Origin of the sequence: Tamlana sedimenti (assembly GCF_038148895.1) — a bacterium.
Lineage (GTDB): Bacteria > Bacteroidota > Bacteroidia > Flavobacteriales > Flavobacteriaceae > Tamlana.
In genome coordinates this window covers 1-57,671 of record NZ_JBBVGQ010000001.1, presented here as the reverse complement: position 1 = coordinate 57,671, position 57,671 = coordinate 1, and the positions used below count along the sequence as shown (strand labels likewise).

Here is a 57,671-nt window from a genome sequence, read left to right as displayed (position 1 = left end):
GCATTTTCATGATGCGTCCTTTATCGATAATGGAATAAACAGGTTGTGATTTTTCATCCTGAAATTGGTTCACCATCAACTGATTTTTTTTGGCCGTTGCTTTCCAGTTTATGGTGCGCAAATCATCACCCAAAACATACTCTTTTATTTGCTCAAATTCCATGGAATGCCCTAGCCTACGGACTTTCTTCAACCCATATTCCAGTGAATTTTGATTGATGTTCAAAAGTTCAAACTTTTTTAGCTGCTTAAAGCTTGGATAAGTTGGAACCATAGTGCCGTCTTCGAAAGTGAAGCGTTTTGCAACGAGGTTTAAAATGGATGAAGCATAAACATTCAAACTACCAAAATGATATTCACCACGTTCGGTTGGTTTTAATTGATAATTGATGGTTGTGCTTTTTCTTGGAGAAATGGTTTCTTTTATTTTGAAATCACGCACTTGAAATTGTTCAGGTATTTCGTCAATGATTTCTAACTGAATTAAAATAGGGTAGTTGTTGGCGATGTTAATTGAAATTTGGTTTTTATCGCCATTCGAGAATTTATCGGGTAAAATTCTTGAAGCTTCAATTTTGTTTTTTCCGATAAAGATGATGAGAAAATCCAATGCAAATAGCAAAGTTAAAACCAGAATAGAAAGCTGCGCAATATTGAATAAAAGCGGAATGAAATAGCTTAATGAAAACAGCACCACAATGCCAATGCCGGCATAAAAGAATCGTGGTTGTATGTAAAAGGGTTTAAGGAATTTCAATAGATTTGTTTAGATGTTTAGATGTTTAGATGTTGATTGCATACTGGTTACTGCCTATGTTGACCATTAACGAGGTATCTCAACCGTTTCAATAATCTGTTTTATGATTTGCTTGCTGGTAACTCCCTCCATTTCACGTTCAGGGGTAACGATAACTCTGTGATGTAACACTGGAATGGCTGCACGTTTGATGTCCTCTGGGGTTACAAAATCGCGTCCGCCCATAGCTGCAAATGCCTTACTGGCTTTTAAAATGGCGATGGACGCCCTTGGGGAAGCCCCTAAATACAAAAACGGATTGCTTCTGGTGGTTACAATTAATTGTGCGATGTAATTGAGCAAATGTTCCTCAACCAAAACCTGGGTTACCAAATGTTGGTATTTTGAAATTTGATTAGCTGTTAAAAACGAAGCTATTTCATCGGTTTTTAACTTGTCTTTTAGTTGATGCTCTCTGGAAAGAATTTCAATTTCATCTTCCAAATTAGGGTAATCAACATCTATTTTAAACAGAAATCGGTCCAATTGGGCTTCGGGCAATCGGTACGTGCCTTCCTGCTCAATTGGGTTTTGGGTGGCCAAAACCATAAACGGAGCATCCAGTAAATATTTATTCCCGTCAATGGTAATTTGTTGCTCTTCCATAACTTCAAATAATGCCGCTTGGGTTTTGGCGGGTGCTCGGTTTATTTCGTCAATTAAAATCATATTTGAGAAAATGGGGCCTTTTTTAAACTCGAATTCAGAGTCCTTTAAATTGAAAACCGATGTTCCTAAAATATCGCTGGGCATTAAATCGGGCGTAAATTGAATACGGCTAAACCCAACGCTCAGCGATTTTGCCAACAATTTTGCGGTAATAGTTTTAGCAACGCCAGGAACGCCTTCAATTAGTGAATGCCCTTTTGCCAAAAGCGAAGCGATAAGCATATCCACCATGTCTTTTTGACCAACAATGACTTTGCCGATTTCCTGTTTTATGGTGTTGACGCTTTGTTGCAATTCCGATAAATCCAATCGGTTTTTAAACTCCAACGTGTTGCCGTCTTGCAAAGCGCTATCATCAATTGAAGATATAATATCGTCTTCCTTTGGGGTTTGGTCTTTTGGGTCTTGAGGCTGTGTGTTTTCTTCCATAATTATTTGGTGTAAAATGCTTCAATATGTCTGTTGAGTTTTATGAGGTTGTCTTCAAAAAACTCATTTTTTGTTCTAAGCCAATTTATAAAATCGATTACTTTTTTTACGTCTTCTTTTTTCTTTCCTGTTTTTGAGGCCAGTTTTTTAATGAATTCTTCGTTTAAAACAGAAGTATCTATGTTGTAATCGGTTCTGATTTTTTCTAAAAAGTACGTGATTTTTTTGTGGACTAAATTTTTGTGGTCTTGGGTTTCAAAATACAAGTTCGAAACGGTTTTAACAAAACCAATCGTGGTGTTTTGTAATGGTTTAATGATTTTTATAATACGTTGTCTGCGTTTGGCATTAAAAATCATGAATAAAACAGTAAAAATAAGCGCCGTGTACCAGGCCCACCGAAACGACATTTGCTCCAAAAACCAACTGAGGTTAGATTCTTTTTCAACGTCGCCATCATAACCCGTTTGTATTTTTACATATGAATCAAAATACACATTATTTTCTGGTAAATATGATAAAATACCCTCGGCATATTTGTACCTATCTTCTTTTAAAAGGTTGTAATTGGTAAAGGCTTTTGGCTCTGTATGCAGAAAAATATTGCCTTCTCCGAAAGGAATTTGAAGAAAATTAACGTGTTTGTAATCTATTTTTGAATGCCCCAAAACGGTGTAGTTTATGGAGTCGAATTTTCCAAAGTAATTATCGCCTTCGTTTCTGTCTATGGCAATTTCGTCAATGTCGATATATTTTAAGGATTCATATGAAATGCTGTCTTTTTCGTTTAAAACATAATCGATATCAAGGCTTAAGGTATCGTGAAGCTTTTGTGGATAGTAGTAATCCGAAATGAAAAGCGTATTCCCGTCGTTGACGAATTTCAGCAATTCATCAACAGAATCATCGGTTAAATAATCGGAATTTCCAATAATGATATAACTGCCTTCAGCCACATGCTCGCCATAGCCGTCTTCAGAATTGGCACTCAAATAACTAGAAGGTTGATGGTAAACTGTCCTCACTTTATAATCTTCAAACATTTTTGGCAACTCTTTATACAGAATGCTAACGCCGTAAGGCCTGTTGCTTTTTTCATCAAAAGACTCTTCCCAATCCACAGTCTTAGTTCGTTTAATACCGATAACAATGGCCGCTGTTACAACTAGCGCAATTAAAACGAGGATAACAGGCAATACTTTTTTCATGTGTTGACCTGTTTTAAAAGGGTTGCGAAATTGGTTTTTGCGAGCTGGTACTTGTCGGCATTTAGCGGAAATTCGCCATACCAAATATAATTGTAGAGGTAGGAGGTGTATTCAAAATCTTTACTGAAAGGCTTATTGTAAATCTCATTGAGGTACTCGCTATTGGTTTTATCGTCCTCAAATTTAATATGATTTTTAAGACTTAAAGTTTTTAGAACCAAAAGGTAATAATACCGGATGGCAAGGCGATAATTTCCTTCTCTTTCGGCATTAAGAATAAAGGAATCAATGTCTGTTTGCTCGATGTTTTCGGCAGTTATTTCTTCATAAGAATTAATGGCTTTGTTTCTGTTGGCTGAGAACAAACCAGCTCCACCTTCGTTAAATAAAATATAAGCCAAGTAGATTACAGCCAAGGCAATAGCTAGATAAAATATCCATTCTATGGGGCCGAGGTTTAAAGAAAATGCATCCGAATTGTTTCGCTCTTTCCGTCGGTCTTTGGCGTTTTTATAATCTTCGTAATTTCCTGCGCCTGCAGGTGTTTGGGTAACAATGTCTTCACCTTCATAATTGTATTTGCTTCCCGAATAATGTTCTTTAAAATCGTCCTCAAAATGCCTGATTTTTCCAGGTTCTTGTACAGTATTCAACCCGAAAAATGGCTGAACATTGAAAACCATTAAAAACAGAAAAAAACAAATATGTAAGTTGAAAAGTTTCAAGAATGGTCAGTGACTAGGAATGGGGTTTTTGTGATTTGCCTTTGCATAACATATGGGTGAACCAAGTAATAATAACTGATGATGCCCAAAGTGATGAGGATGATGCCCACCGATAACCAATGCGGCATAACATTAGAATAGCGTGTAACAAAACCTTCTAAAAAGCCGGCTGCAAATGTAAAAGGGAAGGTGCTGATTAAAATTTTAATGCCCGTTTTGGCACCCATTTTAAAAGAGGTATATCTGGAGTGCGTTGCCGGAAACAAAATGCTTGCACCCAAAATCAAACCCGCCGAAGCTTCAATCACAATGGCAAAAATTTCCATGGAACCATGAATCCAAATGCCACGAACACTTTCCCAAAAAACACCTTTTTCGTAAAAGAAATACTGAAACGAGCCTAACATAATGCAATTATTAAACATAATATAAAGTGTGCCAATGCCCAGAAAAACACCAAGTACGAAGGCAATAATGCCCACCTTTAGATTATTTATGGTTATAGCTATAAAACCGCCCCAATTGCTTCCACTTTTGTACACGGCAACGGGGTCGCCTTTTTCAATATTTTCCAAAGACATGTTTACGTAATTATCGCCCAAAATGGAGCGCACAAATTCACCATCGTTGGCCGCTGAAATCACGCCAATAAAGGTAAACGCGAAAAAAATAATGAAGGCTACGTAAATAAATTTCCGGTATTGGTAGCAAATTAAAGGTACTTCGGTTTTCCAAAAACCAATTATTCTATTGGTGTCTTGGCGTTTGGTTTTATAAATTTTCTGGAACGCCTTGGCTGCCAGCTGGTTTAAATAGGTAATCACCTTACTTTTTGGGTAGTAGGTTTGAGCGTAGGCAAGGTCGTTTATCAAATGGATGTATTGCGAGGCCAATTCATCGGGGTCTTTGAAATCATTATTAAAGACTGCTCTTTCAAAACTTAACCATTTTTCCTTATTTTGCTTGATGAATGAAACTTCCCTCATATAGTTGTTAAATTAAGATATAAAATGTCAGAGTTACAAATTAACACAACACAAAATGTAAAAATTTCGTTCAACGCCGCAGGGGCGGGTGAGCGCTTGTTGGCATTCATTATAGATTGGGCCATAAAAATTGGTTATATGATGGTAATGAGCTGGACTTTTGGGGCTTACGATAACATGGACCAATGGTCGCAAATAGCTATAAATACGGTACTGAGTTTTCCGGTAATGTTCTATACTTTGGCTTTGGAATCGTTGTTGGAAGGACAAACAATTGGTAAGCGTATTATGAAGATTAGGGTGGTGAAAATTGATGGCTACCAGGCTTCTTTTTCAGATTATGTGGTGCGTTGGTTTTTTAGGATTGTAGATGTTTATATTTTCGGACTAGGGTTTTTCGTGATGATGTTCAACAAGAAAACCCAACGCATTGGTGATATGGCTGCCGGAACTGCGGTAATTGGTCTAAAGGACAGTGTAAATATTAGCCACACCATTCTTGAAAATTTGCGAGACGACTACAAACCAACTTACCCCAATGTCATTAAATTGTCTGATAACGACGCACGTATTATAAAGGATACGTTTAATTCAGCTAGGGCTTCGCGAGATTACCAAACCTTAATAAAATTGAGAAAAAAAATTATTGAAGTGGTTGGCATAAAAGACGTGAAGCAAAAGACCGATATGGAGTTTATTGATGTGATTTTAAAGGACTATAATTTTTATACCCAAGATATGTGAGTAGTGAGCCACTTTTTTTTTTTTTTTTTTGAAAAAGTGTGCGAATCACTCATTCCGAGCTCGTCTTGGAATCTTAAAAAAAATAAACAACCTTATGCTTTACACCATCGATATTTTAGGAACCATAGCCTTCGCCATCTCAGGGGTTTTAGTAGCCTTTGATAAAAAAATGGATTTGTTCGGTGTTTTAATCATAGCCTTTGTAACGGCTGTTGGTGGCGGTACATTACGCGATTTACTGATTGGAAATACACCGGTAAGTTGGATGCAAGACATGAACTATACATACGCTATACTTGGGTCTGCGATTTTTGCCATTGTTGTACGGAACAAAATAAATTACTTGAGAACATCGCTGTTTTTGTTCGACACCATTGGTATTGGACTTTATACTTTGGTGGGTATTGAAAAAGGATTGAGCGCCGATTTGCATCCTATAATTTGTATTGCGTTGGGCACAATTACAGCCAGTTTTGGTGGTGTGATACGTGATATTTTATGTAATGAAATACCCGTGATTTTTAGAAAGGAAATTTATGCCACCGCCTGTATTTTAGGAGGTGTTGTATATTTTGTTCTTCATGAATTTCCAATAAAAGACGACTTTGTGTTTATCATTGCTGGGCTTGTGGTAATCACCACCCGATTATTGGCCGTAAAATTTAAGATTGCTTTGCCCAATATTTACAGGAACGCTGATAAAAGTTGAAGCTTTTAATTATGTAACATGGGTTATTGTTGATTGATTTTTTTTTAGAATCTAAATATCAAAAAAATTAATATTGAATGTCAGGTTGAGCGTAGTCGAAACCTAATCCAAATTCTTCATTTTAAGACCTTTCGACTCCGCTCAAGGTGACAAATAGGTGAAATTTGAGTGATTATTTATTTGCTTGTAAAAGGTATATATGTAATTATTTATTGTTCACCTTAATAGTTTCAGGATCGAAGTCAAGATTTATTCCGGTAAGTCCTTTTTGACTGTAATCAATTTTGCTGAGTACGTATCTCATAGATTCTTTCCGCGCAAGGTCTTTATTGTTACCCTTAACAACAATCCATGGTGAATTTTCAGTGCCCGTTTTTTCAAACATAAGTTCCTTGTACTTCGTAAAATCATCCCATTTTTGTTGGGCCTGAGCATCAACGGTACTTAATTTCCAGCTTATTAGGGGGTTTACTTTTCGTTCTTCGAGTCGCTTTTCCTGTTCTTTTTTATCAATGGAAAACCACAATTTGACGAGGATTAGCCCGTCTTCAATAAGCATTTCTTCAAATTTAACCACTTGGTTAATAAACAAGTCGTACTGCTCTTGGGAGCAGAAGCCCATCACAGGTTCTACAACGGCCCGGTTGTACCAGCTTCTATCGAAAAAAACAATCTCACCCGGGCTTGGAAAGTGTTTAATATATCTTTGAAAATACCATTGTCCCTTTTCCTTTTCGGTAGGTTTGTTTAATGCCACAACCCTGTAGTGCCGTGGGTTAATGAATCTTATAAAGCGCATTATGGCACCACCTTTACCGGCACTGTCTCTTCCTTCGCAGATAATGATGAGTCTTTTGCCCGATTCAATCAACCAATTTTGCATACGAACCATTTCGGTTTGCAGCTGTATAAACTCGGGGTCGTTTTCTATGGAATGTAGTAACATGTCTTTTTAAGTTTTTGAATGATTTGTTGCACTGTGGTTTTTATTTTTCTGTTTTAAAAATCAGATTATCTAATTCCAAATATTTTTCTTTCATTAAACTCAAGGCGAATGCTGCAGCAGAAGCAGTAAAAACGGAAAAGTCTAACGGGCCTTTAATTCCAGTTGAAAAGGACATGGACAATGCGAATATTAAAAGCAGAACCCCACTGAATTTTGCAAACAGTTCTGTTTTAAATCCGATGATTAGGAAAATCGCAAAAACAACTTCTGCGGCAGTTACTAAAATTCCAATTGTCGGGATTAATGATTTTGGAAACCAAGGATTTATTATTTCGGTGTAGCTTAAAAAACTATCCCAATTACCCCATACAGAGACTTCATTGCTCCAAATACCAAATCGGTCTGCCGCCGCAGATAAAAATCCAATGGAAATTGCTAATCGTAAAAAGAGTTTTATTAGTTTTTTGTTCATGTCAATTCGGGTGGTTTTTAGAAGCAGACTAAGCTAGAACAGTCATTTACTTATCCATTTTGTATGCAGTTTCTATATTTCTTCAACCTCTCTAAATTCAAAGTCGGTAATTTCTATAAAATTCCCATCAATTTTGTTTGCCTCCAATTCAAAATCCGCATAGATTAAAGTATTAACTGAATACATTTTAGTTTCACTTATTCTTTCTTCTCCCCACCAAACTCCATCTTCTTTATCATAATAAGCCATTGATAAATCTGTATAATAAGCTTCAACAGAGAAAATAATGTTCATTTCAATTTCATAAGAAAAGGTTTCATCTTCGATTTCATTGATTACACCTATCTTTAATTCAAAATCATTGATTTCCAAAAAGTCTACTTCAACATCCTGATAATAAGCATCATTTTCCAATTCGGAATAAGCTAAACTTGACAAATCTTCAGATAGTTCTTTTTCAATTGAGACTTCAATTTCCCCAATCGATTTTTTGTAAATGGCAGTTATAAATTCATATTGAATATCACTGTTTTCTGTGAATAAGAATTCGAGTAAACCTGATAGATCGTGAGAACAATCAATAGATTCTTCAGCATATTCATCAAAGTCTTTGTCGTTTGATAAATGAATTGCTGTATTAGATGTTTTCCCACACCATTTTTTTATAGCGTTTATACTTAATGCGTCTGGGAATTCATTTTTCTTTAATCCATCTTTAAATGGCGGCTTTGTTTCAAAGTAGTCTTCAAGAACTTCCTTGATGTCAACAATGCTAGTATCAATAACTTCGACTCTGAACTCAGCGATAACTTGATGAAATTTTTCTTGAATTTCTCTTTTAGCTTTCTCTTTAAGCTCCTTAAAATCTACTCTTTCGAAATGCCCACTTAAAACATTTGTGTTTCGAAGAATTCTTGCTTCTCTCTCGAAATTAAGCTTATCTTTTTTGTAAATATTAACCGCTTTCACTGCGTGGTTTTCGATTCTATTAAGTATTTCTCGATAAACAATATCAGTCATTTTTAGATGTATCAATTCCTCTTTGGCTAGATTGAACAGGATATTGATATTTCTTCCCTCAAAATAGTTTTCAGATTCAAAAACACTTGTGTCTAAAAATACAATTTTGTCTTCGACGATCATTTTCTTAAATTACTTGCACTAATTAGGCTAAATGCAATAACGTTTATTTCTATTTTACAACCCACTCAAATATATACAAAAGTTACTTACAAATTTGAGCGTTTAGTAGGGGATTATTGTTCTATACCTTTATTTCTAGATCGAACAAAATATTTTATTTATAAACATTGCACTTCGTCCAGTTACAAAAAGAGATGTAAATTAATATACCAACAACGGAAAACACTAGTGCCCATATAATTTCTAACCCTAAAGAAACCATAAAAATAGGGATAGCTGCAACTAAAACACTGGTGAACAGGGCTAGCCAATTATATTTTGAATGGTCTATAAGTAAAATTCTCAAAATACTTGTTGTAATAAGGTAAATGCCAATACTCAAAGAAAGTGCTGTTATGGCAAATAGAGGTGTTACTGGGTGTTCTGTAACTTCGTTGGGATTAAAGTGTTGTTGTGTGGTGTCTGCAATCAATTCCAGACTGCTGCCAACAGCGGCTAAGGAAGCAAAAACCAAAAAATGGGAATAGCCAAAAAGAAAACCTACTTTCCGGTTTCTTTTTTCCTCTAAAACTCTTCCCCAGGGCAATTCAAAATACGTCCACCACAAAGCAAAGATTAGAGAAGCTGCCGCTAATCCCAAAGGGAAAGCTGCTGCCGACCAATGTGTTTCGTCTTTCAATAGGCCAGAAATAGTATTGGCGGTTCCAAGAAGCCCTTCGCCTAAAACAATAATGGTCAACAAACCATAGCGTTCAGCAATGTGATGGGGGTGCCAATTGGTTGCTAATTTTTTGCCCTCAGCATACAGCGGTACCGATAATTCAATGAGCATAAAAACCAAAAATGCCCATAGTGCCAAATCCTTTGGGATGAACAACCAAGCTACCCAGCATAGTTGGGCGAAAATAATACCAAGGGCGTAACGAAGGTTTGTTTTTTTGTTTTCAGGGTGTTCTTTAGCTGCCCTAAGCCAATGAATGGACATAGCAATACGCATGATAACAAATCCGAAAACAGGAACATAAGGTCGTGAATTTCCTAAACTAATATCATTCACACCCACGGCAAATATCAGCGCACCGAACATTAGCAAAAAAGTGGTTAGCCTAAAAGGGGTATCATCGGTATCGTAAGCCGAAGCAAACCACGTAAAATTCATCCATGCCCACCAAATGGAAAAAAAGGCCATAAAAAAGGCAATAATTCCATTTAGTGTATGATGTGCCGCCAATTCATGATGCAAGTTGCTCGCCGCAGAAGCAATGGCAATAACAAATATTAAATCAAAAAATAATTCTAATGGGGTGGCAGCGCGATGACCTTCGGTAAAACTGCGTCCAGTCATTTTTATTTTATTGATTCTCAATAGCATATTTTTTATGGTTTAATAATCTAAAAAATCTAGGAACTATTCTATAATTTCCACATTACGAATATAAATGTTTCGCAATGGCCAATCGGCTTCATCGGTTTCAACAGCAGCAATTTTGTCAATCACTTCCATACCTCGGGTTACATGACCAAAAATGGTGTAATCGCCATCCAAATAATGGGCGCCTCCATGCTGTTGCACAATAAAAAACTCAAAAGGCGAGGCCAATTTATGTGGATTTTCAATTTCGCTACTTGGCATGGAAATAACACCACGGTCATGCTTAAAACCGCGTTTGGTGTCTGGTGGTAACAGGTATTGGCCAATACTGTTCCGTTTTTCTATGGTTTTTTTATCGTCGCTGTGGCCGGCCTGAACCATAAAATTGTCAATAACGCGGTAAAATTGGGTGCCGTTAAAATATTTTAGCTTAGTCAAGAAAATAAAATTGGAGCGGTGGAATTTGGTTTCATCATACAGCAACACATCAAAAGAACCAAAATCTGTAGTAATGCGCACCTTATTTTCCTTATGTTTTTTATCGTATTGCAAGAAGAATTCCATAGCGTTTTTTGAATCCAGTAATGGGAACTCGCGCTTTGGTTCTTCGGTAAGTACCTCAGGGGCGTTTGTGGTGTCTTTTTGTTCAACTTCGGTTTTGGTTGCACTATTGTTCTTAGTTTTTTTATCTTCACAATTCAGAAAGATGAAAAAAACGCATAACATTAAAAAGAATCTCATTAATTAAAAATTTAAGTGCCTTTTTGGGCTTTTTCAGATGAATTTTGATGAATTTTTACAATCGCTACCAAAAATAAAAAATATACCGCTTCCAGCCGAAACATCCCATTTTAAAATGATGCCTCCTTTCCGTCAAGAACTCCTAAAAAAGCAGGAGGAGGCCATAAAAAGGGCGAAACATGCAGGTGTTTTGGCATTATTTTATCCTGATGAATTTGAACAAACGAAGTTGGTGTTCATTTTAAGGAAAACCTATAAAGGTGTGCATTCTGCCCAAGTTGGATTTCCTGGAGGGAAGCTTGAAAAATATGATAATTCATTAGAAGAAGCTGCTTTAAGGGAAACCAATGAAGAGATTGGTGTGGCCATCAATCAGATGGAAATTGTAAAGAAATTGACAAGGGTTTACATTCCGCCCAGCAACTTTTATGTACAACCCTTTGTTGGAATCACCAAAAACAAACCGCAATTTATCAAACAAGAAGATGAAGTAGAAGACATCATTGAAGTTAATTTAGACCATTTTTTGGATGACCAAGTTTTAATCACTAAAAGGTTGACCACTTCTTATAGTATTGAGGTTGAGGTACCTGCATTTATATTGAACGGGCATGTGGTTTGGGGTGCAACGGCCATGATGCTCAGCGAAATTAAAGATATACTGAAACAGCTTTGGTAATTTATTTTGTTTGTTACTTTTGTAGGCTCAATTTAAATGGGTTTTGCTGGAATTTGTTTAAATTGTAGGACTAACCAAATTTTGAACGTGCGATTTTATGGGATTGTTTAAAAGAAATCCATTCGGACACATATTGATCATAAAAAAGTGGCTCATTAGAGTTTTGGGAGCCATGACGCATAGGCGTTTTAGGGGGTTTAACGAGTTGCAGATAGATGGCTCTGAAATTATAAAAGACCTTCCGGATACCAACGTGCTATTCATTTCAAACCATCAAACCTATTTTGCGGATGTTGTGGCCATGTTCCATGTGTTTAATGCAAGCCTGAGTGGTCGTGTGGATTCCATAAAAAATGTGGGCTACCTCTGGAATCCCAAACTCAATATTTATTATGTGGCTGCCAAAGAAACCATGAGGGCGGGTTTGTTACCAAAAGTGCTGGCCTATGTCGGCTCTATTAGTATTGAGCGTACATGGCGTTCTGAAGGAAAGGATGTGAACAGACAGGTTAGAATGAGCGATATCTCCAATATTGGAAGGGCTTTGGAAGACGGTTGGGTCATCACTTTTCCGCAGGGTACAACCACGCCTTTCAAACCCATCAGGAAAGGAACGGCACACATCATTAAGCGTTATAAACCTATTGTAATTCCCATCGTTATTGATGGTTTTAGAAGATCTTTTGATAAAAAAGGATTGCGTGTTAAGAAGAAGAACATCTTACAATCTATGGAAATCAAAGCGCCATTGGAGATAGATTACGATAATGAAACCACCGATGAAATCGTAAAAAAGATTGAATATGCCATTGAGCAGCATCCTTCATTTTTAAAAGTGATTCCGCAAAAAGAATTGGAAGCCCAAGAGGAACTTAACAAACAAAGGGAATGGTAAGCCATTAATGGTATGGTTTTAGAGAACAAATTCAAACGTTTAATTTTTGAAATAAAATAAATGAAATCAATAAAGTATTTTTTCACTCTGGTTTTTTGTGTTGCTATTTACAATGTAACATTTTCCCAAGACATTAAGTTTGATAACCCTTTAGCTGAAGAACGAGCAGACCCTTTGGTACATAAATCGGATGACGGAACTTATTACTTGATTGCAACGGTTCCAGAATACGATAAAATTGTATTGAGAAAATCGGAAACCATCAACGGTCTAAAAGAAGCCGAAGAAAAGGTAATTTGGACAAAGCACGAAAAAGGTGTAATGGGGCACCATATTTGGGCGCCAGAACTTCATAATATTGATGGCACTTGGTATATTTATTTCGCTGCTGGAGAGGCAGAAAATATTTGGAACATTAGAATGTGGGTATTGTCCAATAGGTCTAAAGACCCAATGAAAGGCAAATGGAAAGAAGAAGGGCAGATTAAAACCAGCATTGAATCGTTTTCCTTAGACGCCACAACTTTTGAGCATAATGGTAAAAGATACCTCATTTGGGCCCAAAACGTAAGAGGAGGAGCCCATGGTACAGGTTTGGTTTTGTCCGAAATGGAATCACCAATAACACTAAAAGGCCCTGAGGTAATCATCACCGAACCAGAATTCAGTTGGGAGCGCATGAAATACAACGTTAATGAAGGCCCAGCGGTTATTAAACATGCTGGAAAGATTTTCGTTAGCTATTCGGCCAGTGCCACGAATCACAACTACTGCATAGGGTTGCTTTGGATTGATGAAAATGCCGATTTGTTGGATATCAATAATTGGCATAAATCGCCCGGACCTGTTTTTTACACCAACGAAGATTTAAAACGTTATGGCCCGGGGCATAATTCGTTTACTACTTCAGAAGACGGAAAAACGGATATTATGATTTACCACGCCCGCGATTATAAGGAAATTAAGGGGCATGAGCTTTCCGATCCCAATCGGGCTACGCGTGCAAGGGTTTTAAAATGGACCGAAAGTGGCTTTCCAGACTTTATGCCAAATGAAGGTGATTGAACACTCTTGCATTGGTTATTATATAAAGCACAAAAGTTTTAATCTCAAAAACAAAAAGTTTATTTGATATTTGTTGAAAATTAAATATGTTCATCCCAAATTAATCAATGTGAGAATTAATATTTCAATATTTTTATTTTTGATGATTTCTATGTTAGGGCATTCTCAGATGGGGATTGGAACCGTTATGCCTGATGAATCTGCACAATTAGATGTCGTTTCAGAAAATAAGGGTGTGCTTATTCCAAGAGTGCAACTTAGCAACTCCTTAGATACTTCTACTATTGATGCTAATCCATCAGATAATCCAAAAAGTTTACTGGTTTATAATATTTCTCCGTCTGGAGATTTAATCGAAGGGTTTCATTACTGGAACGGGCAAAAATGGCTAAGAATAATTAGTACTGGAGATTCAACAAATGAAGTTACTGTTTTGCAAAATAATGGAGACGGTACGTTCACGTATACATCCGAAGACGGCACTAAAACAACCTTTGACACTAATAATGAAATTTTAGATAACAATAATGGTACTTTTACATTTGTCAACACATTAAACGAACAAATTGTATTTGATGCAAAGATTGCGACTATAGTTGATAATGGAGATGGCACATATACTATAACGGATGATTTTGGGGTGAGTGTAACCTTAGGAGGTGCTAGTGAGACTGTTACAACTTTAAACGATAATGGTGACGGTACATATACCTATACCTCCGAGGATAATACACAAACCATTATTCAGGCATCAAACGCTTCTTTTTTTGGGCCATGGAATGGGGCGGATGATAACGCTCCGGCAACTAGCAATACTGAAGATATTTATTCCTTGGGTAATGTTGGTATAGGAACAGTGTCTCCATCAGCGACTTTAGAAGTTAATGGAGATATAATTATAGGTAATGGTGGTACTGCCATAAAAAGGTCTTTAAGTATGGCGGTAGTATTGGATTTTCCTTTTATGTACTGTTGTAGCGGTGTTTTTAAATACAGAGATTTAGTAATGTCTTTTCCTGGTGCTAAGGTTGGGGATGTAGTAAGTCTGGGTATACCACATTCCGCAATAAGTAGTATGCCTCTTTTATTTAATGCTTGGGTTAGTGCAAATGATGTAGTAACAATTCGTGCGGTTAATATTTCAAATAATATGACTGCTGATCCCGGACCAAATACCTTTAGGGTTACAGTATTTCAATATTAATAGCGTGCTAAAGTTTGAGAGTAAAATGGGATTTAAATTTCCTTAGAACGTTGTCTTCAAGTGTCTTGTAATTAACTAAAAACCAGTAGTCCGAATTAGGTAGCTGTTTGCCATTGAATTTGCCGTTCCAACCAACTTCACCAGAGCCAATTTGTTTTAATAGTTTTCCGAATCTATCAAAAATTTGAATAGAGAGAATTTCTATGTTGTTAGGTTTTTTAATGTTCCATGTGTCATTATAACCGTCACCATTGGGAGTAAAGAATTTAGGAAAATCTATTTCTTTAGTTTCATTTACTTTTGCTAATGTAACCACTCCTAGATTTTCTACTAGTGCGCTTACCGATTGATTTTGCGGATTTTGAATACCACCTTGGTCAATCCATTTTTTTAAAGAATTGTCCCAACGGGCAATATGAATAGATTCGATACTACCATTAAAAATTTCTTGAGGCGTGGTTTGCTCATTCCAGGTAAGGGTGATATATACTTGATTGGCATTATTGGAACTTTCAATAGACCAATGTTCGGTTTTGTCAATAATGTTCAAATTTGGTCCTAAATTGTTTACAGGGTAATTTATATTGGTTTCCTCAAAAAAATATTCTCCTATAAACATATTATCTATTATGGTAGGCGAAGATATGCCCGCCATTCTGTGAAAAGTTCCATTTCCAATAGGAAACTCAAATAATTCAAAGCCATCTTTTATAACTGGGCCATTGACGTGAGAATGGTTGTTCGCGCCAAAAGAATCTGCATTTTGCTCAAAAATAACCGTGCCTCCTGAAAGTCTATTTTCAATAACACCCGATGTAAATACCGCCTCGTTATAAATACTTATGTCGCCAAAAAGGTTAAATGCGGACTTGACGGTTGGGTTATTGAATGTTACGTCAAAAAAATGGCTGAGACTGAATCCTAAAATAATTTGTTCTTTTTCTCCATTAAAATGAATATGACCTTCATTCCTATCAAAAATTGAAAAATCTACTATCCCGTCATTATTCCAGTTTTTTCGAACATAAATGTCTCCATTATACCAAAATTCACCTGTACTTGTATTGTGAAAATCATCAGTAAAACTCACAAATGTGTTAGGGCTTATGTAAACCTGTCCAATGTTGGTTGTCTGGCTACTCAGGATGTTGATTAAACATAGAGAGAGAAGTAATGCGAGTCGATATTTTATCATTTTCGATTATACAAAGTTATCTTGATGCTCGAAAATAACCAAAACCAATGTACTATGATTGTTTTGTTTTTAAAAAATTTAAAAACAGGTAAGTCACTTTCTATTTTTTAACCAATATTTCATGTAAGTTGTAATTTTAATGAGCAAGTGGTGGCAGTTAATAACTCATAAAAACTTCACTTCAAAAAACACATCAAAATTTCTATTTTGCAGGACTTTTTTAAGAATTTTAAGTGAAAGTCTGTATAGCTGAAAAACCAAGTGTTGCCCGCGAGATTGCTTCTGTTTTAGGAGCGAACACTAAACGTGATGGCTATTTTGAAGGCAATGGCTATGCAGTAACCTATACCTTTGGGCATTTGTGCACCTTAAAGGAACCCAACGATTACAAACCTTATTGGAAAAGTTGGGATTTGAACAATCTCCCCATGCTACCCGAAAAATTTGAAACCAAAGTGGTGCAGAATTCGGGTATTCAAAAACAGTTCAAAATTGTAAAAAGCTTGTTTGAAAAGGCCGAAGTGGTTATAAACTGTGGTGATGCCGGTCAAGAAGGAGAGCTCATTCAGCGTTGGGTGATGAACGAAGCCAAGTACAAAGGTGAAGTCAAGCGGTTATGGATTTCGTCATTGACAACCGAAGCTATAAAAGAAGGTTTTGAAAACCTAAAACCGGCTACCAACTACGACAATTTATATTACGCTGGATTTTCGAGGGCTATCGGCGACTGGTTATTGGGCATGAACGCCACTAGATTGTACACCTTAAAGCATGGTGGTTACAACCAGGTTTTATCTATAGGAAGGGTGCAAACACCCACTTTGGCCATGGTGGTCAATCGGTTTAAGGAGATTGAGAATTTTAAACCACAACCTTATTGGGAACTGCAAACTACCTATCGCAATACCCTTTTTAGTTATGAGGAAGGTCGTTTTTTAAAGAAGGAAGAAGGGGAAGCTTTAGCTGAAAAAGTCAAGGAAAGCGATTTTGAAATTGAGTCTATCACCAAAAAGGAAGGAACGGAATACGCACCCAAGTTATTTGATTTAACAGGCTTGCAAGTATATTGTAATACCAAATTTGGGTTTTCGGCAGAAGAAACCTTAAAAATCGTTCAGACGCTTTATGAGCGAAAAGTGGTAACCTACCCAAGAGTTGATACCACATTTTTACCTAGCGATATTTACCCTAAAGTTTCTGGAATACTTCAAAAATTAACCAATTATGCAACGCTAACCCAACCAATTCTAGGAAAGAAAATAAAGAAATCCTCTAGGGTTTTTAATGATAAAAAGGTAACCGATCACCACGCCATCATTCCAACGGGTTTGCAAACTCAATTGAATTCAGCCCAGCAACAGGTGTATGATATTATTGTAAAGCGTTTTATTGCGGTTTTTTATGACGATTGTATGGTTTCAAACACCACCGTTTTGGGGCATGCTGCCAAAGTGCCTTTTAAAACCACAGGGAAAGAAATTTTGAAAAAGGGCTGGCGAATTGTTTTTGAAGGGCCCAATACTAAAGAAAAAGAATCGGACATTTTACCAACATTTACAAAAGGCGAAAAAGGACCGCACGAACCATCGTTTTTAGAAAAAGAAACCAAACCACCAAACCAATTCACCGAAGCCTCATTGTTACGTGCCATGGAAACTGCAGGAAAGCAGGTGGACGATGAAGAATTGCGTGATTTAATGAAAGAAAATGGTATTGGGCGACCGTCAACTCGGGCCAATATTATTGAAACACTTTTTAAGCGGAAATACATAAAGCGCAACAAAAAGCAGGTATTGCCAACTATTACAGGCATTCAGTTGATTGATACCATTCAAAATGAATTATTGAAATCGGCAGAACTTACGGGCTCTTGGGAAAAGCAGTTAAAAGACATTGAAAAAGGCGCATTTAGTGCAGCAGCTTTTATAAAAAACATGAAGCACATGGTAGATGCCTTGGTTTACGAAGTGCGAAGCGAAACAACACGCGCGAACATTTCCCAAGCCAATGTAATTAAGCATAGAGAGGCCAAAGCTAAAGCCAAAGAAAAGGCGGGCATAAGTGCCGAAAAGTGCCCAAAATGTAAGCAAGGGCATATTTTAAAAGGAAAAACGGCTTATGGTTGCAGCACGTTTAAATTAGGATGCGATTTTGTAATGCCTTTTAATTTTAGTGGAAAAAGAATATCTGAAAAGCAGTTTGTACGCTTGCTGCAAAAGGGAAGTACAGTTAATTTAAAGGGGTTTGAATCCGAAAGTGGAACCGTTGCAGGGCTTGTACGTTTTGATGATGATTTTAAACTAAAATTAGAGCCCAAGAAGTCTTCGAAAAAAGTGTTGCCAAACGAACCAAAGTGCCCAAAATGTAACAAAGGAACCATTTTGAAAGGTAAGACGGCTTATGGCTGTAGTGAGTACAAATCGGGCTGTGATTTTAAAATGACCTTTGAAGTAGTTAAAGCTAAAATCAATGGTCAAAAACCAACAAAGGAACTTGTATATCAAATTTTGAACGGAAGTGTTTAAAGAAAATCACAGACATTTTTTAATCTACAAACCCTACGGCTATTTAAGTCAGTTTTACAGCAACTCCAAACAACAAAAAAACAAAAGGTTTTTAGGTGAACTGCACGATTTTCCAAAAGGTATTATGCCCGTTGGTAGGTTGGATGAAAAATCGGAAGGTTTGCTGTTGCTCACAACAGATGGTAAAACTAGTAACTTTATAAATAGCCAAAAAGTTGAAAAGGAATATTATGCCCAAGTTGATGGCGATATTACCGATGAAGCCATAAGCAGGCTTAAAGTTGGTATTGAAATTGGTTTTGAAGGGAGAAAATACACAACTAAGCCATGCGCCGTTTTTAAGCTTGGATATATTCCTGATTTACCCAAGGCAACACAAAAAATTCGTGACGATAGACATGGGCCAACAAGTTGGGTTTCGATAACGTTGACCGAAGGCAAGTTTAGGCAAGTTAGAAAAATGACTTCGGCAGTTGGGTTTTCAACTTTGCGTTTGATACGTGTTAGAATTGGAACTTACCAAATAGACAATATGTTGGCAGGTGATGTTATTGAGTTGGCTGATTTACGCGTTAGGGATTGAAGTGGTTAGCTTTTGGCGAGGTTTGCATCGAGCCAAAACTATAAACGGAAAGCCCGGCCACGCCAGCGGTGTGGTAACGCAAAAAAGGTATCAATTATTGAAACCTAATGGCTTTAACTGGCGATATTTTGGTGATGATATATGAAGGGATTAAAAGCATGAGTAGACATAAAACCAGTGTACCAATATTTAGGGCAAATACATAGCCAAAATTGATGTAAACTGGGGCTTCGGTAACATAATAAACACTTGGGTCGAGTGGGAAGAGTTTAAAATATTTTTGCGCAAACAGAAGGCCCAGGCCTATGAGGTTTCCCCAAAACAAACCGAGTAAAATAAGGTAGGACGCATTGTAAAGAAAGAGTTTTCGGATACTCCAATTGCTGCTGCCCATGGCTTTTAAAATACCAATCATTTGGGTTCGCTCAAGTATTAAAACCAGGAGTGCCGTAATCATGTTGATGCCGGCCACCAATATCATGATGCCAATAATCCCAAAAATATTTTTGTCGAAAATTTTTATCCATTCAAAAATGGAATAGTATTTATCGGTTACGGTTTGTGTGTTGAATGTTGATGGGGTGTTTTGGTAAATTTCGCGTCCTTTTTGTTCCAGTTCGCTGTAGTCATTTATAAACACCTCAAAATTCCCTATTTGGTCGTTTTCCCATCGGTTTATGCGTTGCAAATGTCTAATATCACCAATGATATATTGGGCATCCAAATCTTGAAAGCCAGAACTGTAAATGCCCACTACGTTGTAGGTTATAATATTGGGGAGTTTTTCGGGATCGTCTTTAGCAAATACCATTTGAAAGCTGTCGCCCACCTTAAACTTTAACCTGTTGGCCAGATATTCTGAAATAAGCACGTCTTCGTTTCTTTTTCCAGTGAACTCTGGGAGTCTTCCATCAATTAAAAATTCCTTAAAATACTTCCAATTATAATCTGACCCAACACCTTTTAAATACACGCCTTCAAAATCGGTTTCAGTACGTATAACACCAAATTTAGATGCCACACCTTGAATATGGTCAATACCCTCAACCGATTTAAATTCCGGGTAAAACTCTTGGTTTTTGGAAATGGGTACAAGGCTTTCCTGTGAGTTATTGCTATCGTAATTTGAAATGGTAATATGTCCGTTGAAAGCCACCACCTTATCACGAATTTTTTGTTGCAAGCCGATGCCCGTTGCTATGGCTATCATCATCACCACAATACCTATTGCAATAGCAACAATGCCAATTTTTATTATTGGTGCCGATATGCTACTTTTATACGCTTTACTGCCAATAATGCGTTTGGCTATAAAAAACTCGTAATTCAATCTTTAAATGAAGTTTATTGTGTTCAAAAATACAGTTTTATTATTTGTTTTGATAATGATTTCTTGCGGAAACGTGAGGAAGGGGGAAGGAATGGCTTCAAAAGAAAATTCAAACCATCTTGATGAGACCCTGAAACAAGTTCAGGGTGACACGAACATTGTTGTGGGTGCCAATCAAATTGAAAAGTATTTGCCAATTTTGGAAGGAAAACGAGTTGGGGTGGTGGCAAATCAAACTTCGGTAGTTTTTAAAGGAAAAGATTCTCTTTTTTGGATTGACCCAGAAACTAGAGAAACAGGTTTTGAAAAACTTGTTTTTAGAAATACCCACTTGGTAGATTCACTTCTATCCTTAAAAATTAATATAATTAAAGTTTTTGCACCCGAACACGGTTTTAGAGGAATGGCAGATGCTGGAGAAATAGTAAAAGATGGTATAGACACCAAAACTCAATTACCTATCATTTCACTTTACGGAAACAACAAAAAACCTTCAAAAGAGCAGTTACGAGATTTGGATATTATGGTTTTTGATATCCAAGATGTGGGGGCTCGTTTTTATACTTACATTTCTACGTTGCACTATGTTATGGAAGCCTGTGCCGAAAATAATATTCCTCTTTTAATTTTAGACAGACCAAACCCCAATGGACATTACGTTGATGGACCAGTTTTGGAAATGGAACACAAAAGCTTTGTGGGCATGCATCCTATTCCAGTGGTACATGGTATTACCATTGGCGAATACGCCCAAATGATAAATGGGGAAAAATGGTTGGCTAATGAAGTGCAGTGCAATCTTACTGTTATTCCTATTGAAAATTACAGTCATAATTCATGTTATAGCTTGCCTATTAATCCAAGCCCCAATTTGCCAAACGATAAAGCCATCAATCTTTATCCTAGTTTGTGTTTTTTTGAGGGGACTAATGTTAGCGCTGGACGCGGCACCAATAAGCAGTTTCAAATTTTTGGAAGTCCCTTTTTAAATCCCGAACAATTTAATTTTGAGTTTACAACAAAACCCAATGAAGGAGCTAAATATCCCAAACATGAAGGTAAATTATGCTACGGAAAGGATTTAACCCAATTCGAAAATTTGAATGCATTGAATTTGGCGTGGTTAATTGAAGCGTACAATAATACCGATAAGAAATCTGAATTTTTCAATAACTTCTTCGTGAAATTGGCCGGTACAAAAAAACTGCAACAACAAATTGAGCAAGGTTTAACTGAAGAACGAATTAAAGCCACTTGGACAGAGGGTCTAAGTCAATTTAAAAAAACACGCCAAAAGTACCTGCTTTACCCTTAAAACATTATTCACGGGTAGATGGATAAATGCCAACTTTCAAATTATTGCTTAAGTAAAGGGTTTTGATAACAAAATTTGCATGTTAAATGCTTAAAACATTAAATTTACCCCGCAATAAATCAGCAAATAAATCATGAACCCATCTTCGGCAGGTTGGATAAAAAAACTGGTAAAGGAGGTTGAAAAAAACAACCGCTTTTTAAAGTATGGAGAGGAAGATTTTTATGATTCCTTAAGGTCTTGCGGATTTATTTATGGTAGTAATTTGGATGTGGTTGCCCAAGTATTTCCAAAAAAAGACCTCACTGAAGAGGAACTCTGTAAAACAAATTTGTGCCTTTCATTTCTCTATGCTCATTCACATTCTAATTGTGAAACACCATTTGTAGCCAGTGTTATAAACTTCTACGCGGCCATTAATGAGATTAAAACCTCTTTTTTTGATGGGCTTTTGGGAGGAAAGAAATCTAACGAGCAGTTAGAGAAGATTATTCACAAGCGTGTTCAAATAGATGCTAATGTACTGACCAAAAACTTCAACTATTTTATTATCAATGCCCTTTTGTATATTGATGTTCTGGCTTACATGGAGTACTTGAAGAAAGAAAGCATAGATGTTAAATATATCAAGAATCTTGAGGCATCTATAGTGGCAATTTCTTTGGATGTGCTCAATTCAAAAGCCGATAAAAATCAATATGACTACAGTTTAATCAGATTGTTTGAGTCTTCACTTCGCTATCAAGACAATGCGCAACTTTCTTATAACAAGGCATTAAAACATATAAGAACGCCACAAGAAAAATACTATGTTTTAGATATATCCTGCATGGCTACTTGGAGCGACCAAATGATTGACGTTAAAGAAGAACAGTTTTTGGAAAAATTGGGGCGAGATCTAAAACTTGATATTTCCAGAGTATTTCAATCCATAAAAACGGTTAACCATTTTTACACCACGCATAAAAACAATATAGCACTTTTAAGCTCTAAAAACGTGGTGCAGAGTTTTTATAATAACTCCAGCAAAATGGTGCATAAATTGATTACAAGAAATAGCAAACGTTTGTATCAAGAGTTAAAGGACAGTAAAGAACTCATGGTTTTGTTAACACAATCTACGGTCCGGGATTTAACTTCCGAGGAGCAAAAAAAAGTACAAGAACAGCTATTGGATATTTTTAAATCCATACCGAGTTTGGCCATTTTTTTATTGCCTGGTGGCGCAATATTGTTGCCTTTGGTGATTAAATTTATTCCCAAATTGCTGCCTTCCGCTTTTGATGAAAACAGAATTGAAGAATAAAAAATCTGTTTTCACATTTTTTTCCAGTAGCTTTACAAACACTACGAACTTAAATAAACTATATGGCAGCTTACTCCATTCAAGAAATTAATGATCTTTTAAAAGGTGAATTAGTTGGTAATACCACACAGCAAATTGAAGGTCCTGAGCAATTACAAAATGCCAAAAACAACCATATAACCTTTATAGGTAGTACGAAATACATTAAATATTGGGAAACTTCGCAAGCATGTGCTGCCTTGGTAAATAACAACTTATCGGTAGAGCCCGGTGAGAATAGAGCGATTATTAAAGTGAAAAATGCTGATTTGGCCATGGCAAAAATCTTAGAGATGTTTAATCCTCCACCTCCTGAGTTTGAAACTGATATCCATCCCACAGCCGTAATTCACGAAACTGCTAAAATAGGAGGTGGCTGTAAAATTGGAGCAAATAGCTATGTGGGGAAAAATGTTGTTTTTGGAAAAGGGGTTGTTCTATACCCTAATGTCAGCATTTTTGATGACACCACGATTGGCGATAATACCGTGGTATGGTCAGGAACTGTTATTCGCGAACGTAGTGTTATTGGCAGCCATTGTATTTTCCATACCAATGTGAGTATTGGTGCGGATGGTTTTGGCTATCGCCCTAGTGATGATGGAAGAGGCTTGGTTAAAATTCCACAAATAGGAAACGTTATTATTGGGCATTATGTTGAAATAGGAGCCAATTCTTGTGTTGATCGGGCAAAATTTAGCTCAACGATTATTGGAGATGGCTGTAAAATAGATAATCTGGTGCAAATAGCACACAACTGTAAATTGGGGAGTTCCTGCATAATGGCCGGTCAAAGTGGCCTTGCTGGCTCTGTTACCTTAGGTGATGGGGTAATAATTGGAGGTGGAGCAACCATAAAGGACCACACGGTTATCGGTTCAGGAGCTACCATTGGAGGTGGTTCTGGTGTGGTTGGTGATGTTAGGGCAGGTCAAACGGTTTTGGGTTATCCCGCACAAGATTCAAGGGAAATGCTCAAACAATGGGTGGCCATGCGCAAATTGGTTAAAAAATAGTCAAATTACCGCTTCTAGCCTTAGTTTAAAAAAACCAATATTCTAACTAGGCCTGAACTTAAAGTAAATGGGAACAGCATAAGATACTTTTACTGGTCGGCCGCGTTGCATGCCGGGTTTCATTTGGGGCAGTAAGTTAATAATGCGTTCTGCCTCTTCCTCTAAAAGTCTATCAGGGCCTCTGGAACGCACATTGATGGTGTGCCCTTTGGTGTCAATTACAAAAACAACCGATACCCTGCCTTGTATGCCCATCTCTAAAGCTGTTTTCGGATATTCGAAATTATCCATGACATGCTTTTGAATTTTGTTTTGAAAACATTCCTTTGTTTCGGCTCTCGATTTTCCCTCACAACCAGGGAAAACGGGTACGCTTTCAATAACCGCAAAGGCTACTTCAACATCCTCTTCATAATCTTCAACGTAAACATCACTTACGCTTACCACGCGTTCCTCAATGGCATCATCTTGGTTTGTTTCGGTACTTTCAATTACAGTTTCTTCAATATCAACAACATCTTCAACAATTTGTATGTTTTGTTGGATTACTGCTGGAGGTGGTGGAGGTGGCGGAGGCATATTAATGTTTAATATTGGAATTTCTTCTTCCTCTTCCTCAGCTTCAACGTTTAAAATATCAATTTCTACATCGCTCTTTTCGTAGGTTCTATACTCTAAAGCTTGCCATGAAAGGAATAACATTATGTTTAGCCCAATAGCAAAATAGATGCTGCTATTTCTACCTATTTCTGTTTGTGGGTTCTTTTTAGCTTCCATGATACTAGATTTAATAGTTATCTAATTGTATTTTTAGATATATTAAAGCTATTATTTTCCGAACGGAATAACAATGATATTTGTCATGTTGAGTGTAGCTACATAATAGGTTAAAATATTGTAAATAAAGTTTTTATGGGATAAAAGGTAATAAAAAAACCTGCTTATCAAGCAGGTTTTTAAAAGCATTAAAAATTTTCCTTGGCTTAAGAAATTTTAATATTTCTTGGAGGTTTTTGTTTGGCCTCTTCTTTTTTAGGAAGATGAATGTTTAAAATACCTTCATTGTAGGTGGCATTTATCTTGTTGTCCTCAACTGTTTCGGGTAAAGTGAAAAGTCTTTTGAATGAAGAATATCCAAATTCTTTGCGTGTATAGCCTTCCTCTTTATGTTCATTATTTTCATTAAGTTCAGCAGAAATGGATAGTGTATTGTTTTCTAAGTTTATGTTGAAATCGGATTTTTTCAATCCTGGTACCGCCATTTCTACAACAAAAGCATCGGCTTCTTCTTTGATATTTACTTTAGGAACGGTCATTCCTGTATTAAAGTTTGACGAAAATAATGATGGAAATTCGCCTATTGAAAAATCATCAAACCAGTTTGATAATGATGGGAAGTTTGATGATGTTTTTTTATGTGCTAAACCTCCATTTTTTGGTAATGTTGCTAAATTGCTCATAATTAAAAAATTTAAGTTAAACATTTATTTTTCAATCTACTATAGGCAAATTAAATGCCAGAACATAAAAAGGGATAGTTTGGCATTTTTAACTGCTTTTTTTGACCTGATTCTGACAAATTTTCATTTTTTTGGGTTTTGATAATGCCAAAATTTCGGGATTCTTGAAATCCGATAGTCAGGATTTAATTATCCTTTCTTCGAGCATCAGCTAAAGGTGAAAACAAAAGGGCTTGAATTAAACAATTCAAGCCCTTTTAGCTAGGTGTAAAGTAGGTTAAATATTGAAACTTAATGTCAATGTAATGTTGGAGTTTTTTCTGTTTATCCTTGTTGTATCGGTTAAACCAACAGTATACAATGGGGTTTCGTCGGTCCGTTCTGAACTGTCATAAGTTACATCCAATTTGGTGTTTCCAAAGTTATAACCCAGGCCTAAAGAAAAGCCGTTCAAATCACCAACGGTTACGCCATTTTTATAGGGGCTTTCCTCAAAACGATAACCACCTCTAAAACTAAATTGTTCGTGCTTGTACTCTGCTCCCAATCTATAAGTTGCGGCACTTGTTAAAACGTTGGAAATACCACTATTTAAATCAATATAATCATTTTCCGGTGTGAATTTGGTTTTGCTGTAATCCTTTTTGGAATAATCAAAACTAATTAAACCTTGATTACTGAATACATAGGCTAAACTTCCTGTTATTTTTGAAGGTGTTTGCAGTTTATAGCGAGGATATATGTTTATAATGTCTTCAATGTAAACTATATCAGAACTGGCCAAGTTGGAATTTATATACTGCGTAGTTTCCTCTTCTATGGTGTACCAAGTGGGGGAGTCGTAAGTTACTCCTAATCTAAATTCTTGGCTAAGCTTCATAATACCACCAAGCTGAAATGAAAATCCGTTACCAGTTGTAGATAAAGTATTATCAAAGTCAATGGCCGTAATCGATCCACCGTTAGAATTGTCTTCCAATAAAGAAGTGGTGCGTTGGTAATCTATAAAATGTGAGTTTAAGTTTAGGCCCAAATATAAGTTGTCATCATATTGTGCCGCTACATTAAATGATACTTTCCCATTATATCCAGTTGCGGTGTATAAATAATCGTGGAAGAAGTTTCCACCATAAACTGTATTGGTTGCATTGTACATGGTGTTATTGTCATCATCTACATCTGGGTCAAGAATATAGGATTGAAAGCCCAAAAAGGCTTGTTGGTGAGCAAAGCCAAAAACATCGCCAATGTCTTGATAAGCTTCTTCAATTAATTCGTCACCTATAAGGGAAATATCTCCCAATCGAACACCACTTGCATACTGGTAGAAATAATTGGCTATTGAGTTAACAGGTACTATTTCATTATTGTTACCATCAACTACTACAAAATTATTGGTGTTTAGGCCAACTGCATTCCAACTATTGTCATAATTATTGGTTCTGTCGTAAGCGACGGCAAGTGTGAATTTTCGCCAAGGAGAATCGGTATTTCGGTTGGCAAATACAAAAGCAGCTCCAGCCTGATTAATGTCGAAATTGGAAATATTGTTATTGGTGTAATCTCCAAAGTAACCAGTGCTGTTCTCAACATCTACATTTGAACCTGAAATGGACGCGTGACTTTTGCTAAAGACCGCAGAGCCCGCAGGGTTTAAACTAACGGCACTCATGTCTCCGCCAAGTGCGCCAAAGGCTCCGCTAAGTGCCCTAAAACGGGCAGTTCCTTGAATATTATCTTGTGAATATCTTATTGCATCACTTATGTCCTGAGCATAAATTGTAGACATAGAAAGCATACCTATGAATAGCAACTGTAACTTTTTCATCTTTTTTGTTATTTCTTTAAAATTTGGGATTAACGTCTTCTTCCACCGCCACTTGATGAACTGGAGCTTCCACCGCTGCTTCGGCTGCTGCTACCTGAAGATCTGGATACCGATCCGCTAGACCCTGAACTAGAGCTCCTGCTAGGTGTGTAGGTGGAACCTCTTGAGGACGAAGAAGAAGATGATCTCCTGTTATATGTATTTCCAGAACTGGAACTGCTTCTTGAGGGCTGTGTGTAAACTGAACTTGAACTTCTTCTTGATGTTGAAGATGAGGCTCTTTGGTTTGAGTTTGTAGAAGGGGTTCTAACGGTAGTACTCCTTCTTACTGTATTAGATTGAACACGGGTTCCATTCGGATTATAGCTTCTATTGTTTGTTGCAACCGAAGAATTTCTGTTTACGCTACTTCTTCTGGCCGTTGTATTATATTTTGAACTTGTTCTACTTTGTGTGCTTACCGAGCTACGTCTGCTGATAGAGTTGTCTCTTGAATAATTGTTCGCATAGCTACCTCTTCTGGTAGCACTGTAAGATAGACCTCTTCGGTTGTAAAATCTATTTCCGTAGTAATTATTATAACCATAATATCTGCCATATCTATACGGGTATCCGTATAAGCCACCATACCAAGGGTTGTAAGCCCAGCCTCCGTAGAAACCTCCGTAGTATGGATTCCAAAACGGGTCATAATAACCCCAATTGTTCCATCCCCAGTTGTTCCATCCCCAATAGCCACCCCATCGGTTATATCTCCAGCTATTCCAGCCCCAGCCAAAACCAGCATTCCAACCCCAATTGTTCCAGCCGTTATCAATATAATTAATAGTTACGCTATTGCTGTTTTGCCCCCAGCCAGCATAGCCTTGGTAGTCGTTGTCAATTATAGTATCGTTTTCAACATAGGCATTACTTTCATATTCATCTATATCAGTAAAAATAGCGTCTTCGGCATTATAACTTTCGGCTTCAATAGACTTGGTCTTGAAATAGTTTTTATAGTAATTGCTGTTTGATTCGTTTGGCACTTCAACAACTGCCTTTTCATATACTGCATGTCTTTCAGGTTCACCATAAATACCATCGTCATCTACGCCAACATATTGATAGGAACCACAAGACATGAAACCTATAAGCAGGCCAAACATGGCTGCCATTGGTGCTTTTATTTTTATGTAGTTGTTAAATTGCATATCTTCTTAATTTTATTGTTGAACATCTCAAAAATAGTTAGTTTTGCCAAACTATTTTTATATAATAAGTCACAATATTTGTGCCAAACATTAATATGAGCAAAAAACTTACTAGTAGGGCAGAGGATTATTCCAAGTGGTATAACGAATTGGTTGTTAAGGCAGACCTAGCGGAGAACTCTGCGGTTAGGGGTTGTATGGTAATCAAACCGTACGGTTATGCTATTTGGGAAAAAATGCAGGCTGAATTAGACAGGATGTTTAAGGAAACAGGTCATCAAAATGCGTATTTCCCGTTGTTTGTTCCAAAAAGCCTGTTTGAGGCTGAGGAAAAAAATGCCGAAGGCTTTGCAAAGGAATGTGCCGTGGTAACCCATTACAGATTGCAAAACGACCCTGATAAACCTGGTAAGTTGCGTGTTGACCCTGAAGCCAGGTTGGAAGAGGAACTAGTTGTTCGCCCAACCAGTGAAGCCATTATTTGGAACACGTATAGAAATTGGATTCAATCTTACAGAGATTTGCCTCTGTTAATAAACCAATGGGCCAATGTAGTACGTTGGGAAATGCGAACACGATTATTTTTAAGAACGGCCGAGTTTTTATGGCAGGAGGGTCACACAGCCCATGCTTCAAAAGAAGAAGCCATGGCTGAAGCCGAGCTTATGAATAATGTTTATGCCACGTTCGTGGAAAAATTTATGGCTATTCCGGTTATTCAAGGTTTGAAAACAGAAAGTGAACGTTTTGCTGGGGCAGATGAAACCTATTGCATTGAAGCTTTAATGCAGGATGGAAAAGCTTTACAGGCAGGAACATCGCATTTCTTGGGTCAAAATTTTGCAAAGGCTTTTGATGTAAAGTTTGCAAACAAAGATGGCAAGCAAGATTATGTTTGGGCAACTTCTTGGGGTGTTTCAACACGGTTGATGGGTGCATTGATTATGACGCATAGCGATGACAATGGTTTGGTGTTGCCTCCAAGTTTGGCGCCAAATCAAGTGGTTATTGTGCCAATTTATAAAAGTGAAGAAGATTTGAAGGCTATAACCGAATTAGTCAATTCTATTTTGAGCGATTTAAGGGCAAAAAACATCACGGTTAAGTATGATGATAGAACAACCCTTAGGCCAGGGGCAAAATTTGCACAGCATGAATTACAAGGTGTTCCGTTACGAATTGCCATTGGGCCAAAAGATTTGGAAAATGGTACAGTTGAAATTGCCAGAAGGGATACTCTGACCAAGGAGGTGGTTGCGTTGGATAATTTGAATGATAAGGTGGAAGGCTTGTTAGATGAAATTCAAACAGCGCTATTTACAAATGCCTTGAATTTTAGAAATGAGCATATCACCGAAGTGGATACTTTTGAGGAGTTCAAAGATGTTTTAGAGACTAAAACAGGGTTTGTTTCTGCTCATTGGGACGGCACTGCCGAAACCGAGGATAAAATTAAGGAGCTTACAAAAGCAACAATTAGGTGTATTCCACTTGAAGGAAAGGAAGAAGAGGGAGTCTGCGTATACTCTGGAAAGCCCTCAAAACGCAGGGTATTATTCGCAAAGGCATACTAAATTTTGAATAAAATAAGGCAAAATAAATTTTTTTAAAAAAAGATTATTTAGGTCTTGCAACATTTAAAAATAGTTGTATTTTTGCATCCGCAATGGAAACATTGTAAGTTATTTGAAAAGTATCGTAGGTTTAAAGTTTTAATTTATATTTACGTACTCTAAACAAATGGCCCGTTCGTCTATCGGCTAGGACGCCAGGTTTTCATCCTGGTAAGAGGGGTTCGATTCCCCTACGGGCTACAATTATTTTACAAATAAAAAAGCATTATGGCAAATCATAAGTCAGCATTAAAAAGAATTAGAAGAAACGAATCAAGACGTGTGGTGAACAAATACCAACACAAAACAACTCGTAATGCTATTAAAAAATTACGTGAGCTAACTGATAAGAAAGAAGCTGAGGAATTATTTCCATCAGTTGTATCTATGTTAGATAAATTGGCGAAGAAAAACATCATTCACGCTAATAAAGCTGCTAACCTAAAATCTGGTTTAGCAAAACACGTTGCTGCGCTTTAATTAAGATTAGAGTTTAAATATAAAAAAGCTTCTCAGAAAAGGGAAGCTTTTTTTATTTGGCTTTTTATTGAAATAAGCCGGATCAGCTGAATAATAAAAAAAGCCCCAACAAATTTGTTGAGGCTTTTTATGTTTCGAAGAATTACTGTTTTTTTATCCATTCATGGAAATTAAAAACTCTTCATTATTTCTAGTTTGTTTGAATCGCTCATTAATGAATTCCATAGCCTCAACAGGATTCATGTCGGCAAGATACTTGCGCATAACCCACATACGTTGAATGGTGTTATCATCTAACAGTAGGTCATCACGACGCGTGCTTGAAGACGTAAGGTCGATTGCTGGGAATATTCTACGGTTAGAAATTTTTCTATCCAATTGAAGTTCCATATTACCGGTTCCTTTAAACTCTTCAAAAATAACCTCGTCCATTTTTGAGCCTGTTTCGGTAAGAGCCGTCGCAATAATGGTTAAAGATCCGCCATTTTCAATATTTCGGGCAGCACCAAAAAAACGTTTTGGCTTGTGCAATGCATTGGCATCAACACCACCACTTAATATTTTACCCGATGCAGGCTGAACGGTATTGTAGGCCCTTGCCAATCGTGTAATGGAATCTAAAAGGATAACAACATCATGGCCACATTCTACCAAACGTTTTGCCTTTTCAAGAACAATGTCAGCAATTTTTACGTGCTCGTGAGCTTCTTTGTCAAAAGTTGAAGCAATTACTTCGCCACGAACATTACGTTGCATATCAGTAACCTCTTCAGGACGTTCATCAATCAATAAAATCATTTGATAAACTTCAGGATGGTTTGCAGCAATGGCATTGGCCACATCCTTGAGTAACATGGTTTTACCTGTTTTAGGCTGCGATACAATCATACCACGTTGACCCTTTCCAATAGGAGAAAACAAATCCATAATTCGAGTTGAAATGGTACTTTGTTTTTCAGCAATATTAAATTTTTCCTGTGGAAACAAAGGAGTTAAATGTTCAAAAGCCACACGGTCTCTAACCACATTGGGCAATTGACCATTAATTTTGCTCACTTTAATAAGGGGGAAATATTTTTCGCCCTCTTTAGGCGGTCTTACATGCCCAAGCACGGTATCACCTTTTTTCAGCCCAAATAATCTAATTTGGGATTGCGATACATAAATATCGTCTGGGGATGACAAATAGTTGTAATCCGATGAACGTAAAAAACCATAACCATCCTGCATAATGTCCAAAACACCCTCACTCTGTATGATGGCATCAAATTCATAATCCGGCTCGCGGTAACGGTTTCTATTGTCTTTATTGCCCTTGTCTATATTGTTTTTTGGGTTTTTGTTTTGGTTTTTATGTTGGTTTTTGTTGCCTTGGTTAGATTTTTGCTGATTGTCATTCTGGTTTTTATGGACAGAACTATTATCGCCTTTAGATTGCTGTTGAGGTGCTTCTGTTTTTTGTAAAGCCTCTTGTTTGTTTTCAGAAGAGGAATTATTATCGCTTTTCTGAGGTTGGTTTCTTTGTACGCGCTGTCTTGGCTGTCTGGCGGGCTTATTGTCTGTTGTTTCCGAAGATTCATCGGGTGCTACAACAGCCTTTACTGCTTTTGGGTCTGCAGCTTGTTGATCCAGGATTTGATAAACCAGATCTAATTTTTTAAGAGAACGATACTTTGGAACGTTCAATTTTTTTGCAATCTCTTGTAAATCAGAGAGTTTCTTTTCTTTTAACTGTGAAATTTCAAACATTGATGTTTAATTGGATGTTTTGTTTTGATATACCCTTAGGTATTTCTGAAAAAAATTGATTTTTTATTCTGAAGAAATAACCGCCTGTCTCTGCGGTTGTTGAGAATTATTACTGCAATAATACAACTTTATTTTATTTTTTAGCGTTAATTCTATTATTTTTGCGGTCTAGTTTTCGAAAAGGCATGCTACAGCGCATTCAAACCATCTATCTTTTATTGGCCACAGGGGTTTCTGGGGGTTTGATTTTTGTGTTTGAATTATGGAAAACAGAAGCGGGTGTTATAGTGTTTGCAAACGACACTAATTATGTGTTTGCAGCGTTTTTAATCTCGGCATTTTTTTCCTTAGTAGCAATATTTAGATATAAAAACAGGAAGTCCCAGTTTGTTTTGGGGCGACTTAACATCATATTAAACTTTTTTTTACTAGGATTTTTCGTGTATCAATCGCTAACTGTATCTGGAGAAACGGCGGTTTCTGAGAAAGGTATTGGGATGCTTCTCCCTATTGTTTCTATCGTGTTATTGGCTTTGGCCAATAAAGCCATCAAGAAGGATGAAGATCTTGTAAAATCTGTTGATAGATTGCGATAAACCTAACATCTTAGTAGTATTAGTGCGAAAAAACCCTGACTGAAACGTCAGGGTTTTTTATATAGTGTGCTAGAACATACCGAAACTAAAAGTCATATTTCTTAATATCTTTTGTCAAATTCAATGACTTCTAAATTGTCTATTTTTTGACCATCAATAGTGAATCTTAGCATGGTACGTACTTTATGGAACCCATGTTTGCCAACAGCTCCGGGATTCATATGGATGAGGTTTAGATTTTTATCGGGCATCACCTTCAAAATATGCGAATGGCCACAGATAAACAATCGTGGCGGATTTTCTTTTAAAGCTTTAGAAATTCGACTGTTATATTTTGGTGGGTAACCACCAATATGTGTTATCCAAACGTCAACATCTTCACAAAAAAAACGGTTGTTTTCAGGGAATTCACCTCTAATTTTAGCATTGTCAATATTGCCATAAACAGCTCTTAATGGTTTTAGTTTTTTAATGGCATCAGTTACTTGCAAATCACCAATATCGCCAGCATGCCAAACTTCATCAGCTTGCTTTACGTACTTTAAAATGTCGGTGTCAATATATCCGTGGGTATCAGAAAGTAACAGGATTTTTGTCATTTAACTAAACTATTCTTAAAACTTCAAGCTTCGGGCTTCAAGCTTCGGCCAATATATTATCTTTGTGTCTTTGCAAAAGTATTAAAACGCATTGAGGTATTTTTTAGAACTTTCATACAATGGTAAAGCATACCATGGCTGGCAAAACCAGCCCAATGCCATTTCGGTGCAAGAGGTTATTGAAAAGAGTTTATCAACTTTATTGGGTGAACCCATCGACGTTGTTGGAGCAGGACGTACCGATGCCGGGGTGCATGCCAAACAAATGTTTGCTCATTTTGATACCGAAGTAGATTTTGATGCTGATAATTTGGCCTATAAACTGAATTCGTTTTTACCAGTCGACATAGCTATCCATTCTGTTTTTAAAGTGAAACCTGAATTACATGCCCGTTTTGATGCCTCGAGCAGAACCTATTTGTACCGCATAACCTTGCAAAAAAATGTTTTTGAATTTGATAATACCTATTACGTAAAACAGCCGTTGGATATTGGAAAAATGAGCGCAGCTGCAAAAATTTTATTTGAGTATAACGATTTTCAATGTTTTTCTAAAAGTAACACGGATGTAAAAACGTATTATTGTGATATCATGAAAGCCGAATGGTTTCTTAAGGATGATGAGCTTCATTTTGTGATTAAAGCCAACAGGTTTTTAAGGAATATGGTTCGTGCCATCGTTGGTACCATGGTTGAAATTGGTTTGGGCAAGCTAAGTGTGGATGATTTGCATACCATAATTCAATCTAAAAACAGAAGCGAGGCAGGGTTTTCTGTGCCAGCGCATGGGTTGTATTTAACTGAAATTGAATATCCAAAAGATATTAAAATATAAATGAGTAAGCCAAAAGAAAATATTTTCGACTATCAGCTTTTTAAAAGGCTTTTTCAATACATAAAACCATACAAAGGTATTTTTATTGGGCTTGTGATTTTGGTTATTTTGCTTGCCATTTTTAGTACGGCAACGCCTTACATCACTAAAGATGCCATAGACGACAGCATTACTAATAAAGCTGAAAAGCACTTTTTGTTTTATGTTGTTTTAATGTTGGTGGTTTTGGTTTTGCAAACGGTTTTTCAGTTGTTGTTCATTTACTATGCGGCTTGGTTGGGGCAGAATTTGGTCATGGATGTGCGCGTAAAACTATTCGACCATTTACTGAAATTCAAAATGAAATATTACGATAATTCTTCCGTTGGGGTGCTCATAACCCGTTCAGTAACCGATATGGAACGCATTGCCGATATTTTTGGTGAAGGTTTGTTTATGATTGTGCGCGATTTACTTACTATGGCCGTTGTTTTCGGCGTAATGGTTTACATAAATGTAAAACTTTCGCTTATCGTTTTTGCCATGCTTCCCATTTTGCTTTACGCTACACGATTGTTTCAAAAGTATATGAAAAAGGCTTTTGAAGAAGTGCGAAACGAGGTTTCAAACTTAAATTCCTTTGTGCAAGAGCGCTTAACCGGCATGAAAATTTTACAATTGTTTACGCGCGAAGACGTGGAATACAAAAAATTTAAAGCCATTAACGAACGCCATAAAAAAGCATGGTTAAAAACCGTTTGGTACAACTCCATATTTTTTCCAATAGCTGATTTGGCATCGTCCGTTACAGTCGGTTTAGTAGCTTGGTACGGCGGATTAAATGTAGTTTTTGAGAGTACGGAAGTAACCCAAGGTGATTTGGTGGCTTTTATCATGTTTATCCCAATGTTGTTTCGGCCTTTACGCCAGATTGCAGATAAATTCAATACGTTGCAAATGGGGATGGTTGCTGCAACTAGGGTTTTTAAAATATTGGATACCACCTCTCAAATTGACGATAGCGGCACCCATGTGGCCGAATCATTTAAAGGACAAATTAAATTTGATAAAGTCTTTTTTAATTATGTGGAGGATGAACCTGTTTTAAAAGGTATTTCTTTTGATGTAAATGTTGGTGATACGGTGGCTATTGTTGGAGCTACAGGTGCAGGAAAATCGACCATTATTAATTTGCTGAATCGGTTTTATGAAATTAAAGATGGTGTTATTTCTGTTGATGGAATTGATATTAGGGATGTCACGCTATCATCATTAAGAACCCAAATTGCCGTGGTGCTTCAAGATGTGTTTTTGTTTGCCGATACCATAATGAGCAACATCACGTTAGATAACCCTGAAATTACGGAAGAACAGGTTTATCAGGCTGCCAAAGATATTGGAATTCATGAATTCATCATGTCATTACCAAATGGCTATCAGTACAACGTTAAGGAGCGAGGAGCCATGTTATCTTCAGGACAGCGTCAACTCATTTCATTTTTGCGGGCTTACGTTACCAATCCGAGCATTTTGGTTTTGGATGAAGCAACTTCTTCAGTAGACTCCTATTCAGAACAACTTATTCAAAATGCTACCGATAAGATTACCAAAGGAAGGACTTCAATCGTCATTGCGCACAGATTGGCTACTGTAAAAAAAGCCAATAATATTATTGTTATGGATGCTGGTGAAATTGTAGAACAGGGCACACATACCCAACTTCTAAAAAATGAAAATGGGAACTACAAAAATCTGTATGAGGTACAGTTTTTAAAGGAGCAAGAAGTTTAGGAGATCACTTTCCAGTAGCTGCTTTTTGGGCTTCAATTGCTGTTTGTAAATCACCGTTTAAATACATAACCACAGCCATAAGAATTGAAAACATAACAAATAATACCATCAATATTACCAAAAACAATATTGTTCTCAAAACTATATTTATGAAGTTGAGACTGTACAGGCGCTTTAGGCAATAGGCAGAATATAAAATCATTACAGGTATGGCATACAAACTAAAAATCCCCTGATTAATACCTATGGCAGCCGCTATAATACCCAAAATACCAGACACAATGGACATTTGCCCCTGTATATATAAAAAAACAACTACCAATTCGGTATAGTTGAATTTATTGTACCCCAGAAAAGAAACCCTAGCCATAATAGCATAGATTGGTACATATAGCATCATAAATAGGGATTGGTATTCTTGTACAAAACTTACATTTCTTTTTTGAAATTCTTCTTGCTCTGGTGCAGAAAAAAGGGTGTAGTCCATAACCTCCGGAAAGAACTTATTGGCGATTAAAAGATATAGTCCCGAGACAGTAATTGCTATACCAAAATAACTAATAGGGTTGGCATATTTTTTTCTAACACCGTCAATATAACTGCCAATAACGTCCTCTGGTTTTTTGAATAGGTTTAAAAAAGTCTGAAGAAGCTTATTGTCATAATTGAAAAAGGTTTCGGTAAAATTTTGAAACAGATTTTTAAGCGTTAATCGGTTTCTGATGACTTTTGCACCGCACTCTGGGCAGTAATTCTGTTCGGCTAAAATTGGCGTATTGCAATTTTTACAAGTCATTAGGTTAAATCATTTTTTATTAATGAGCTGAGTTCAGACGTATCCTCAAACATAACAAATTCACCATCTTTAAAATAGGAAATATGCCCGGTTTCTTCACTTACCACCAATGCCAGGGCATCTGTTTTTTCCGTAACGCCAATGGCAGCTCTATGCCTTAAACCAAAACGTTGTGGAATGGTTTTTTCATTGTTAACAGGAAGAATTACACGAGTGGCCTTTACAATATTGTTGCTTATAATTATAGCGCCATCATGCAGCGGACTGTTTTTAAAAAAAATGCTTTCAATAATCGGTTGGGTGACTTTAATGTTCATTTCATCACCCGATTCCGAAAGGAAATCTAAATTGTTATTGCGTTCAAAAACAATGAGCGCACCAGTTTTAGACATGGCCATTTTATTGCATGCCGAAATAATGGCATCAACATCGGTTTCGTTGGCACCTTCAGTTTTTAAAAACTTAAATTGTTTTAGGAATTTTCTCCGTCTGTTAAAATTTGTGGAGCCCACCATGAGCAGAAACTTCCTTATTTCTGGCTGAAAAACCACAATCAGCGCAATAATACCAACCTTCATAAAACCGCCAAAAATTCCCGTGAGCAACTCCATATTCAAAAACTCTGTAAGCTTCCAAACCAAGTAAATAATAATAATGCCAATAAAGATGTTAATGGCTACGGTGCCCTTTACAAGTTTATAAATGTAATAGAGAAGAAGTGCTACAAGAATGACATCGATGATATCGACTACCGAAAGATCAAGAATGTCTTTAAAGATTTCCAAGGGCAATGGGTTTTGGTAAATTTAGTAAAAAAGGGTTAATAAATGAATTCGTTATTTGAAAATGATAGTTGATTTAAATCTATGTTCAATAACAAAGACTTGTAGGTTATATATTCTTGGAATTTTAAGTTTTTATTGAAATTTAAAACTATTCTTCCTATAACTGAATCGAGTTTTTTAATTTCTTTTTCTAGATTTAGCCTATTTGTTTTTATGTTAATATCAGCGGAGTAGCCCAATAAAATTGAAACCTCTTGATTACTTTCAAAGTTAATCGAATGAATATTTCCAAAATATTCAATATTTGAAATGTCAGAAAAAAACATTTCTGGTTTTTCATAATAATAGTTTGTTGTCGTAAACTCAATAAACCCTAAATTATTTCTGCTTAAATCGTGGCAGGTAAAATAGTTTTTGGCGTTTTCGTTTTTATGGCTAGAATTTGCCTTTTTTTCCTGTAAGAATTTAATGAGCGGGATAACTTGTTTTAAAGTTAAGCGTTTATCAACATTTACCAACCAATTTGTGGTACTGATTAGGTTTTTTCGGTTGAGTTCAACGCTATCTTTTTGGGTTTGATCATAAAATAAATAGGCTGCCGAAACATCGTGTATTTCAGTAATTTCGGAATGGTCTATTTCAGGCAATTGGATGGTTTTTTCCTTTCCGCAGGATAAGGCCAAACAAAGGATTAATAATAAAATTATACGTTTCATAGGCTTAACAGCTAACAACTCAACGATTCCACAAGTTTTATACATTCCACAGCTTCCCTTACGTCGTGCACGCGTAAAATGGAAGCGCCTTTTTGCAAGGCTATGGTATTTAAAACAGAAGTGCCGTTTAAAGCTTCATTCGCTGAGGTTTGTAAGGTTTTATAAATCATCGATTTTCTTGAAATGCCTATGAGTAGAGGTTTTTCAATCATTTTAAAAAGTTCCAACTTATTTAAAAGCTCAAAATTTTGTTTCCTGGTTTTAGCGAATCCAAAACCGGGGTCAATAATAACATCAACAATACCCAAAGCTTTGGCAGCGGCAATTCGTTCAGAAAAATAAAAAAGGATGTCCTTTGCCAAATTATCATAATCAGTTTGCTGCTGCATGGTTTGTGGTGTTCCGCGCATATGCATCATAATATACGGCACGTGCAAATCAGCTACCGTTTGAAGCATGTGTTCATCCATTTTCCCTGCTGAAATATCATTGATTAATGCTGCGCCTGCTTCAATACATTGTTTTGCGACTTCACTTCTAAAAGTATCAATAGAAAGTAAAATTTCCGGAAATTCCTTTAAAATTAAATTAACAATAGGTATGATGCGTTTTAACTCTTCGGTTTCGCTTACGTGCTCTGCATTGGGTCGCGAACTATATGCCCCGACATCGATAAAGGTGGCTCCTTCGTTCAACATACTTTCTATGTACTTCAAAATCCCTTTTTCATTTTTATGCATGCCGCCGTCATAGAAAGAATCAGGGGTAATATTTAAAATCCCCATCACTTTTGGAGTGGATAAATCGATGAGTTTTCCTTTGCAGTTAATGGTCATTTATTGGATAATTCTAATTGTTTGTTAAATGTTAAAACTTTAAACCTCAAACTTTGAACTTTCTGATTATTTATGCGAAATTTACGCAAAATTCAAATTATTGATGCAAGATACTTCAAAACAATACGATGCCGTAATTGATACCTGCAAAAGTTTATTTATAAAGAAAATGAGTGACTACGGTAGCGCATGGCGAATTTTAAGATTGCCATCTTTAACTGACCAAATTTTTATTAAAGCACAGCGTATTAGGAGTCTTCAAAAAAATTCAGTAAGAAAAGTAGATGAAGGTGAAGCAAGCGAGTTTATTGGCATTATAAATTATTGCATCATGGCACTTATTCAGTTGGAAAAAGGTGTTGTTGAACAACCAGATATGACTACTGAAGCAGCTACAAAATTATACGAAGAAAAAGTGGCCTTGACCAAAAAATTAATGGAAGATAAAAACCACGATTATGGTGAGGCATGGCGCGATATGCGGGTAAGCAGTTTAACCGATTTGATTTTGCAAAAGTTATTGCGCGTGAAACAAATTGAAAATAACAAAGGAAAAACTTTGGTGAGCGAAGGCATTGATGCCAATTACCAAGATATGATTAACTATGCCGTTTTTGCGATGATTCATTTAAATGATAAAGAAAAATGAAAATACTCGTTAGCATTTCAAGAATATTAGTTGGTATACTTTTCATCATTTCAGGCTTTATAAAGCTTAACGATCCGCTTGGGTTTTCGTATAAGTTACAGGAATACTTCAGTGCTGATGTTTTGAACATGCCGTTTTTTGAGCCCTATGCCTTAATTATTTCTGTTTTTGTAGTGGTTTTTGAGGTTGTGCTCGGTGTGTTTTTGATTATTGGCTATAAACCCAAATTCACGGTTTGGAGTCTTTTGGGAATGATAGTATTCTTTACGTTTTTAACCTTCTATTCGGCCTATTTTGACAAGGTGAGAGATTGTGGCTGTTTTGGTGATGCCTTGAAGTTAACCCCGTGGGAAAGCTTCACCAAAGATGTTATTTTACTGGTGCTCGTCCTTATTTTATTTTTTGGAAAAAAGCACATCAAGCCCGTATTTGGTAGGTTGCAAACCACTGTTTTTGCATTACTCAGTTTTATTCTCAGTTTGTGGTTTGCCTATCATGTTTTAATGCATTTGCCACTTATCGATTTTCGTGCATACAAAATTGGAAACAATATAACCGAAGGCATGTCTATTCCAGAAGATGCCCCAAAGCCCGTAATTGAATATTCTTGGAAATTCAATGTTAATGGTGAGGAAAAACTAATCACAACCAATGGGTCTTATCCTTCGGTTGATGGTGACTTTGTTGGTGTGGAAACCAAAGTGATTGAAGAAGGCTACCAACCACCTGTTGTAGATTTCTCTATAGAAAGTGAAGAAGAAAACTTGACCGAATACTTTTTAAGTCAAGAAAATTTAATTGTGGTGGTGTCTTATAGTTTGGAGAAAATTGAACAGGGTGGAGCTTCAAAATTGAAATCCTTGCAGGATCAAGCCATTGAAAATAATTATCTAATTATTGGCTTGACAGCCTCTGGTGAAGCTGCAAAACAAAACTTCAATAACATTTACGGGTTGGATTTTGAATGGTATTTATGTGACGAAAAAGCACTAAAAACAGTGGTGCGTTCAAATCCTGGAGTTTTAGAATTAGATAAGGGCACCATAAAACAAAAGGTACACTGGAACGATATTGAGGATTTAAAACTACCAAAAGGTGGAAATAAACCATTATCTTTTGAAGAAAGAAATAAAGACAATATTCTTTATTTAGTGGATGGAGAAGTCTCAACTAAAGAGGAGGTAGACGCTTTAGAGAAAATAGATACTATTTCTAAACTTCGTTTTACAATAGACGAAAATGTATTGGATTCGTTGAATAAAGCTAGAAACAGTAATTACGTTGGTTTTATGAATGTGGAATTAAAGAAGGATAGTTCTGATTAGCTACTTCCTAAATAAAATTTTCTACGCATTACTCACTTTATTTGGGGTAGTTACCGTTATTTTCTTTTTGTTTAGTGTGCTGCCTGGAGACCCTGCACAAATGATGATGGGCCAAAACGAAGACAGCGAGCAATTGGTCATTGTTAAACAAAAATATGGTTTTGATAAACCAATTTCCACGCAGTATTTTTATTATCTAAATGATTTACTGCCTATTTCATTCCACTCCAATAAATCAGAAGATTACACCTTTTTAAAAGAAGGAAAATATAATGCCATGAAATTATTTTCAATAGGAAATACAAGTACAGTTTTAAAATTTCCCTATCTGCGCGAATCGTTCACCAAGCAAGGCAAAAAAGTAACCCAGGTTTTGGCTGAAACCTTGCCGAACACTTTTGTTTTGGCCGTTTCGGCCATCACAATTGCCATGTTAATAGGTGTTTTTCTTGGTATTGTTTCGGCATTGTACAAAGATAAATGGCTCGATAAGGCTATTCAGGTTTTAAGTACGTTGGGCATGAGCGTGCCTTCTTTTTTCAGTGCTATCCTGTTCGCGTGGTTTTTCGGGTATATATTGCACAGATACACCAATTTAGAAATGACAGGCAGTCTTTATGAGTTGGACGACTTTGGCGAGGCCATGCACATAAAATGGAAGAATTTAATCTTGCCGGCAATCGTTTTAGGTATCCGCCCGTTGGCTGTCGTAATTCAACTTATGCGGAATTCTTTGTTGGAAGTTTTTAATCAAGATTACATTAGAACGGCTAGGGCTAAAGGACTTAGTGAATTTCAAATCATAAAAAGACATGCCGTTAAAAACGCATTGAATCCAGTGGTTACAGCTATTTCGGGTTGGTTTGCTTCCATGCTGGCAGGTGCCGTTTTTGTGGAGTATATTTTTGGTTGGAACGGCTTGGGGAAAGAAATAGTAAATGCCCTCAATACCTTGGATTTGCCCGTAATTATGGGTTCAGTATTAATTATTGCGTTATTGTTTATATTAATCAATATTTTTGTAGATATCGTTTATGTTTGGCTGGATCCAAAGGTGAAGCTGGAGTAAATGATTGTTTAACAACTTAAAAAAATTGAATTGAAAAGAATTGTAGTACTTACGTTAATGTTGGCATTTTTAAACTGCAACACACAAGAGCCCAAAGAATTTCCCAAAGATGCTTTGGATGACACTTTTATAGCTCTTGACGGAAACCCAACGTCATTAAAAGCAATTTTAGAAGCCCATAAAGGAAAAACCGTTTTTATTGATATTTGGGCATCATGGTGCGGTGATTGTTTAAGAGGAATGCCAAAAGTAAAGGCCTTGCAAAAGGCTAATGACGATGTGGTTTTTGTATTTTTGTCTTTAGATAGAGGGCAGGAAGCATGGAAGCGAGGCATAGAAAAGCATGATGTTCAAGGGGAGCATTATTATATGGACAAAGGAAAGAAAGGTGCTTTTTCAGATTTTGTTCAAATAGATTGGATACCTCGATATATGGTGGTAGATGCCAAGGGAAATATAAAATTATTCAAGGCTGTAGAAGCCGATGATAAGAGAATAAAACAAACTTTACAATAATTAATTAACTAAAATAAAAATCCCTTTTCTTTGAAAAGGTTAAGAAGGCAATGAGAAAACAAATAGTAGCCGGAAACTGGAAAATGAACAATGATTTGACGCAAACAGAAACGCTAATCGCAAATTTGAAATCACAACAAAAAACTTCAGATGCTGAAGTTATGATTGCGCCTACCTCAACCAATTTGTGGCAAGCATATAATAGCTTAAAGGGTTCTAAAATAGAAGTTATAGCACAAAATATGCACTTTGCAGAAAGCGGTGCTTACACTGGAGAGATTAGTGCGAGCATGTTAAAAAGTATTGGTGTAAATACAGTGATTTTAGGGCATAGTGAACGTCGCGAATATTTTAATGAAACGGACGAAATGCTGGCAAAAAAGGTAGATGCTGCCTTGGGAAAAGGAATGAAAGTTATTTTCTGCTTTGGCGAAGAGTTGGCTGACAGGAAAGCTGGCAAGCAAGAAAGAGTAGTGGGTGACCAAATAAAAAATGCATTGTTCCATTTGGGGGCTTCTGCGTTCCAAAATATTATTTTGGCTTATGAGCCAGTTTGGGCTATTGGAACAGGCGAAACAGCTAGCCCAGAACAAGCACAAGATATGCATGCATTCATTAGAAAAACGTTAGCTGATAAATATGGTAACGATGTGGCAGAATCGGTTTCAATACTTTATGGCGGTAGTGTAAAACCATCAAATGCAGAGGAAATTTTTTCAAAGCCTGATGTTGATGGCGGCTTAATAGGAGGTGCTTCACTAAATGCTGAAGATTTCTTCGCTATTGTAAACGCTTTTTAAGGAACGTAATTTGTCATTCCCGCGAACGTGGGAATCTAAATAAGGGTATTCCCTGATTTTTTATAAATCATGGAATGCCCTTAATTTTTTTTGAAAGTTTGATGATACCTTGTAAATGTCTATTAACCAATAAAATTTTTAATCATGAAACATTTCAAAGTAAATCAAAATCAAACCAATCAAAAACAAGTTTTTGGGTTTAAAAAATGTATTGCTACATGTGCCATGCTATTTAGTGTGTGGTTCGTTTTGCAAGCTCAAACGGTAAGATACGTTGATAACAATCAAGGAGCGCCAACAGCATCTGGACTTAATTATACCAGTGTTCAAGCCGCAGTCAATGCATCTGCAGCTGGAGATATTATATACATTCAGCCATCACCTAATGGTTACGGCGATATAAATATGACCAAGCAGCTTAGTATTTATGGTCTTGGGCACAACCCCTCGTTAAATGCAGGACAAGTAGCAACAGTCAATAATATTTTGTTTAGATCTGCCAATGCTTCGGGGTCAAAAATATCTGGGCTAAATATTTATGGTATTTATCTAGATAATGGAACTTATGATAACCATGACATAGTAATTACGAATAACAGGATTGTTTACGTTGCAGGAAACTCGACCACTTCAAAAGCCAATAACGTAATTATATCTGGAAATTTCTTTTATCATGATTCTTCTGTAGCCATTGATAATGTTAACTCGCAAAACTGGATTATTTCCAACAATACATTCACAAGAACAAACGCATATTGGGATTATGAAATGTTCTTTAGGTTTAACAATACCACTTTGTTTAATAATAATATTGTTTTGTCTCATCAAAATGGTGATAACAATCAGCGTATAGAAATCTTCAGGTCTTGTAGCGGAACCCAAATAAGCAATAACATTTTTTTATTTAGAGGTACAAGCGTGTCAAATTTTAACCTTGGGTCAAACAGCGCGTTGAATTTTCAAAATAATTTAACCTATGGTTTTAATTCAACATTGGATGCCTTGTCTGGGACTAATAATATAGATAATGCAGACCCTCAATTTGTGAATTTTGTCCAAAATTCATCGCTTAACAACTCAAATAATGACTACCATATCCAAGGTGGTTCACCAGCTGAAAATGCAGGAACCGATGGTAACAATTTGGGGGTTTTTAATGGTAATTACCCCTTCAGTATAAGAGGTTACCCTACCGAATTGCCTTATTTAACGGATTTTGTGATATATAACAATATCATTAGTGCTGGAACATCTTTAAACATAAATGTAAAGGCTAACGCTAATATCAATAACTAATTTAAAACCATAAAAAATGAAAAAGTTCAACTTTATAATAGTTGCTTTGCTTACATGTTTTGTGGTTAAAGCACAAATAAGTGCTGCCGAGTACTTTATAGATGATGACCCTGGAGTGGGCAGTGGAATGCCACTGGCGATTTCTGGTGATGATATAGATGCCGATTTAAGCATTTCAACAACGGGGTTGTCAGAAGGCATACATAAACTTTATGTGCGTGTTTTAAGTAATTCGGGCGAATGGAGTCTTTATGACAAAAGCGTATTTTTTATCAACACAAACCAAAATAATACGGCGAGTATTGCCTCGGCGGAGTATTTTATGGATACCGATCCAGGTGTTGGAAGCGGAATGCCATTGAGTGTTTCTGGCAATACGGTGGATACTGATTTTATAATACCAACCACAGGCCTTTCAAGTGGTATTCACAAATTATACGTTAGGCTATTGAATACGGATGGTACTTTTAGCTTATATGATAAAAACGTGTTCTATATCAATCCAGATAACACAAATTCGGCAAATATAGCTTCGGCAGAGTATTTTATTGATATAGATCCTGGCATTGGTAGTGGAATGCCATTGGCGGTTTCTGGGGATGTTATTGATGCTGATTTTAGCATCCCAACCACGGGTCTTTCAGATGGTGTACATAAGCTATATATTAGGGTGGAAAATGAAAATGGAACGTTCAGTTTATATGATAAGAACGTATTTTATATCAATCCAAATCATTCCAATTCGGCAAATATTGCCTCAGCTGAATATTTTATTGATACCGATCCTGGAGTTGGAAGCGGTATGCCGTTAAATATTTCAGGTAGCTTAATTGATGCCGATTTTGAAATTCCAACAACAGGTCTCTCCAATGGTATTCATAAACTGTATTTTAGGGTAATAAATGAGGATGGCTCATGGAGTTTGTATGACAAAAACGTGTTTTATGTGAGTCCAGATAACTCTAATACATCACTTATTACGGCCGCCGAATATTTTTTTGATATCGATCCAGGCATTGGAAATGGTACCACAATTGATTTGAATGACGCAGAAATTTTAGATGAAAATTTGAGCTTAGATGTTCCGGCAAATTTGTCGGCCGGCAATCATTTTCTGTACATGCGCGTTCAAAATACCGATGGTAAATGGAGTTTATATGCCCTTGGAGAACTTGTTGGTCCTTTAAGTGTTTCGGATGAAGAAAAGGTGTACTTTAAATTTTATCCAAACCCTGTAAAAGATATCTTGTACTTAGATGTTGAAAATCAGAAAATTTTGGACTTTAAGGTCATTAATCTAAGAGGAGAAGTTGTTTTGGAAAATCTTCAAGAGACAAACCAAATAGACATGAGTTCGTTAAGTTCGGGTATGTATTTGTTTCACCTAGAAACGGAAAAAGGTAGAGTATCAAAGAAATTCGTAAAGCAATGATTGTTGTTGAACGCTCTAATTTCTTCAGAATATTTGGAGAAAAGGGCGTTGAATTTCTTAAATTTAAACTGAAAAATAATCAAAAGTTGAAACCAATACTGTCTATTGTTGTTATGTTGCTTTTCGCTGCAAATGCGTTTGCGCAAACAAATGCAACAATAGACAGCCTTAAACTTGAACTGACCAAGCAACAGCCAGATACAACCAAAATACAACTTTTAAACAGTTTGTCTTTTTATTATACCTATAGAGACATTGATACCGCCTTTATCTATGCCAGAGAGGCATTAAAGAAAGCAAAGCAAATTGATTATCATTCAGGTCAGGCAAAAGCAAATTTATATATTGGAAATGGGTTTTTGTTAACCAATCAATACGATTCGGCACAGTATTATTTCAATACTTCAATAAAACTTTGCGATGAGCACAACATCAATAAGTCCGCTATTTACAGCTCCTTGGGCATACTTTACAAAACAGAGGGCAACTATGAAAAGGCCATCGATACCTATTTTGAAGGCATAAGCTATGACGAAAAAACAAACAATGAATACGGAAAGTTCATTAAGCTACTTAACCTCGGAAATGTATATTCCAAAATTGAGAATTTAAATAAAAGCGTTGAGTATGAATTAAAAGCTTTAGAGATTATAAAGACAACCAAAAATGATAACATTAAAGAATCATTGGGTGTTTTACTTAACAATATTGGCACAAGTTACATGATGTTGAATGACCTGGACAAAGGTTTGGAATATTTGAATGAATCTTTAAGAGTCAATATTGAAAACCAGAATACAAAGGAAATAGCTAGAAACTACAATAATTTAGGCATAATTTATCACGAAAAGGAAGATTTTGGTAAAGCGCTCGAAGTGTTAAAAAAATCTCTTAAAATAAGGGAAGAACTTAAAGATGAAGATGAACAGGTTGAAACCAACATGGTTTTAGGAACTGTTTTTGGTAAAATGGATGAGGATAAATTATCAGAATTTCATTTTTCAAAAGCACTGGATATTGCCAACAAAATCAAAAATAAATCACTTATAGCGGAGGTTTATTTGGCAATGAGCGATAGTTATATAATACAGGATAATTTTCCATTAGCACTTAAAAACTTTAAAAGCTATGCCCAGTTCAAGGATAGTGTTTTGTTAGAGAACAATTTAAAGAACATCAGTGAAATTGAAATTAAATACCAATCCGAAAAAAAGGACAAAGAAATTATTGCCCAACAATTAAAACTGCAAAAAAGAGAAACCCAAAATAATTATATGTTAGGAACCCTTGTTTTTCTACTATTATTGGCTACGCTACTTGTTTTTCTTTTAAAACAGCGACAAAAGCGCAAGAACCAAGAAATTTTAACTTTAAAGCGTGAGTTTCAAATAAAAACCTTGGAATCATTGATAGAAGGCGAGGAAAAAGAAAGGTTCCGTATTGCCAAGGAGCTGCACGATGGTGTAAACGGCGATTTATCTGCAATCAAATACAAGCTATCATCTTTACTGGAAATGAACAATAAGGTAATCAAAGAGGCCATTGTGATGATTGATGATTCCTGTAAACAGGTTAGGGCTATTTCACATAATTTGGTACCGCCATCATTGGAAACTTTTAATTTAGTAGAGGCAACCCATGTTTATTGTGATAATTTAAATGATTTGCATCCGGAACTAAACATCATTTTCCAACATGTGGGCGATGAGGTTAATATGGTGAAGAAGGCTGAAATTAACGTCTATCGTATCATTCAGGAGTTGGTAACCAATAGCATTAAACATGCCAACGCATCAACAATAAATGTGCAAATAAGTTCCAGGGATGACATCGTTCAAATTACTGTTGAAGATGACGGACAAGGTTTTGATAAAAGTCAGGTAGATTCAACTGGAATAGGTTTGAGTAACGTGCAGAGTCGGGTTGATTATTTAAAGGCAGAGATAGATTTTGTTTCTAATGAAAGAGGCACATCGTATACAATTGATATCGACAAAGGTTTGCTAAATGATGATTAAAATTGCCATAACAGACGATCATCCTTTAGTGCTTAAAGGTATAACCTCAATGCTGGAAGGTACGCCTAACATAAAGGTTGTTGGAGCCTATGAAAATGCAATGCAAACACTCGAAAAAATTGAAAATGATTCCCCAGATATTTTGCTTTTGGATATAAACCTTCCCGATATTAATGGCATTGATTTAAGTAAGCAGTTACTCAAAAAATTCCCCGAAATAAAACTTATCGCCCTAACCAACTTTGAAGATGTGTCTTATGTAAAACGTATGCTTAAAAATGGTGTACACGGGTATTTATTAAAAAATACAGATAGACTTGAATTAATCAAGGCTATGAAAACGGTGCTTTCTGGAGAATTGTTTTTGCCAGATAACATCCATGCGCGTTTATTGAACCAAGCTCCAAATAAGACTGCTGATAGCGGTTTGAAACCCAATTTAACTCGCCGGGAGCAAGAAGTGCTTGTTGCTATTTCTGAAGAACTTACCACCCAGGAAATTTCCGAAAAATTATTTATCAGCCCCAAAACTGTTGAAACCCACCGCATGAACATTATGAGTAAACTAGGGGCAAAAAACAGTGTCGGCATGATTAAAATCGCTATGGAGAAACAACTGTTATAGGGTTTATCTTAGTATCTTTGCAGCCTGAAAACAAGGGTATGTCAAACACAATTTATTTAGGGTATTATTTTAAGGTTGAACCACTACAGCCTGCTGTTGAAATTTTAATTGCAGAACTTGGTTATGCTGGTTTTGAAAGTTTTGTAGAAACAGAGGAGGGGGTTACGGCTTATATCCAAAAGGATGAATGGAACCCGAACATTTTAGAGGATGTTCAAATTTTAAGTTCTGAGGAGTTTGAAATTTCATTCACTTTTGAAGAAATCGAACAAACCAATTGGAATGAAGAATGGGAAAAGAATTTTAACCCAATCGTGGTTGATGGCGTTTGTGCCGTGCGTGCCCCGTTCCATGAAAAGTTTGATACAGAATATGACATTGTTATAGAGCCAAAAATGAGTTTTGGTACAGGGCATCATGAAACCACGCACATGATGATTCAGCATATTTTAAAAAATGATTTCGAAGGAAAATCAGTGTTAGATATGGGTTGCGGTACGGGCGTTTTGGCCATTCTTGCCGAAATGAAGGGGGCCAAGCCGATTGATGCTGTAGATTATGATAATTGGTGCTATTTAAACAGTATTGAGAATGTAGAGCGAAACGATTGTAAGCACATTACCGTTATTGAAGGAGATGCTTCAGTTTTAAAGAATAAGAAATACGACGTTATAATTGCCAATATTAATCGCAATATTTTATTGCAAGATATGGCCGTTTACGTATCTTGTTTAAACCCAAATGGAGTCTTGTTTTTAAGTGGGTTTTATGATGATGATGTGCCTATTATAAGGGCTGAATGTGAAAAACATATGTTAAAATTTGAGGAAAAACTGGAAAGAAACAATTGGGTTTCACTAAAATTTTTAAATTAGTAGAGTAGAATACCCAAAAATGGATTGTATTATGAGTTCCAAAGAAAAAACATCAGAGGAATTACTGCTAGACGAAGAGGTGATAACACAGAACGAAATTGTGTTGTACAATGACGATGTTAACACTTTTGACCATGTTATCGAGACACTCATTTATGCCTGCGAACATACATCAGAACAGGCAGAACAGTGTTCACTTATTGTACATTACAAAGGCAAATGTACGGTTAAAACTGGAGCATATGACGACTTAAAACCTCGCTGTTCCAAATTGCTTCAGGCAGGTTTGAGTGCCGAAATCGTCTAGCTTTTCATTCTTCCAACAGCGCAGCTTACAAAAGATTTTGCTTTTGTAGTCAATGGATTTTGATTCCCCGTAACCGGGTAGCCAATTTTACTCAATAATGATTTTACTGTAGCAACGGTTGATTCTTCGTCTGAGGAAAAAGAAACGAGACTATTCGCAACATCAACAGAAATGTCTTTTACATTTGGTAAAAGGGAAAGCTTCTCTTTTATACTATTGGCACAACCTCCGCACTTTAAATTTTGAACTTCTAAAGTTGTAGTCATTTCTATTCTTTCGATGTTTTAATGCCGAATACTTTGTATAACGGACAAAAATTAACAAAACTTGTAATTAGGAAAATAATAGCCAATGCCATTAAAACGTAGGCTAATGTTCCTGAAATTGCATCAAAATAGTAAAGCAATGCAATTACAATTGCAGCCAATATCCTTATGGCTTTGTCTGCGGTTCCCATATTTTTTTTCATATCGAAATGGTTTTAAATGGTTTATAATGTTGACGGACAAACATAATCTGTGGTTGGTAAACCAGAATTCTTTAAGGCGCCAAAACCTCCAGCAATATCAACAAGATTGTTAAAACCCCTAGCTTTTAGAATTGAAGCTGCGATTACTGAACGGTACCCACCAGCACAATGTAAGTAGTAGGTTTTGTTTTTATCAATAGTGTTCATATTATCATTTATGTAGTCTAAAGCGAAATGCTGAACGTGGTCGCCCACCAAATGCTCAGATTTATATTCACCATCCTTTCTTACATCTAGTACATTTACGTCATCATTTTTAAATTCTTCGGAAAATTTATCTACGGAAATAGAAGATATGGTTTCAATATCTTTTCCAGCTGCTTTCCATGCCCCTATACCACCTTTTAAATACCCAAGGGTGTTGTCGTAACCAACCCGCGATAGCCTTGTTACCGTTTCTTGCTCTTTGCCATCTGGGGTAATTAATAAAATGGGCTGTTTTATGTCGGTAATTAATGCGCCAACCCATGGAGCAAAAGAACCGTTTAAACCTATGAAGATAGAATTTGGTATATGCCCGTTAACAAAATCCTTTTCTGTTCTAACGTCAAGAACCAAAGCGTTTTCATTGTTAGCTAAAGCTTCAAATTCTTCTGGGTTTAACGGCGTGTCGCCTTTCTTCAAAATGGTTTCAAAGGCATCATAACCAGATTTGTTCATCATGGCGTTTTTGGCAAAATATTGAGGTGGTGGGGCTATGCCTGTTAAAACTTCTTTTATAAACTCCTCTCGGGTCATATTGGCCCTTAAGGCATAGTTTGTTTTTTTTTGTTCACCTAAAATTCCTACGGTTTCCTTACTTAGGTTTTTACCACAGGCTGAACCTGCTCCGTGAGCTGGATACACTATAACATCATCTGGCAAAGTCATAATTTTGTTTCTTAAAGAGTCATAGAGCATTCCTGCTAAATCTTCTTTGGTAAGATTAGATTTAATTGCTAAATCTGGCCTGCCTACATCGCCTAAAAAAAGTGTGTCGCCCGAAAAGATGGCGTGTTCTTTTCCGTTTTCATCTATTAACAAAAAAGTAGAAGATTCTAAAGTATGTCCGGGAGTATGCAATACTTTTATGGTAACTTTTCCTAGCTTAAATTCCTCATTATCTTTTGCGGTATGAATATCGTAAGTGGTTTCAGCTCCAGGTCCATAAACTATAGTAGCACCTGTTTTCTTTGCTAAATCTATATGGCCAGAAACAAAATCTGCGTGAAAATGCGTTTCAAAAATGTACTTAATCTTTGCGTTTTCTTTATTGGCCTTATCAACATATTGTTGTGTTTCGCGTAAGGGGTCTATAATGGCAACTTCACCTTCAGATTCTATATAGTAGGCTCCCTGCGCCAAACAACCTGTATAAATTTGTTCAATTTTCATCGTGTTTTTCTATTTCATTAAATTTTTAACAATTTATAAAGATACGAAAATCTTCATTTTTGTATGTAACCAATATTACAAATAGACTACTGTAATTCCTTATATATAATATAAACGGCCATGATTAAGATAAAAAACCCAAAGCTTTTTTTAAGTCTTTTCCCGCTAATGTATTTTGAAAGAAAGACTCCTAGGATAATGCCCAAAACGGCAATAAAAGTAAATGAAAGAAGAAAAATCCATTCTATTTCTAGAGTTTGAACGTCTCCCAAAAATCCAATAAGTGAATTTATGGTTACTATGACCAAAGAAGTACCTACAGCTTTTTTCATTGGAAGTTTTGCCCAGAGCACCAAAGCAGGGACATATAAAAAGCCTCCGCCAGCACCAATAACACCAGTTATGGTACCAATAACTAAACCTTGCACAAATGTTATATAATAAGGCTGTTTTACTGTTGCCAAGGTTTCAGGGTTGTCTTTCTTGATCATTGAAAATGAAGCCAGAAGCATGATGATTGCAAAAAACACCATAATGCCAACTTCTTTGGTTAATGTGTAATCTCCAATTTTTAATAGCGTATCTGGAATTCCTGGAACCAAATAGCGTCGCGTTAGATAAACTGATAAAAAGGATGGAAATGAAAACGCAAGTCCAGTTTTGAAATCAACCAATCTCTTTTTGTGCTTTTGGAAAGTACCTACCATTGAGGAAGTGCCCACTACAAATAAAGAATATGCAGTTGCTATTACTGGGTTGTAACCCAGAAGATAAACCATTACAGGTACCGTTAATATTGAGCCGCCACCACCAACAAGACCTAAAACTAGACCTATAATTAGAGCTGCTATATAACCTGTAAGGTGGGCTAAATCCATTTAGTGGGGGAGTTTACCTTTTAAAACGCCATAAATAAAAGTACCAACTACTGCTGCTGCAATTACAATGATCATGCTGTAAACACCAGTGCCCAGCAAGATGTACATGGGGCCTGGGCATGAGCCAACAAGTGCCCACCCTAAACCAAAAATGGCACCGCCTATTATGTATCTAGCAAATCCATCTTCCTTTTTTGGAACAAAAATGTGAACACCTTGTATGCTTTTAATATTTCCTTTTTTTGAAATTTGAAGGAATAAAATACCTGATGCTATAGCTGTTCCGATGATACCATACATATGGAAAGATTGAAAACGAAACATTTCGTAAATACGGTACCATGATACAGCCTCGGACTTAACCAAAACGATACCGAAAAATATGCCAACGAGTAAAAACTTAATAAACTTCATAATTAAAAAATTAGGGGTAAAATAAAATTGGCCATAATCAATCCACCAATAAAAAAGCCTATTACAGCTATTAAAGAAGGTTTTTGTAGGCTACTTAATCCGGCAATAGCATGCCCAGATGTACAACCACCAGCGTAGCGTGTACCGAAACCAACTAATAGACCACCAACAATTAATAAAGTTAATCCCATAGGAGTGCTAATGGCATCTATACCGTATAGCTCATCGGGAACTAATGTTGCTCCTGAGTTTTGAAAGCCCATTTGTTTGAGCTCAGAAATGGTTACGGGGTTTAAGTCTGTGCCACTATCGTTTGATAAATAATGAGTTCCAATAAATCCGCCAATAATGGCGCCTAACACCACGATTAAGTTCCATACCTGTTCTTTCCAATCGAACTTGAAGAATTCAGAAAATTTCCCTGCACCCCCAATGGCGCATAATGTTTTTAAATTTGAGGACATGCCAAAAGTTTTTCCGAAATAAAGTAGAATGGCCATGACAGTGGCTATTAAAGGGCCTGAAACGTACCAAGGCCAGGGGTTTAAAATATATTCCATAGGATTAATAAGTTATGTGTAAAATTATATGGTTAGTTTTTGCGTTATGTAACAATTGTTACGTAAAAGATCTAAATGAAGTGGTGTTTTTTGCGCTAGGGACTGCAGTGTAAAGCCCACAGCGAGGAACGAGCGAGGACTTGCAACGTAAAGCCCGACCCTTGTGGTAGCGCCCAAAAATTATGGTGCTATAATACCTCAATTTTATTGCGGCTAAGTTTTATTTTGTTTTCGTTTTCCAGTTGCTTTAAAAGTCGAGAAATGACAACACGCGAGGTGTGCAGGTCTTCAGCAATATCTTGGTGCTTTACATTAATGGTTTTTGATTCATGCAATTCCGTTTTGTTCAAAAGGTACTTATGCAGGCGTTCATCCATTTTCATAAATGCCAAGCTGTCAATAGCTTCAAGCATTTCGTCAAAACGTATTTGATAGCTTTCAAGAATAAAATTGCGCCAACTGGCATTGGTTTGAAACCATTTTTGCATATACTCGACAGGTATCATAACAAGTTCGGAATCCATTTCGGCAACGGCCCTTATCTTGCTTTTGGATGTCCCCAAGCAGCAAGTAAGCGACATGGTACAGGTTTCGCCTGCTTCAAGAAAGTATATCAGCAATTCGTTTCCGTCGGCATCTTCACGAAGTATTTTTATGTTCCCCGTTAGCAAAAGCGGGATGTATTTAAGGGTTTGGTTGATGTCAATTATGATATCGTCCTTCTGATAAGTACGTACAATGCCTATTTTTTCTATTTCCTTAATCAGGTTTTCATCAAAGGCACTGCTAAACTTTTGGTGCAGTAATTGTTTTTCCATATCCAAAAATAATGAATTAGAATTTTGAAATAAATAATTTGGTTGTATTTTAATAAAAAATGTATATTTGCACCCACTTTAAAAGGCCACGTGGCGCAACTGAATAGCGCACTTGATTACGGCTCAAGAGGTTCCAGGTTTGAATCCTGGCGTGGTCACTAGGTAAAAATCCTAATATGCTTTAAAAAAGTATGTTGGGATTTTTTGTTCTAATTGCATTCTTAATGCTTACTTCATAGAGTCAAGAAGCAGCTTCACAAATTCATTGGTTTTACTGTAATCAAACCATCTTAAAACAATCACTAAGTCTAAATCTGGTTCAATGATGATATAATTTCCACCAAACCCAGCAGCATAATATGCATTGTTCGAAATATTAGATAATTGGGAATTCGTTCCATTTGGATTTAACCACCACATAAACCCATAATTTTCGTTTGCCATTGAGGGTGTTGTGGCTTTCTCAATCCAATCTTTAGGGATGATTTTTTTACCGTTCCATTGGCCTTGACTTAGAAATAATAACCCAAATCGAGCTTGATCGTATGTGTTAATGAACAAACCGCCTCCTGAATGTCCACCTCCACTTACCGATTGCATTTTCAATCCGTCAATATTTACCCATGAGTTATCATAGCCGTACCACCGCCATGTCGTTGAAGCACCAATGGGATCCATAACTTTATCTTTTAAAACTTGCGGTAAGGGCTTTCGATAAACCTCAAGTAAACTGTATGCCAATAAATTGACTCTAACATCATTATATTTAAACTTAGTACCGGGTTCATTTAGTTCTCTATATTTCCAGTCATCAATTCCACCTTCTCTGGGTGGTCTGTCTGCCCAATCGTATCCACCCCAAAGCTCTCCACTCCAATCAGAAGATTGATTTAATAGATGAGCCCATGTTATTTTAGCATTATGCGCTCCGTCAAACTTACCATTCCATACATAGTTTGCAACAGGGTCATTTACATCTTTAATCAAACCGTTTTCGAGAGCTATTCCTGCTACAGTGGATAAGAAACTTTTTGTTACGCTAAAAGTCATATCAACTCGATTCAAATCTCCCCATTGACCAATGATATAGCCGTTTTTTAAAATTATGCCACAGGATTCTCCTCGTTTTTTTGTCGGTCCAATAATTTTATGGTAAGGTTCAAACTCAAAACCTTTTAATATGGCTTGCCTTAAGTCTTTGGTGTCTGGATTGCCACTGTTTTTTGCAAATTTAATGGCTTGGTCAAAGCGTGTTTGATTTATTTTGAAATAAGCAGGTGTTTTAGTTTCCCAATTTTGATCTTCAGTCGGATAAAAATAGTCCTGCTGTGCCCAAGTAAGGCCGGACAGTGATATTAAAAGGAATAGAACTAATTTCTTCATATTTAATAAATTTCGAAAATCATTTCCAACGGCTGGTATTTGGTCGGATAAAATTTAGTAACTCTCCTTAGGTTTTTTTTCTATCCACCAAGCCCATAAAATGATTAGCCACATTAAGTTTGCAGACCAAGCAACTGCCATGGTACTTGGAGGCGGTGGACCAAAAATATTCATTATATGAACTATTAAAAGGAAAGCAACTAAAATCCAGAACGCTGTTTTTCGTTTGAAAATTGAAGTTTTATAATATAGAAATGCACCCAGCCCAAAAATTAAAACTTCAAGCGCAATTTCGGCAATGGGGTAATTCCATAAACCCAGACCCACTTTTGAATCTGAGAATGGGGAAATTGGTAAATCAGGGCGGTGGGTAATTAAATCAAGAACCCAATGGCTTATAACGAGTAGTCCAAGTATTAAAGAGCCTTTTCTGTTTTTAGTGAACACGTAATAACTAGCCCCCAAAAGTAAACTCCAAAACAATGCGGCCAAAAGGCTGTGTGAATATGGGTAGTGTTCAAAGTTTAGCGGGGTTAGTTTGGTGTTTCCCGGGTCTATAGATAAGGTTTCAATGCCTAAAAGAACAAAAATGGGCCAAATTAAATCCAACAACTGTACGGCTATAAACATCATGGCCAACGACGGCAGTTTGTTATCTTTTTTTGATAAAAGCCCAATGGCAAAATGGCCTATAAACATAATTTACGACTTACTTATCTATTGAAAAGTTCCTTTTTAAACTTTAAACAAGTTAAAGGTAACGATTTTTGGTTTAAAATGTTACGAGCAATCTGTCTGCCGGTAGGCCGGTCGATTAAAGCCATTGTTGGTAACTGATATTTTTATATTATTGGATATAATGATTTTAATTTTCCGTTTTTTATAATCATTTCAACTTCAATTTTTGATTGAGTAACAGACTTTACTTTTCCATCTATTAAATTTTCTGCTTTTAGTCTGTCAAAAGCAAATTTACATTCCATGAGTAATGTTGCTAAATTCCAGTTTTTTGGAAAGAAAGTACTTGGTATTTTCTTCACAATCCATTTTTTTGTCCGTACATCATAGAATTCAAATTTGGCTTTGAAAACTGAAGTTTTTTCGTTTTCCTCAAGAGTCTCTATAATTCGAACTTTTTCTGGGTCAAAAAAGTGAATTCCAGTCAAATCACCATTTTTTATTCGTCCAATAGTTGCGTGAATAAATCCGTCAACTACTTCTTGTTTAAATTCAGTTCCTCTTGGTGTGGCAATTAATTTATCCGATTTGATAATGTTTATTTCCTCTACTATTTGTTGCGTTGGTTTGGGTAACTAATTTAGTAAAAAAGGACTTACAATAGTTCGTTTGCGAGGATTTTCCGAAGGAAAATCAGAAGCAATGATATCTATGACATTTGCAAATTAAAATCATATAATTTTTGATTTTTGACCATTGCGAACATCCTATGGACTA

At 36.4% G+C, this 57,671-nt stretch carries 59 protein-coding genes and 2 tRNA genes (1 of these 61 running past the window's edge); 29 read left to right on the top strand and 32 right to left on the bottom strand.

Features of this window, described 5'->3' with window-relative positions; all coding sequences use genetic code 11:
• From WJN01_RS00305 to WJN01_RS00285, 5 genes are all read right to left on the bottom strand, one after another.
• Positions 1 to 757, bottom strand: partial view of a DUF58 domain-containing protein gene (locus WJN01_RS00305; protein WP_445195180.1) — the 5' portion only. The gene continues 575 nt to the left of window position 1, outside the view; 757 of the gene's 1,332 nt are visible here — the first part of the coding sequence; its start codon is at positions 755 to 757; the stop codon falls past the left edge of the window.
• Between the two features lie 66 nt (positions 758 to 823).
• Complete coding sequence (locus tag WJN01_RS00300) at positions 824 to 1,894, bottom strand: AAA family ATPase (RefSeq protein ID WP_445195179.1); 1,071 nt, start codon at positions 1,892 to 1,894, stop codon at positions 824 to 826.
• A gap of 2 nt (positions 1,895 to 1,896) precedes the next feature.
• Positions 1,897 to 3,102, bottom strand: coding sequence for a DUF4350 domain-containing protein (locus WJN01_RS00295; RefSeq protein ID WP_445195178.1), 1,206 nt, complete (start codon positions 3,100 to 3,102; stop codon positions 1,897 to 1,899).
• Entirely contained in the window at positions 3,099 to 3,755 is a 657-nt protein-coding gene (locus WJN01_RS00290; RefSeq protein WP_445195177.1) for a hypothetical protein, read from the bottom strand. Before WJN01_RS00290 ends, WJN01_RS00295 begins: the two co-directional genes overlap by 4 nt.
• 68 nt (positions 3,756 to 3,823) lie before the next feature.
• Positions 3,824 to 4,813, bottom strand: coding sequence for a stage II sporulation protein M (locus WJN01_RS00285; protein ID WP_445195176.1), 990 nt, complete (start codon positions 4,811 to 4,813; stop codon positions 3,824 to 3,826).
• A 24-nt stretch (positions 4,814 to 4,837) separates the two neighbouring features.
• On the opposite strand from WJN01_RS00285, the gene WJN01_RS00280 reads away from it, so the two are divergent.
• Positions 4,838 to 5,557 (top strand): RDD family protein, encoded by a 720-nt coding sequence (locus tag WJN01_RS00280; RefSeq protein WP_445195175.1) that lies wholly within the window; start codon positions 4,838 to 4,840, stop codon positions 5,555 to 5,557.
• A gap of 94 nt (positions 5,558 to 5,651) precedes the next feature.
• Positions 5,652 to 6,266, top strand: coding sequence for a trimeric intracellular cation channel family protein (locus WJN01_RS00275; protein ID WP_445195174.1), 615 nt, complete (start codon positions 5,652 to 5,654; stop codon positions 6,264 to 6,266).
• Between the two features lie 205 nt (positions 6,267 to 6,471).
• Here the strand turns inward: WJN01_RS00275 and ppk2 are convergent, their stop codons facing one another.
• The 5 genes from ppk2 to WJN01_RS00250 all read right to left on the bottom strand — a co-directional run bounded on the left by ppk2 (position 6,472) and on the right by WJN01_RS00250 (position 10,940).
• Complete coding sequence (gene ppk2, locus WJN01_RS00270) at positions 6,472 to 7,212, bottom strand: polyphosphate kinase 2 (protein ID WP_445195173.1); 741 nt, start codon at positions 7,210 to 7,212, stop codon at positions 6,472 to 6,474.
• A gap of 40 nt (positions 7,213 to 7,252) precedes the next feature.
• Complete coding sequence (locus tag WJN01_RS00265; protein WP_445195172.1) at positions 7,253 to 7,684, bottom strand: DoxX family protein; 432 nt, start codon at positions 7,682 to 7,684, stop codon at positions 7,253 to 7,255.
• A 72-nt stretch (positions 7,685 to 7,756) separates the two neighbouring features.
• Entirely contained in the window at positions 7,757 to 8,827 is a 1,071-nt protein-coding gene (locus WJN01_RS00260; RefSeq protein WP_445195171.1) for a PIN domain-containing protein, read from the bottom strand.
• Positions 8,828 to 8,981: 154 nt separating this feature from the next.
• Positions 8,982 to 10,172 carry a low temperature requirement protein A gene (locus tag WJN01_RS00255; RefSeq protein ID WP_445195170.1) on the bottom strand — a complete coding sequence of 397 codons (1,191 nt, stop codon included), beginning with the start codon at positions 10,170 to 10,172 and terminating at the stop codon, positions 8,982 to 8,984.
• Between the two features lie 63 nt (positions 10,173 to 10,235).
• On the bottom strand, positions 10,236 to 10,940 hold the full coding sequence (locus tag WJN01_RS00250; protein WP_445195169.1) for a peptidylprolyl isomerase: 705 nt from the start codon (positions 10,938 to 10,940) through the stop codon (positions 10,236 to 10,238).
• A gap of 37 nt (positions 10,941 to 10,977) precedes the next feature.
• Between WJN01_RS00250 and WJN01_RS00245 the strand changes: the two genes are divergently transcribed.
• From WJN01_RS00245 to WJN01_RS00230, 4 genes are all read left to right on the top strand, one after another.
• Positions 10,978 to 11,619, top strand: a complete 642-nt coding sequence (locus WJN01_RS00245; protein WP_445195168.1) for an NUDIX hydrolase — start codon at positions 10,978 to 10,980, stop codon at positions 11,617 to 11,619.
• Between the two features lie 97 nt (positions 11,620 to 11,716).
• Entirely contained in the window at positions 11,717 to 12,514 is a 798-nt protein-coding gene (locus tag WJN01_RS00240; RefSeq protein WP_445195167.1) for a lysophospholipid acyltransferase family protein, read from the top strand.
• Between the two features lie 60 nt (positions 12,515 to 12,574).
• Positions 12,575 to 13,579 (top strand): glycoside hydrolase family 43 protein, encoded by a 1,005-nt coding sequence (locus tag WJN01_RS00235; protein ID WP_445195166.1) that lies wholly within the window; start codon positions 12,575 to 12,577, stop codon positions 13,577 to 13,579.
• 142 nt (positions 13,580 to 13,721) lie between these two features.
• Positions 13,722 to 14,783 carry a phage tail-like protein gene (locus WJN01_RS00230; protein WP_445195165.1) on the top strand — a complete coding sequence of 354 codons (1,062 nt, stop codon included), beginning with the start codon at positions 13,722 to 13,724 and terminating at the stop codon, positions 14,781 to 14,783.
• 7 nt (positions 14,784 to 14,790) lie between these two features.
• On the opposite strand, the gene WJN01_RS00225 is transcribed toward WJN01_RS00230, so the two are convergent.
• Positions 14,791 to 15,873, bottom strand: a complete 1,083-nt coding sequence (locus WJN01_RS00225; RefSeq protein WP_445195164.1) for a T9SS type B sorting domain-containing protein — start codon at positions 15,871 to 15,873, stop codon at positions 14,791 to 14,793.
• A 338-nt stretch (positions 15,874 to 16,211) separates the two neighbouring features.
• Here WJN01_RS00225 and WJN01_RS00220 point away from each other — a divergent pair, with 338 nt between their 5' ends.
• Positions 16,212 to 18,503 carry a type IA DNA topoisomerase gene (locus WJN01_RS00220; RefSeq protein ID WP_445195163.1) on the top strand — a complete coding sequence of 764 codons (2,292 nt, stop codon included), beginning with the start codon at positions 16,212 to 16,214 and terminating at the stop codon, positions 18,501 to 18,503.
• Entirely contained in the window at positions 18,496 to 19,086 is a 591-nt protein-coding gene (locus WJN01_RS00215) for a pseudouridine synthase (RefSeq protein WP_445195162.1), read from the top strand. The genes WJN01_RS00220 and WJN01_RS00215 overlap by 8 nt, the downstream gene beginning before the upstream one ends.
• Positions 19,087 to 19,180: 94 nt before the next feature.
• On the opposite strand, the gene WJN01_RS00210 is transcribed toward WJN01_RS00215, so the two are convergent.
• On the bottom strand, positions 19,181 to 20,416 hold the full coding sequence (locus WJN01_RS00210; RefSeq protein WP_445195161.1) for an ABC transporter permease: 1,236 nt from the start codon (positions 20,414 to 20,416) through the stop codon (positions 19,181 to 19,183).
• A gap of 7 nt (positions 20,417 to 20,423) precedes the next feature.
• On the opposite strand from WJN01_RS00210, the gene WJN01_RS00205 reads away from it, so the two are divergent.
• The 3 genes from WJN01_RS00205 to lpxD all read left to right on the top strand — a co-directional run bounded on the left by WJN01_RS00205 (position 20,424) and on the right by lpxD (position 24,092).
• The gene (locus tag WJN01_RS00205; protein WP_445195160.1) at positions 20,424 to 21,731 is read left to right on the top strand and encodes an exo-beta-N-acetylmuramidase NamZ family protein; all 1,308 of its coding nucleotides are present in this window, start codon (positions 20,424 to 20,426) and stop codon (positions 21,729 to 21,731) included.
• A 133-nt stretch (positions 21,732 to 21,864) separates the two neighbouring features.
• Positions 21,865 to 23,037, top strand: a complete 1,173-nt coding sequence (locus tag WJN01_RS00200) for an LETM1-related biofilm-associated protein (RefSeq protein ID WP_445195159.1) — start codon at positions 21,865 to 21,867, stop codon at positions 23,035 to 23,037.
• Positions 23,038 to 23,099: 62 nt separating this feature from the next.
• Positions 23,100 to 24,092, top strand: a complete 993-nt coding sequence (lpxD, locus tag WJN01_RS00195) for a UDP-3-O-(3-hydroxymyristoyl)glucosamine N-acyltransferase (protein WP_445195158.1) — start codon at positions 23,100 to 23,102, stop codon at positions 24,090 to 24,092.
• A 42-nt stretch (positions 24,093 to 24,134) separates the two neighbouring features.
• Here lpxD and WJN01_RS00190 read toward each other — a convergent pair whose 3' ends face one another.
• The 4 genes from WJN01_RS00190 to WJN01_RS00175 all read right to left on the bottom strand — a co-directional run bounded on the left by WJN01_RS00190 (position 24,135) and on the right by WJN01_RS00175 (position 28,573).
• Positions 24,135 to 24,869, bottom strand: a complete 735-nt coding sequence (locus WJN01_RS00190; protein WP_445195157.1) for an energy transducer TonB — start codon at positions 24,867 to 24,869, stop codon at positions 24,135 to 24,137.
• Between the two features lie 206 nt (positions 24,870 to 25,075).
• Positions 25,076 to 25,552 carry an Hsp20/alpha crystallin family protein gene (locus WJN01_RS00185; protein ID WP_445195156.1) on the bottom strand — a complete coding sequence of 159 codons (477 nt, stop codon included), beginning with the start codon at positions 25,550 to 25,552 and terminating at the stop codon, positions 25,076 to 25,078.
• A 277-nt stretch (positions 25,553 to 25,829) separates the two neighbouring features.
• Positions 25,830 to 27,380, bottom strand: a complete 1,551-nt coding sequence (locus tag WJN01_RS00180) for an OmpP1/FadL family transporter (RefSeq protein ID WP_445195155.1) — start codon at positions 27,378 to 27,380, stop codon at positions 25,830 to 25,832.
• Positions 27,381 to 27,409: 29 nt separating this feature from the next.
• Positions 27,410 to 28,573, bottom strand: coding sequence for a hypothetical protein (locus tag WJN01_RS00175; RefSeq protein ID WP_445195154.1), 1,164 nt, complete (start codon positions 28,571 to 28,573; stop codon positions 27,410 to 27,412).
• Positions 28,574 to 28,668: 95 nt separating this feature from the next.
• Between WJN01_RS00175 and proS the strand changes: the two genes are divergently transcribed.
• The 3 genes from proS to rpsT all read left to right on the top strand — a co-directional run bounded on the left by proS (position 28,669) and on the right by rpsT (position 30,666).
• A complete protein-coding gene (gene proS / locus WJN01_RS00170) occupies positions 28,669 to 30,147 on the top strand; it encodes a proline--tRNA ligase (RefSeq protein WP_445195153.1) in 1,479 nt (492 codons plus the stop codon).
• 168 nt (positions 30,148 to 30,315) lie between these two features.
• Positions 30,316 to 30,387: transfer RNA gene (locus tag WJN01_RS00165), tRNA-Glu, on the top strand.
• 27 nt (positions 30,388 to 30,414) lie between these two features.
• Positions 30,415 to 30,666, top strand: coding sequence for a 30S ribosomal protein S20 (gene rpsT / locus WJN01_RS00160; RefSeq protein ID WP_445195152.1), 252 nt, complete (start codon positions 30,415 to 30,417; stop codon positions 30,664 to 30,666).
• A 153-nt stretch (positions 30,667 to 30,819) separates the two neighbouring features.
• Here the strand turns inward: rpsT and rho are convergent, their stop codons facing one another.
• On the bottom strand, positions 30,820 to 32,415 hold the full coding sequence (gene rho, locus WJN01_RS00155) for a transcription termination factor Rho (RefSeq protein ID WP_445195151.1): 1,596 nt from the start codon (positions 32,413 to 32,415) through the stop codon (positions 30,820 to 30,822).
• Positions 32,416 to 32,600: 185 nt separating this feature from the next.
• Between rho and WJN01_RS00150 the strand changes: the two genes are divergently transcribed.
• Positions 32,601 to 33,011, top strand: coding sequence for a DUF4293 domain-containing protein (locus WJN01_RS00150; RefSeq protein ID WP_445195150.1), 411 nt, complete (start codon positions 32,601 to 32,603; stop codon positions 33,009 to 33,011).
• 101 nt (positions 33,012 to 33,112) lie between these two features.
• On the opposite strand, the gene WJN01_RS00145 is transcribed toward WJN01_RS00150, so the two are convergent.
• Complete coding sequence (locus tag WJN01_RS00145; RefSeq protein WP_445195149.1) at positions 33,113 to 33,610, bottom strand: metallophosphoesterase family protein; 498 nt, start codon at positions 33,608 to 33,610, stop codon at positions 33,113 to 33,115.
• A 91-nt stretch (positions 33,611 to 33,701) separates the two neighbouring features.
• Between WJN01_RS00145 and truA the strand changes: the two genes are divergently transcribed.
• Together truA and WJN01_RS00135 are read left to right on the top strand one after the other, a co-directional pair.
• Positions 33,702 to 34,445: a tRNA pseudouridine(38-40) synthase TruA gene (gene truA / locus WJN01_RS00140; RefSeq protein ID WP_445195148.1), complete on the top strand. Its 744-nt coding sequence runs from the start codon at positions 33,702 to 33,704 to the stop codon at positions 34,443 to 34,445.
• Positions 34,446 to 36,215, top strand: coding sequence for an ABC transporter ATP-binding protein (locus tag WJN01_RS00135; protein ID WP_445195147.1), 1,770 nt, complete (start codon positions 34,446 to 34,448; stop codon positions 36,213 to 36,215).
• A gap of 4 nt (positions 36,216 to 36,219) precedes the next feature.
• On the opposite strand, the gene WJN01_RS00130 is transcribed toward WJN01_RS00135, so the two are convergent.
• The 4 genes from WJN01_RS00130 to folP are packed head-to-tail and all read right to left on the bottom strand — an operon-like array spanning position 36,220 to position 39,348.
• Positions 36,220 to 37,011 (bottom strand): DUF3667 domain-containing protein, encoded by a 792-nt coding sequence (locus tag WJN01_RS00130; RefSeq protein WP_445195146.1) that lies wholly within the window; start codon positions 37,009 to 37,011, stop codon positions 36,220 to 36,222.
• Positions 37,011 to 37,796 (bottom strand): diadenylate cyclase, encoded by a 786-nt coding sequence (locus WJN01_RS00125; protein ID WP_445195145.1) that lies wholly within the window; start codon positions 37,794 to 37,796, stop codon positions 37,011 to 37,013. Before WJN01_RS00125 ends, WJN01_RS00130 begins: the two co-directional genes overlap by 1 nt.
• Before the next feature lie 35 nt (positions 37,797 to 37,831).
• Positions 37,832 to 38,512, bottom strand: coding sequence for a hypothetical protein (locus tag WJN01_RS00120; protein ID WP_445195144.1), 681 nt, complete (start codon positions 38,510 to 38,512; stop codon positions 37,832 to 37,834).
• 11 nt (positions 38,513 to 38,523) lie between these two features.
• Positions 38,524 to 39,348, bottom strand: coding sequence for a dihydropteroate synthase (folP, locus tag WJN01_RS00115; RefSeq protein ID WP_445195143.1), 825 nt, complete (start codon positions 39,346 to 39,348; stop codon positions 38,524 to 38,526).
• A gap of 103 nt (positions 39,349 to 39,451) precedes the next feature.
• Between folP and WJN01_RS00110 the strand changes: the two genes are divergently transcribed.
• From WJN01_RS00110 to WJN01_RS00060, 11 genes are all read left to right on the top strand, one after another.
• Positions 39,452 to 39,997 carry a DUF1599 domain-containing protein gene (locus tag WJN01_RS00110; protein ID WP_445195142.1) on the top strand — a complete coding sequence of 182 codons (546 nt, stop codon included), beginning with the start codon at positions 39,452 to 39,454 and terminating at the stop codon, positions 39,995 to 39,997.
• Positions 39,994 to 41,322 carry a BT_3928 family protein gene (locus WJN01_RS00105; protein ID WP_445195141.1) on the top strand — a complete coding sequence of 443 codons (1,329 nt, stop codon included), beginning with the start codon at positions 39,994 to 39,996 and terminating at the stop codon, positions 41,320 to 41,322. Before WJN01_RS00110 ends, WJN01_RS00105 begins: the two co-directional genes overlap by 4 nt.
• Positions 41,315 to 42,391 carry an ABC transporter permease gene (locus tag WJN01_RS00100; protein WP_445196281.1) on the top strand — a complete coding sequence of 359 codons (1,077 nt, stop codon included), beginning with the start codon at positions 41,315 to 41,317 and terminating at the stop codon, positions 42,389 to 42,391. The genes WJN01_RS00105 and WJN01_RS00100 overlap by 8 nt, the downstream gene beginning before the upstream one ends.
• A 30-nt stretch (positions 42,392 to 42,421) precedes the next feature.
• Positions 42,422 to 42,907 carry a TlpA family protein disulfide reductase gene (locus WJN01_RS00095; protein WP_445195140.1) on the top strand — a complete coding sequence of 162 codons (486 nt, stop codon included), beginning with the start codon at positions 42,422 to 42,424 and terminating at the stop codon, positions 42,905 to 42,907.
• 50 nt (positions 42,908 to 42,957) lie between these two features.
• A complete protein-coding gene (gene tpiA / locus WJN01_RS00090; protein WP_445195139.1) occupies positions 42,958 to 43,707 on the top strand; it encodes a triose-phosphate isomerase in 750 nt (249 codons plus the stop codon).
• 144 nt (positions 43,708 to 43,851) lie between these two features.
• Entirely contained in the window at positions 43,852 to 45,003 is a 1,152-nt protein-coding gene (locus WJN01_RS00085; RefSeq protein ID WP_445195138.1) for a right-handed parallel beta-helix repeat-containing protein, read from the top strand.
• Positions 45,004 to 45,019: 16 nt separating this feature from the next.
• On the top strand, positions 45,020 to 46,435 hold the full coding sequence (locus WJN01_RS00080; RefSeq protein WP_445195137.1) for a T9SS type A sorting domain-containing protein: 1,416 nt from the start codon (positions 45,020 to 45,022) through the stop codon (positions 46,433 to 46,435).
• Positions 46,436 to 46,521: 86 nt separating this feature from the next.
• Complete coding sequence (locus WJN01_RS00075; protein WP_445195136.1) at positions 46,522 to 48,453, top strand: tetratricopeptide repeat-containing sensor histidine kinase; 1,932 nt, start codon at positions 46,522 to 46,524, stop codon at positions 48,451 to 48,453.
• Positions 48,443 to 49,078, top strand: a complete 636-nt coding sequence (locus WJN01_RS00070) for a response regulator (protein ID WP_445195135.1) — start codon at positions 48,443 to 48,445, stop codon at positions 49,076 to 49,078. Before WJN01_RS00075 ends, WJN01_RS00070 begins: the two co-directional genes overlap by 11 nt.
• A gap of 38 nt (positions 49,079 to 49,116) precedes the next feature.
• Positions 49,117 to 49,953 (top strand): 50S ribosomal protein L11 methyltransferase, encoded by an 837-nt coding sequence (gene prmA, locus WJN01_RS00065; protein WP_445195134.1) that lies wholly within the window; start codon positions 49,117 to 49,119, stop codon positions 49,951 to 49,953.
• A gap of 31 nt (positions 49,954 to 49,984) precedes the next feature.
• A complete protein-coding gene (locus WJN01_RS00060; RefSeq protein ID WP_445195133.1) occupies positions 49,985 to 50,260 on the top strand; it encodes an ATP-dependent Clp protease adaptor ClpS in 276 nt (91 codons plus the stop codon).
• Here WJN01_RS00060 and WJN01_RS00055 read toward each other — a convergent pair.
• The 7 genes from WJN01_RS00055 to WJN01_RS00025 all read right to left on the bottom strand — a co-directional run bounded on the left by WJN01_RS00055 (position 50,257) and on the right by WJN01_RS00025 (position 54,833).
• Positions 50,257 to 50,526 (bottom strand): heavy-metal-associated domain-containing protein, encoded by a 270-nt coding sequence (locus tag WJN01_RS00055; RefSeq protein ID WP_445195132.1) that lies wholly within the window; start codon positions 50,524 to 50,526, stop codon positions 50,257 to 50,259. The two genes, WJN01_RS00060 and WJN01_RS00055, sit on opposite strands and share 4 nt — an antisense overlap.
• Before the next feature lie 2 nt (positions 50,527 to 50,528).
• A complete protein-coding gene (locus WJN01_RS00050; RefSeq protein WP_445195131.1) occupies positions 50,529 to 50,729 on the bottom strand; it encodes a YgaP family membrane protein in 201 nt (66 codons plus the stop codon).
• 21 nt (positions 50,730 to 50,750) lie between these two features.
• Entirely contained in the window at positions 50,751 to 52,163 is a 1,413-nt protein-coding gene (locus tag WJN01_RS00045) for an MBL fold metallo-hydrolase (RefSeq protein ID WP_445195130.1), read from the bottom strand.
• 86 nt (positions 52,164 to 52,249) lie between these two features.
• Positions 52,250 to 53,041, bottom strand: a complete 792-nt coding sequence (locus tag WJN01_RS00040) for a sulfite exporter TauE/SafE family protein (RefSeq protein WP_445195129.1) — start codon at positions 53,039 to 53,041, stop codon at positions 52,250 to 52,252.
• Positions 53,042 to 53,455: a DUF6691 family protein gene (locus WJN01_RS00035; RefSeq protein WP_445195128.1), complete on the bottom strand. Its 414-nt coding sequence runs from the start codon at positions 53,453 to 53,455 to the stop codon at positions 53,042 to 53,044.
• A 2-nt stretch (positions 53,456 to 53,457) separates the two neighbouring features.
• The gene (locus WJN01_RS00030; protein WP_445195127.1) at positions 53,458 to 54,015 is read right to left on the bottom strand and encodes a YeeE/YedE family protein; all 558 of its coding nucleotides are present in this window, start codon (positions 54,013 to 54,015) and stop codon (positions 53,458 to 53,460) included.
• Between the two features lie 188 nt (positions 54,016 to 54,203).
• Complete coding sequence (locus tag WJN01_RS00025) at positions 54,204 to 54,833, bottom strand: Crp/Fnr family transcriptional regulator (protein ID WP_445195126.1); 630 nt, start codon at positions 54,831 to 54,833, stop codon at positions 54,204 to 54,206.
• A gap of 84 nt (positions 54,834 to 54,917) precedes the next feature.
• On the opposite strand from WJN01_RS00025, the gene WJN01_RS00020 reads away from it, so the two are divergent.
• Positions 54,918 to 54,991, top strand: a tRNA-Arg gene (locus tag WJN01_RS00020).
• A 70-nt stretch (positions 54,992 to 55,061) separates the two neighbouring features.
• Here the strand turns inward: WJN01_RS00020 and WJN01_RS00015 are convergent.
• The 3 genes from WJN01_RS00015 to WJN01_RS00005 all read right to left on the bottom strand — a co-directional run bounded on the left by WJN01_RS00015 (position 55,062) and on the right by WJN01_RS00005 (position 57,418).
• Positions 55,062 to 56,216, bottom strand: a complete 1,155-nt coding sequence (locus WJN01_RS00015) for a serine hydrolase domain-containing protein (protein WP_445195125.1) — start codon at positions 56,214 to 56,216, stop codon at positions 55,062 to 55,064.
• Positions 56,217 to 56,270: 54 nt separating this feature from the next.
• Entirely contained in the window at positions 56,271 to 56,915 is a 645-nt protein-coding gene (locus WJN01_RS00010; RefSeq protein WP_445195124.1) for a metal-dependent hydrolase, read from the bottom strand.
• 143 nt (positions 56,916 to 57,058) lie between these two features.
• Positions 57,059 to 57,418 (bottom strand): EndoU domain-containing protein, encoded by a 360-nt coding sequence (locus WJN01_RS00005; protein WP_445196280.1) that lies wholly within the window; start codon positions 57,416 to 57,418, stop codon positions 57,059 to 57,061.
• Positions 57,419 to 57,671 lie beyond the last annotated feature (253 nt).

Excerpts from the sequence above, each read along its gene's own strand:
- WJN01_RS00300 (WP_445195179.1), bottom strand. The coding sequence starts at position 1,894 with ATGGAAGAAAACACACAGCCTCAAGACCCAAAAGACCAAACCCCAAAG.
- WJN01_RS00295 (WP_445195178.1), bottom strand. The coding sequence starts at position 3,102 with ATGAAAAAAGTATTGCCTGTTATCCTCGTTTTAATTGCGCTAGTTGTA.
- WJN01_RS00285 (WP_445195176.1), bottom strand. The coding sequence starts at position 4,813 with ATGAGGGAAGTTTCATTCATCAAGCAAAATAAGGAAAAATGGTTAAGT.
- WJN01_RS00280 (WP_445195175.1), top strand. The coding sequence starts at position 4,838 with ATGTCAGAGTTACAAATTAACACAACACAAAATGTAAAAATTTCGTTC.
- WJN01_RS00275 (WP_445195174.1), top strand. The coding sequence starts at position 5,652 with ATGCTTTACACCATCGATATTTTAGGAACCATAGCCTTCGCCATCTCA.
- ppk2 (WP_445195173.1), bottom strand. The coding sequence starts at position 7,212 with ATGTTACTACATTCCATAGAAAACGACCCCGAGTTTATACAGCTGCAA.
- WJN01_RS00265 (WP_445195172.1), bottom strand. The coding sequence starts at position 7,684 with ATGAACAAAAAACTAATAAAACTCTTTTTACGATTAGCAATTTCCATT.
- WJN01_RS00260 (WP_445195171.1), bottom strand. The coding sequence starts at position 8,827 with ATGATCGTCGAAGACAAAATTGTATTTTTAGACACAAGTGTTTTTGAA.
- WJN01_RS00255 (WP_445195170.1), bottom strand. The coding sequence starts at position 10,172 with ATGACTGGACGCAGTTTTACCGAAGGTCATCGCGCTGCCACCCCATTA.
- WJN01_RS00250 (WP_445195169.1), bottom strand. The coding sequence starts at position 10,940 with ATGAGATTCTTTTTAATGTTATGCGTTTTTTTCATCTTTCTGAATTGT.
- WJN01_RS00245 (WP_445195168.1), top strand. The coding sequence starts at position 10,978 with ATGAATTTTGATGAATTTTTACAATCGCTACCAAAAATAAAAAATATA.
- WJN01_RS00240 (WP_445195167.1), top strand. The coding sequence starts at position 11,717 with ATGGGATTGTTTAAAAGAAATCCATTCGGACACATATTGATCATAAAA.
- WJN01_RS00235 (WP_445195166.1), top strand. The coding sequence starts at position 12,575 with ATGAAATCAATAAAGTATTTTTTCACTCTGGTTTTTTGTGTTGCTATT.
- WJN01_RS00230 (WP_445195165.1), top strand. The coding sequence starts at position 13,722 with ATGATTTCTATGTTAGGGCATTCTCAGATGGGGATTGGAACCGTTATG.
- WJN01_RS00205 (WP_445195160.1), top strand. The coding sequence starts at position 20,424 with ATGAAGTTTATTGTGTTCAAAAATACAGTTTTATTATTTGTTTTGATA.
- WJN01_RS00200 (WP_445195159.1), top strand. The coding sequence starts at position 21,865 with ATGAACCCATCTTCGGCAGGTTGGATAAAAAAACTGGTAAAGGAGGTT.
- lpxD (WP_445195158.1), top strand. The coding sequence starts at position 23,100 with ATGGCAGCTTACTCCATTCAAGAAATTAATGATCTTTTAAAAGGTGAA.
- WJN01_RS00190 (WP_445195157.1), bottom strand. The coding sequence starts at position 24,869 with ATGGAAGCTAAAAAGAACCCACAAACAGAAATAGGTAGAAATAGCAGC.
- WJN01_RS00185 (WP_445195156.1), bottom strand. The coding sequence starts at position 25,552 with ATGAGCAATTTAGCAACATTACCAAAAAATGGAGGTTTAGCACATAAA.
- WJN01_RS00180 (WP_445195155.1), bottom strand. The coding sequence starts at position 27,380 with ATGAAAAAGTTACAGTTGCTATTCATAGGTATGCTTTCTATGTCTACA.
- WJN01_RS00175 (WP_445195154.1), bottom strand. The coding sequence starts at position 28,573 with ATGCAATTTAACAACTACATAAAAATAAAAGCACCAATGGCAGCCATG.
- proS (WP_445195153.1), top strand. The coding sequence starts at position 28,669 with ATGAGCAAAAAACTTACTAGTAGGGCAGAGGATTATTCCAAGTGGTAT.
- rpsT (WP_445195152.1), top strand. The coding sequence starts at position 30,415 with ATGGCAAATCATAAGTCAGCATTAAAAAGAATTAGAAGAAACGAATCA.
- rho (WP_445195151.1), bottom strand. The coding sequence starts at position 32,415 with ATGTTTGAAATTTCACAGTTAAAAGAAAAGAAACTCTCTGATTTACAA.
- WJN01_RS00150 (WP_445195150.1), top strand. The coding sequence starts at position 32,601 with ATGCTACAGCGCATTCAAACCATCTATCTTTTATTGGCCACAGGGGTT.
- WJN01_RS00145 (WP_445195149.1), bottom strand. The coding sequence starts at position 33,610 with ATGACAAAAATCCTGTTACTTTCTGATACCCACGGATATATTGACACC.
- WJN01_RS00135 (WP_445195147.1), top strand. The coding sequence starts at position 34,446 with ATGAGTAAGCCAAAAGAAAATATTTTCGACTATCAGCTTTTTAAAAGG.
- WJN01_RS00130 (WP_445195146.1), bottom strand. The coding sequence starts at position 37,011 with ATGACTTGTAAAAATTGCAATACGCCAATTTTAGCCGAACAGAATTAC.
- WJN01_RS00120 (WP_445195144.1), bottom strand. The coding sequence starts at position 38,512 with ATGAAACGTATAATTTTATTATTAATCCTTTGTTTGGCCTTATCCTGC.
- folP (WP_445195143.1), bottom strand. The coding sequence starts at position 39,348 with ATGACCATTAACTGCAAAGGAAAACTCATCGATTTATCCACTCCAAAA.
- WJN01_RS00110 (WP_445195142.1), top strand. The coding sequence starts at position 39,452 with ATGCAAGATACTTCAAAACAATACGATGCCGTAATTGATACCTGCAAA.
- WJN01_RS00105 (WP_445195141.1), top strand. The coding sequence starts at position 39,994 with ATGAAAATACTCGTTAGCATTTCAAGAATATTAGTTGGTATACTTTTC.
- tpiA (WP_445195139.1), top strand. The coding sequence starts at position 42,958 with ATGAGAAAACAAATAGTAGCCGGAAACTGGAAAATGAACAATGATTTG.
- WJN01_RS00085 (WP_445195138.1), top strand. The coding sequence starts at position 43,852 with ATGAAACATTTCAAAGTAAATCAAAATCAAACCAATCAAAAACAAGTT.
- WJN01_RS00080 (WP_445195137.1), top strand. The coding sequence starts at position 45,020 with ATGAAAAAGTTCAACTTTATAATAGTTGCTTTGCTTACATGTTTTGTG.
- WJN01_RS00070 (WP_445195135.1), top strand. The coding sequence starts at position 48,443 with ATGATGATTAAAATTGCCATAACAGACGATCATCCTTTAGTGCTTAAA.
- prmA (WP_445195134.1), top strand. The coding sequence starts at position 49,117 with ATGTCAAACACAATTTATTTAGGGTATTATTTTAAGGTTGAACCACTA.
- WJN01_RS00060 (WP_445195133.1), top strand. The coding sequence starts at position 49,985 with ATGAGTTCCAAAGAAAAAACATCAGAGGAATTACTGCTAGACGAAGAG.
- WJN01_RS00055 (WP_445195132.1), bottom strand. The coding sequence starts at position 50,526 with ATGACTACAACTTTAGAAGTTCAAAATTTAAAGTGCGGAGGTTGTGCC.
- WJN01_RS00050 (WP_445195131.1), bottom strand. The coding sequence starts at position 50,729 with ATGAAAAAAAATATGGGAACCGCAGACAAAGCCATAAGGATATTGGCT.
- WJN01_RS00045 (WP_445195130.1), bottom strand. The coding sequence starts at position 52,163 with ATGAAAATTGAACAAATTTATACAGGTTGTTTGGCGCAGGGAGCCTAC.
- WJN01_RS00040 (WP_445195129.1), bottom strand. The coding sequence starts at position 53,041 with ATGGATTTAGCCCACCTTACAGGTTATATAGCAGCTCTAATTATAGGT.
- WJN01_RS00035 (WP_445195128.1), bottom strand. The coding sequence starts at position 53,455 with ATGAAGTTTATTAAGTTTTTACTCGTTGGCATATTTTTCGGTATCGTT.
- WJN01_RS00030 (WP_445195127.1), bottom strand. The coding sequence starts at position 54,015 with ATGGAATATATTTTAAACCCCTGGCCTTGGTACGTTTCAGGCCCTTTA.
- WJN01_RS00025 (WP_445195126.1), bottom strand. The coding sequence starts at position 54,833 with ATGGAAAAACAATTACTGCACCAAAAGTTTAGCAGTGCCTTTGATGAA.
- WJN01_RS00015 (WP_445195125.1), bottom strand. The coding sequence starts at position 56,216 with ATGAAGAAATTAGTTCTATTCCTTTTAATATCACTGTCCGGCCTTACT.
- WJN01_RS00010 (WP_445195124.1), bottom strand. The coding sequence starts at position 56,915 with ATGTTTATAGGCCATTTTGCCATTGGGCTTTTATCAAAAAAAGATAAC.